The sequence below is a fragment of the Microvirga puerhi genome (genome assembly GCF_020089865.1).
Taxonomy (GTDB): domain Bacteria; phylum Pseudomonadota; class Alphaproteobacteria; order Rhizobiales; family Beijerinckiaceae; genus Microvirga; species Microvirga puerhi.
Genome location: NZ_JAIRBM010000015.1, coordinates 57,048 through 111,687, shown reverse-complemented (window position 1 = coordinate 111,687; position 54,640 = coordinate 57,048). Strand labels below are relative to the sequence as shown.

Annotated in this window: 60 protein-coding genes (2 of these 60 only partly in view); 31 read left to right on the top strand and 29 right to left on the bottom strand. The window is 62.1% G+C overall.

Going from position 1 to position 54,640, the window contains the following annotated elements; translation table 11 throughout:
• The 3 genes in view from pgeF to lgt are tightly spaced (at most 5 nt apart) and all read right to left on the bottom strand, a layout consistent with a single transcriptional unit that may run on beyond the window.
• Positions 1–203 carry the start of a peptidoglycan editing factor PgeF gene (gene pgeF / locus K9B37_RS18150; RefSeq protein ID WP_224314941.1) on the bottom strand. Its footprint begins 574 nt before the window's first position, so the window shows 203 of its 777 coding nt (coding positions 1–203); it begins with the start codon at positions 201–203; its stop codon lies off the left edge, out of view.
• Positions 204–208: 5 nt separating this feature from the next.
• Positions 209–1,294: a class I SAM-dependent methyltransferase gene (locus tag K9B37_RS18145; RefSeq protein WP_439651752.1), complete on the bottom strand. Its 1,086-nt coding sequence runs from the start codon at positions 1,292–1,294 to the stop codon at positions 209–211.
• Positions 1,291–2,157 (bottom strand): prolipoprotein diacylglyceryl transferase, encoded by an 867-nt coding sequence (lgt, locus tag K9B37_RS18140; protein ID WP_224314940.1) that lies wholly within the window; start codon positions 2,155–2,157, stop codon positions 1,291–1,293. The genes K9B37_RS18145 and lgt overlap by 4 nt, the downstream gene beginning before the upstream one ends.
• A 136-nt stretch (positions 2,158–2,293) precedes the next feature.
• Between lgt and K9B37_RS18135 the strand changes: the two genes are divergently transcribed.
• The 6 genes from K9B37_RS18135 (at position 2,294) to K9B37_RS18110 (ending at position 5,784) form a co-directional block, all read left to right on the top strand.
• On the top strand, positions 2,294–2,569 hold the full coding sequence (locus K9B37_RS18135; RefSeq protein WP_224314939.1) for an accessory factor UbiK family protein: 276 nt from the start codon (positions 2,294–2,296) through the stop codon (positions 2,567–2,569).
• Between the two features lie 241 nt (positions 2,570–2,810).
• Positions 2,811–3,311: a type III secretion system chaperone family protein gene (locus K9B37_RS18130; protein ID WP_224314938.1), complete on the top strand. Its 501-nt coding sequence runs from the start codon at positions 2,811–2,813 to the stop codon at positions 3,309–3,311.
• A gap of 69 nt (positions 3,312–3,380) precedes the next feature.
• Complete coding sequence (proC, locus tag K9B37_RS18125) at positions 3,381–4,208, top strand: pyrroline-5-carboxylate reductase (RefSeq protein WP_224314937.1); 828 nt, start codon at positions 3,381–3,383, stop codon at positions 4,206–4,208.
• A gap of 63 nt (positions 4,209–4,271) precedes the next feature.
• Entirely contained in the window at positions 4,272–4,970 is a 699-nt protein-coding gene (locus K9B37_RS18120; RefSeq protein WP_224314936.1) for a TetR/AcrR family transcriptional regulator, read from the top strand.
• 20 nt (positions 4,971–4,990) lie between these two features.
• Positions 4,991–5,350, top strand: coding sequence for a tRNA-binding protein (locus K9B37_RS18115; protein WP_224314935.1), 360 nt, complete (start codon positions 4,991–4,993; stop codon positions 5,348–5,350).
• Positions 5,350–5,784, top strand: a complete 435-nt coding sequence (locus K9B37_RS18110; RefSeq protein WP_224314934.1) for an NUDIX hydrolase — start codon at positions 5,350–5,352, stop codon at positions 5,782–5,784. The genes K9B37_RS18115 and K9B37_RS18110 overlap by 1 nt, the downstream gene beginning before the upstream one ends.
• Here the strand turns inward: K9B37_RS18110 and K9B37_RS18105 are convergent.
• Genes K9B37_RS18105 through K9B37_RS18095 form a run of 3 tightly spaced genes read right to left on the bottom strand, consistent with a single transcriptional unit; the run spans position 5,755 to position 8,360 of the window.
• Complete coding sequence (locus K9B37_RS18105) at positions 5,755–7,113, bottom strand: ATP-binding protein (protein ID WP_439651751.1); 1,359 nt, start codon at positions 7,111–7,113, stop codon at positions 5,755–5,757. The two genes, K9B37_RS18110 and K9B37_RS18105, sit on opposite strands and share 30 nt — an antisense overlap.
• A complete protein-coding gene (locus K9B37_RS18100) occupies positions 7,110–7,829 on the bottom strand; it encodes a response regulator (protein WP_224314933.1) in 720 nt (239 codons plus the stop codon). The genes K9B37_RS18105 and K9B37_RS18100 overlap by 4 nt, the downstream gene beginning before the upstream one ends.
• Before the next feature lie 12 nt (positions 7,830–7,841).
• On the bottom strand, positions 7,842–8,360 hold the full coding sequence (locus tag K9B37_RS18095; RefSeq protein WP_439651750.1) for a MarR family winged helix-turn-helix transcriptional regulator: 519 nt from the start codon (positions 8,358–8,360) through the stop codon (positions 7,842–7,844).
• Positions 8,361–8,522: 162 nt separating this feature from the next.
• Between K9B37_RS18095 and K9B37_RS18090 the strand changes: the two genes are divergently transcribed.
• A complete protein-coding gene (locus K9B37_RS18090; RefSeq protein ID WP_224314932.1) occupies positions 8,523–9,410 on the top strand; it encodes a branched-chain amino acid aminotransferase in 888 nt (295 codons plus the stop codon).
• A 75-nt stretch (positions 9,411–9,485) separates the two neighbouring features.
• On the opposite strand, the gene K9B37_RS18085 is transcribed toward K9B37_RS18090, so the two are convergent.
• The gene (locus tag K9B37_RS18085; RefSeq protein ID WP_224314931.1) at positions 9,486–10,736 is read right to left on the bottom strand and encodes a Y-family DNA polymerase; all 1,251 of its coding nucleotides are present in this window, start codon (positions 10,734–10,736) and stop codon (positions 9,486–9,488) included.
• A gap of 528 nt (positions 10,737–11,264) precedes the next feature.
• Between K9B37_RS18085 and K9B37_RS18080 the strand changes: the two genes are divergently transcribed.
• The gene (locus K9B37_RS18080) at positions 11,265–11,843 is read left to right on the top strand and encodes a hypothetical protein (protein ID WP_224314930.1); all 579 of its coding nucleotides are present in this window, start codon (positions 11,265–11,267) and stop codon (positions 11,841–11,843) included.
• A 79-nt stretch (positions 11,844–11,922) separates the two neighbouring features.
• Entirely contained in the window at positions 11,923–12,939 is a 1,017-nt protein-coding gene (locus K9B37_RS18075) for a Tim44 domain-containing protein (protein WP_224314929.1), read from the top strand.
• 78 nt (positions 12,940–13,017) lie between these two features.
• Here K9B37_RS18075 and K9B37_RS18070 read toward each other — a convergent pair whose 3' ends face one another.
• Positions 13,018–13,599 carry a type 1 glutamine amidotransferase domain-containing protein gene (locus K9B37_RS18070; RefSeq protein ID WP_224314928.1) on the bottom strand — a complete coding sequence of 194 codons (582 nt, stop codon included), beginning with the start codon at positions 13,597–13,599 and terminating at the stop codon, positions 13,018–13,020.
• A 124-nt stretch (positions 13,600–13,723) separates the two neighbouring features.
• Between K9B37_RS18070 and K9B37_RS18065 the strand changes: the two genes are divergently transcribed.
• Entirely contained in the window at positions 13,724–13,942 is a 219-nt protein-coding gene (locus K9B37_RS18065; RefSeq protein WP_224314927.1) for a hypothetical protein, read from the top strand.
• 13 nt (positions 13,943–13,955) lie between these two features.
• Entirely contained in the window at positions 13,956–14,117 is a 162-nt protein-coding gene (locus tag K9B37_RS18060) for a hypothetical protein (RefSeq protein ID WP_224314926.1), read from the top strand.
• Between the two features lie 20 nt (positions 14,118–14,137).
• Here K9B37_RS18060 and K9B37_RS18055 read toward each other — a convergent pair whose 3' ends face one another.
• The 5 genes from K9B37_RS18055 to K9B37_RS18035 all read right to left on the bottom strand — a co-directional run bounded on the left by K9B37_RS18055 (position 14,138) and on the right by K9B37_RS18035 (position 18,858).
• The gene (locus K9B37_RS18055; RefSeq protein ID WP_224314925.1) at positions 14,138–14,860 is read right to left on the bottom strand and encodes a metallophosphoesterase family protein; all 723 of its coding nucleotides are present in this window, start codon (positions 14,858–14,860) and stop codon (positions 14,138–14,140) included.
• Positions 14,853–15,668 carry a nucleotidyltransferase family protein gene (locus K9B37_RS18050; protein ID WP_224314924.1) on the bottom strand — a complete coding sequence of 272 codons (816 nt, stop codon included), beginning with the start codon at positions 15,666–15,668 and terminating at the stop codon, positions 14,853–14,855. Before K9B37_RS18050 ends, K9B37_RS18055 begins: the two co-directional genes overlap by 8 nt.
• Positions 15,669–15,764: 96 nt before the next feature.
• A complete protein-coding gene (locus K9B37_RS18045; RefSeq protein WP_224314923.1) occupies positions 15,765–17,345 on the bottom strand; it encodes a class I SAM-dependent methyltransferase in 1,581 nt (526 codons plus the stop codon).
• A gap of 91 nt (positions 17,346–17,436) precedes the next feature.
• Positions 17,437–17,811, bottom strand: coding sequence for a hypothetical protein (locus K9B37_RS18040; protein ID WP_224314922.1), 375 nt, complete (start codon positions 17,809–17,811; stop codon positions 17,437–17,439).
• 153 nt (positions 17,812–17,964) lie between these two features.
• Positions 17,965–18,858, bottom strand: a complete 894-nt coding sequence (locus tag K9B37_RS18035; RefSeq protein WP_224314921.1) for a BON domain-containing protein — start codon at positions 18,856–18,858, stop codon at positions 17,965–17,967.
• A 358-nt stretch (positions 18,859–19,216) separates the two neighbouring features.
• On the opposite strand from K9B37_RS18035, the gene K9B37_RS18030 reads away from it, so the two are divergent.
• Together K9B37_RS18030 and infA are read left to right on the top strand one after the other, a co-directional pair.
• Positions 19,217–19,426, top strand: a complete 210-nt coding sequence (locus K9B37_RS18030) for a cold-shock protein (protein ID WP_224314920.1) — start codon at positions 19,217–19,219, stop codon at positions 19,424–19,426.
• 96 nt (positions 19,427–19,522) lie between these two features.
• Complete coding sequence (gene infA / locus K9B37_RS18025) at positions 19,523–19,804, top strand: translation initiation factor IF-1 (RefSeq protein ID WP_224314919.1); 282 nt, start codon at positions 19,523–19,525, stop codon at positions 19,802–19,804.
• 16 nt (positions 19,805–19,820) lie between these two features.
• Here the strand turns inward: infA and K9B37_RS18020 are convergent, their stop codons facing one another.
• Positions 19,821–20,369 (bottom strand): sigma-70 family RNA polymerase sigma factor, encoded by a 549-nt coding sequence (locus tag K9B37_RS18020; RefSeq protein WP_224314918.1) that lies wholly within the window; start codon positions 20,367–20,369, stop codon positions 19,821–19,823.
• Complete coding sequence (locus K9B37_RS18015; RefSeq protein ID WP_224314917.1) at positions 20,366–20,608, bottom strand: NepR family anti-sigma factor; 243 nt, start codon at positions 20,606–20,608, stop codon at positions 20,366–20,368. Before K9B37_RS18015 ends, K9B37_RS18020 begins: the two co-directional genes overlap by 4 nt.
• Before the next feature lie 276 nt (positions 20,609–20,884).
• On the opposite strand from K9B37_RS18015, the gene K9B37_RS18010 reads away from it, so the two are divergent.
• The 3 genes from K9B37_RS18010 to K9B37_RS18000 all read left to right on the top strand — a co-directional run bounded on the left by K9B37_RS18010 (position 20,885) and on the right by K9B37_RS18000 (position 23,024).
• Positions 20,885–21,043 (top strand): DUF3309 family protein, encoded by a 159-nt coding sequence (locus K9B37_RS18010; RefSeq protein WP_224314916.1) that lies wholly within the window; start codon positions 20,885–20,887, stop codon positions 21,041–21,043.
• A gap of 280 nt (positions 21,044–21,323) precedes the next feature.
• Entirely contained in the window at positions 21,324–22,682 is a 1,359-nt protein-coding gene (locus tag K9B37_RS18005; RefSeq protein WP_224314915.1) for a sensor histidine kinase, read from the top strand.
• Positions 22,683–22,736: 54 nt separating this feature from the next.
• A complete protein-coding gene (locus K9B37_RS18000; RefSeq protein WP_224314914.1) occupies positions 22,737–23,024 on the top strand; it encodes a hypothetical protein in 288 nt (95 codons plus the stop codon).
• A gap of 256 nt (positions 23,025–23,280) precedes the next feature.
• Here K9B37_RS18000 and K9B37_RS17995 read toward each other — a convergent pair whose 3' ends face one another.
• A complete protein-coding gene (locus K9B37_RS17995; RefSeq protein WP_224314913.1) occupies positions 23,281–23,520 on the bottom strand; it encodes a hypothetical protein in 240 nt (79 codons plus the stop codon).
• Between the two features lie 94 nt (positions 23,521–23,614).
• Here K9B37_RS17995 and K9B37_RS17990 point away from each other — a divergent pair, with 94 nt between their 5' ends.
• The 4 genes from K9B37_RS17990 (at position 23,615) to cml (ending at position 28,020) form a co-directional block, all read left to right on the top strand.
• Entirely contained in the window at positions 23,615–23,863 is a 249-nt protein-coding gene (locus tag K9B37_RS17990; RefSeq protein WP_224314912.1) for a helix-turn-helix domain-containing protein, read from the top strand.
• Positions 23,864–23,894: 31 nt separating this feature from the next.
• Positions 23,895–25,172: a helix-turn-helix domain-containing protein gene (locus K9B37_RS17985; protein ID WP_224314911.1), complete on the top strand. Its 1,278-nt coding sequence runs from the start codon at positions 23,895–23,897 to the stop codon at positions 25,170–25,172.
• Positions 25,173–26,333 (top strand): beta family protein, encoded by a 1,161-nt coding sequence (locus K9B37_RS17980; protein WP_224314910.1) that lies wholly within the window; start codon positions 25,173–25,175, stop codon positions 26,331–26,333.
• A gap of 487 nt (positions 26,334–26,820) precedes the next feature.
• Positions 26,821–28,020, top strand: a complete 1,200-nt coding sequence (gene cml, locus K9B37_RS17975) for a CmlA/FloR family chloramphenicol efflux MFS transporter (RefSeq protein ID WP_224314909.1) — start codon at positions 26,821–26,823, stop codon at positions 28,018–28,020.
• A gap of 19 nt (positions 28,021–28,039) precedes the next feature.
• Here the strand turns inward: cml and uvrB are convergent, their stop codons facing one another.
• Positions 28,040–30,748: an excinuclease ABC subunit UvrB gene (gene uvrB, locus K9B37_RS17970; RefSeq protein ID WP_224314947.1), complete on the bottom strand. Its 2,709-nt coding sequence runs from the start codon at positions 30,746–30,748 to the stop codon at positions 28,040–28,042.
• Positions 30,749–30,970: 222 nt separating this feature from the next.
• Between uvrB and K9B37_RS17965 the strand changes: the two genes are divergently transcribed.
• On the top strand, positions 30,971–31,777 hold the full coding sequence (locus K9B37_RS17965; RefSeq protein ID WP_255616655.1) for a restriction endonuclease: 807 nt from the start codon (positions 30,971–30,973) through the stop codon (positions 31,775–31,777).
• A gap of 57 nt (positions 31,778–31,834) precedes the next feature.
• Here the strand turns inward: K9B37_RS17965 and K9B37_RS17960 are convergent, their stop codons facing one another.
• The gene (locus K9B37_RS17960) at positions 31,835–35,392 is read right to left on the bottom strand and encodes a class I SAM-dependent DNA methyltransferase (protein ID WP_224314907.1); all 3,558 of its coding nucleotides are present in this window, start codon (positions 35,390–35,392) and stop codon (positions 31,835–31,837) included.
• Between the two features lie 125 nt (positions 35,393–35,517).
• Here K9B37_RS17960 and K9B37_RS17955 point away from each other — a divergent pair, with 125 nt between their 5' ends.
• Positions 35,518–37,701 (top strand): esterase-like activity of phytase family protein, encoded by a 2,184-nt coding sequence (locus tag K9B37_RS17955; RefSeq protein ID WP_224314906.1) that lies wholly within the window; start codon positions 35,518–35,520, stop codon positions 37,699–37,701.
• Between the two features lie 130 nt (positions 37,702–37,831).
• On the opposite strand, the gene K9B37_RS17950 is transcribed toward K9B37_RS17955, so the two are convergent.
• Both K9B37_RS17950 and K9B37_RS17945 read right to left on the bottom strand, forming a co-directional pair.
• Positions 37,832–38,029 (bottom strand): hypothetical protein, encoded by a 198-nt coding sequence (locus tag K9B37_RS17950; RefSeq protein WP_224314905.1) that lies wholly within the window; start codon positions 38,027–38,029, stop codon positions 37,832–37,834.
• A 181-nt stretch (positions 38,030–38,210) separates the two neighbouring features.
• Positions 38,211–38,606, bottom strand: a complete 396-nt coding sequence (locus K9B37_RS17945) for a DUF3775 domain-containing protein (RefSeq protein WP_224314946.1) — start codon at positions 38,604–38,606, stop codon at positions 38,211–38,213.
• Between the two features lie 229 nt (positions 38,607–38,835).
• On the opposite strand from K9B37_RS17945, the gene K9B37_RS17940 reads away from it, so the two are divergent.
• The 3 genes from K9B37_RS17940 (at position 38,836) to K9B37_RS17930 (ending at position 40,384) form a co-directional block, all read left to right on the top strand.
• Positions 38,836–39,090 (top strand): SemiSWEET transporter, encoded by a 255-nt coding sequence (locus tag K9B37_RS17940; protein WP_224314904.1) that lies wholly within the window; start codon positions 38,836–38,838, stop codon positions 39,088–39,090.
• A gap of 21 nt (positions 39,091–39,111) precedes the next feature.
• The gene (locus tag K9B37_RS17935; RefSeq protein ID WP_224314903.1) at positions 39,112–39,909 is read left to right on the top strand and encodes a C13 family peptidase; all 798 of its coding nucleotides are present in this window, start codon (positions 39,112–39,114) and stop codon (positions 39,907–39,909) included.
• Between the two features lie 133 nt (positions 39,910–40,042).
• Positions 40,043–40,384 carry a DMT family protein gene (locus K9B37_RS17930; protein ID WP_224314902.1) on the top strand — a complete coding sequence of 114 codons (342 nt, stop codon included), beginning with the start codon at positions 40,043–40,045 and terminating at the stop codon, positions 40,382–40,384.
• 12 nt (positions 40,385–40,396) lie between these two features.
• Here K9B37_RS17930 and K9B37_RS17925 read toward each other — a convergent pair whose 3' ends face one another.
• The 4 genes from K9B37_RS17925 to K9B37_RS17910 all read right to left on the bottom strand — a co-directional run bounded on the left by K9B37_RS17925 (position 40,397) and on the right by K9B37_RS17910 (position 43,472).
• A complete protein-coding gene (locus tag K9B37_RS17925) occupies positions 40,397–41,536 on the bottom strand; it encodes a PQQ-dependent sugar dehydrogenase (RefSeq protein ID WP_224314901.1) in 1,140 nt (379 codons plus the stop codon).
• Between the two features lie 80 nt (positions 41,537–41,616).
• Positions 41,617–41,808, bottom strand: a complete 192-nt coding sequence (locus tag K9B37_RS17920) for a hypothetical protein (RefSeq protein ID WP_224314900.1) — start codon at positions 41,806–41,808, stop codon at positions 41,617–41,619.
• Between the two features lie 131 nt (positions 41,809–41,939).
• Positions 41,940–42,353, bottom strand: coding sequence for a VOC family protein (locus tag K9B37_RS17915; RefSeq protein WP_224314899.1), 414 nt, complete (start codon positions 42,351–42,353; stop codon positions 41,940–41,942).
• Positions 42,354–42,482: 129 nt separating this feature from the next.
• Positions 42,483–43,472, bottom strand: coding sequence for a Bug family tripartite tricarboxylate transporter substrate binding protein (locus K9B37_RS17910; protein ID WP_224314898.1), 990 nt, complete (start codon positions 43,470–43,472; stop codon positions 42,483–42,485).
• A gap of 123 nt (positions 43,473–43,595) precedes the next feature.
• Here K9B37_RS17910 and K9B37_RS17905 point away from each other — a divergent pair, with 123 nt between their 5' ends.
• The 5 genes from K9B37_RS17905 to K9B37_RS17885 all read left to right on the top strand — a co-directional run bounded on the left by K9B37_RS17905 (position 43,596) and on the right by K9B37_RS17885 (position 49,811).
• A complete protein-coding gene (locus tag K9B37_RS17905) occupies positions 43,596–44,798 on the top strand; it encodes a pyridoxal phosphate-dependent aminotransferase (protein ID WP_224314897.1) in 1,203 nt (400 codons plus the stop codon).
• Positions 44,795–45,100: a hypothetical protein gene (locus K9B37_RS17900; protein WP_224314896.1), complete on the top strand. Its 306-nt coding sequence runs from the start codon at positions 44,795–44,797 to the stop codon at positions 45,098–45,100. Before K9B37_RS17905 ends, K9B37_RS17900 begins: the two co-directional genes overlap by 4 nt.
• Before the next feature lie 90 nt (positions 45,101–45,190).
• Positions 45,191–45,664, top strand: coding sequence for a DUF992 domain-containing protein (locus K9B37_RS17895; protein ID WP_224314895.1), 474 nt, complete (start codon positions 45,191–45,193; stop codon positions 45,662–45,664).
• Positions 45,665–45,843: 179 nt separating this feature from the next.
• The gene (locus K9B37_RS17890; RefSeq protein ID WP_224314894.1) at positions 45,844–47,883 is read left to right on the top strand and encodes an elongation factor G; all 2,040 of its coding nucleotides are present in this window, start codon (positions 45,844–45,846) and stop codon (positions 47,881–47,883) included.
• 203 nt (positions 47,884–48,086) lie between these two features.
• A complete protein-coding gene (locus K9B37_RS17885) occupies positions 48,087–49,811 on the top strand; it encodes an AMP-binding protein (protein WP_224314893.1) in 1,725 nt (574 codons plus the stop codon).
• A 405-nt stretch (positions 49,812–50,216) separates the two neighbouring features.
• On the opposite strand, the gene K9B37_RS17880 is transcribed toward K9B37_RS17885, so the two are convergent.
• The 3 genes from K9B37_RS17880 to K9B37_RS17870 form a co-directional block, all read right to left on the bottom strand.
• Positions 50,217–51,107, bottom strand: a complete 891-nt coding sequence (locus K9B37_RS17880; RefSeq protein ID WP_224314892.1) for a LysR family transcriptional regulator — start codon at positions 51,105–51,107, stop codon at positions 50,217–50,219.
• A 109-nt stretch (positions 51,108–51,216) separates the two neighbouring features.
• Positions 51,217–52,179: a thioredoxin-disulfide reductase gene (gene trxB / locus K9B37_RS17875; RefSeq protein WP_224314891.1), complete on the bottom strand. Its 963-nt coding sequence runs from the start codon at positions 52,177–52,179 to the stop codon at positions 51,217–51,219.
• On the bottom strand, positions 52,179–53,189 hold the full coding sequence (locus K9B37_RS17870) for a mitochondrial fission ELM1 family protein (protein WP_224314890.1): 1,011 nt from the start codon (positions 53,187–53,189) through the stop codon (positions 52,179–52,181). The genes trxB and K9B37_RS17870 overlap by 1 nt, the downstream gene beginning before the upstream one ends.
• Positions 53,190–53,304: 115 nt before the next feature.
• On the opposite strand from K9B37_RS17870, the gene K9B37_RS17865 reads away from it, so the two are divergent.
• A complete protein-coding gene (locus K9B37_RS17865) occupies positions 53,305–53,790 on the top strand; it encodes an Lrp/AsnC family transcriptional regulator (RefSeq protein WP_224314889.1) in 486 nt (161 codons plus the stop codon).
• A 3-nt stretch (positions 53,791–53,793) separates the two neighbouring features.
• Here K9B37_RS17865 and K9B37_RS17860 read toward each other — a convergent pair whose 3' ends face one another.
• Positions 53,794–54,336 (bottom strand): hypothetical protein, encoded by a 543-nt coding sequence (locus K9B37_RS17860; protein WP_224314888.1) that lies wholly within the window; start codon positions 54,334–54,336, stop codon positions 53,794–53,796.
• 25 nt (positions 54,337–54,361) lie between these two features.
• Positions 54,362–54,640, bottom strand: partial view of a transcription elongation factor GreA gene (gene greA, locus K9B37_RS17855; protein ID WP_224314945.1) — the 3' portion only. It continues 195 nt past the right edge of the window; only the last 279 of its 474 coding nucleotides appear in the window; the start codon falls outside the window, past its right edge; its stop codon occupies positions 54,362–54,364.

Sequence of the window (54,640 nt, the reverse complement as noted above, 5' to 3'; positions counted from 1 at the left end):
TGCACGCTCACCAGGGCCCCAGGTGCCACTTCGAGCTCCGTCGCCATACGGCGGCGGTTCTCGCGCACCTTCTCGGGATCATCCGATGATCCGAGGCCGCCGTTCAGGGACGCATAGAGCCCCTCGGAGACGCCGCCCTCGCGCGTGAAGAAGGCATGCCGCAGATTCGGATAGGAGGCGAGTTCTGGCGCTTCGACGAACATGAGCTTCAGGTCCTTGCCGAGGAGAGGGGATGGATGGCCAGGCCGGGGACGGCCGGAAGGTCCGGATGGGTTAACGCCAAAACCTTAAAGAGCTCCCCCATGCCCTTCGGCCCGCGCTCCGTGAGGCGTGCGAGGGCTCGGTCGATGGCATCTGCCTGATCAGGTGTCGCTCGCTGCTTGAGCGCCGTGGCCCGTGCGGCAATCCCCAGCGCTTCCAGGAAATCCCCTTGCGTCGTCATCCCATGCACGCGGATCTGCTCGCCCGCGGCGATCTCGGCCAACCGATGAAAATCCACATGCGTGGTCAGGTCTGCCTCACCGGCTTCGGCAAGAGGATCGACAGAGGCATGGCCTTTCAGAGCCTGCAGGGTATCCCCAAAGGCCGGACCCCAATAACCGTAATCGATGATCAGGGCGGTACCACCTCTCTGTGCGAGGCGTCGGGTCAGGTGCTGTATTAGAGAGATTGTAGCCGAGGGCCATTCGAGGACATCGCCTCGCCGTATGGGCGCGCCGAGAGAGGTCTCGGGTTCCGGGTTCAGGCCGAACGTCAGAGCCTCACCGTCGAGGCCGACGAAGCGCTCGCACCAGCCGCGCTCCGTCGCCAGGAACTGCCGAACCGGTAGGGCATCGAAGAATTCGTTGGCCACGAGCAGTATGGGCCCGTCCGGTACGTCCTCGAGCCGATCGTGCCAGGTGACGGGGACGGCAGTCTTCGAGAGCGTTACCTGCTGGCGCTCCCTAAGCACCGGACTCGTTTCGACGAGGTGGACCGACGCGTTGGCGAGAAAGTCCGGCAGAAGCCGCGCGGCGCGCAGGAGATCCGCCATCAGCGTGCCGCGGCCCGGGCCCAGCTCGACGAGGCGCAGGCCGGACGGACGGCCCATTCCATTCCAGATATCGAGCATCCACAGGCCGATCAGCTCTCCGAACATCTGGCTGATTTCCGGCGCGGTCGTGAAGTCGCCCGCCTGCCCGAGAGGGTCACGGGTCGCGTAATAATGGGTCAGACACAGGCCCATATAGCGCTCGACGGTGATCGGCCCCTCAAGGGCGATCAGGTCGCGCAGCGTGTCGGCGAAGGCCGTCACGCGGCTTCAGTAGCTGCGGAGGGGCGTGTCCGTCCGCGTGCGGCCAGAGCGATTGCGAGGATCCCGGCGATCGCCATCGGAACGGACAGGAGCATGCCCATGGTTATGCCGCCGGCCAGGAATGACATCGATCCACCGAACAGGAAGCCGAGTTGCTCGTCAGGCTCACGGAAGAACTCGCAGGCGATACGAGCCATCGCATAGCCGAGGAGGAAGATGCCTCCCACGAGGCCGGGCTTCCGGAAGCCGAAGCGGCGGACGGCGATGGCCATGACGATGAACAAGATGAGTCCCTCGGCAAAGGCCTCGTAGAGCTGGCTCGGATGCCGCGGGATGGGTCCACCGTGGGGAAACACGATTGCGTAGGGAAAATCGGGAGCAGGCCGGCCCCAGAGCTCGCCATTGATGAAGTTGGCGATCCGCCCGAAGAAGAGGCCGATCGGCGCCACCGTCGACGCGAGGTCGAGAATGGTCAGGGCGTTGAGACCTCGCGACCGGGCGAAGAGGATGATGGCGAGCGCCGCGCCAAGGAAACCGCCGTGGAACGACATGCCGCCGCGCCAGACCGCGAAGATCTCCAAAGGATGGGCCAGATAGGCGCTGAGATTGTAGAAGAGCACGTATCCGGTCCTGCCGCCGAGGACGACACCGAGCGCGACCCAGACGATGAGATCGTCGATATCCGTCGGTTTCGGCTGCGGCGAGGGCGTCCAAAGCGCCGTTCGGGCCGCCAGGCGCTTGGCATAGAACCAGCCGCCCATCAGGCCAACCACGTAGGCCAGGGCATACCAGCGGACCGCAAAGGGGCCGATCGAGAAGGCGATCGGATCGATGATGGGAAAGGCGAGGCCGGAGAGAGGCATTCAGGAAGCCTTGATCATGTTTCCTGCCATTGGACCGCTGGAGCCTTCATCGTCAACCCTGTTGCGGCGGTCGGTAAAAATGCCCATGTGTGAGTTCATGCGGCATTCGCGCCGCCCCATGATCACGGACAGACCCATGACCCAGAGCTCGAACCGGCTTTTCGATGAACTCGCCCGCCTCGCGACGGACGCTGCCGGGGCCGCGCAGGGCGTCCGCCGGGAAATGGAGGCCGTGGTCAAAGGCCAGATCGAGCGCTTCATCCAGGATATGGACGTCGCGACCCGGGAAGAGGTCGAGGTTCTCCGCGAGATGGTGGTCGCAATCCGGGCGGAAAACGAAAAGCTTGCGGTCCGCGTCGCAACGCTCGAGGCCAAATTGGGCGAAGAGACTCCTACCACCCCATCGGCCTAACTCCGTCCACAGCCTTGTCGGTGACCAAAGGCCACCTTTTGTGGACAAGGTCAGACCGACGCATTGTGACGCGAGTCAAAATCTAAGACTGTCATTCCACGAGTTGATTCGCGGTGATTTGGGAATAGCTTCCGATTACGAAGGTATTCAGAAGTGAGTAATCCCAAATTGCCAGAGTTTACGTTACGACATTGCTTGGATGTGCTTTGCATTGTTCAAGCAAGAGATTTCATGGAACGATATGTCTCAGCTTCACATCGAAATTGATCGCTTGGAGCACCCGCTGGATGTCGTCGAGCGGCTTGCGTCTCTGCGGGACTGGATCTTCGATCGGGCCGAAGCTGACGAAATGTCGGTCTCGGTTTCCGGGAAATGGGCGGACTATCACATCTCCTTCACCTGGATCGAGGATGTCGAGGCGCTCCATGTCGCCTGCGCCTTCGACCTGAAGGTGCCGGACCGACGACGCCAGGACGTTCTCCAGCTGATTTCGCGGATCAACGAGCAGCTCTGGGTCGGCCATTTCGATCTCTGGAGCGGAGAGAACGTGGTGATGTTCCGCCACGCGCTTCTGCTGGCGGGCGGAGCCGATCCGACGCAGGGCCAATGCGAGACCATGCTGCGCGTTGCAGTAGAAGCCTGCGAACGCTATTTCCAGTCCTTCCAGTTCGTCATGTGGGCCGGGAAGTCCGCGAAGGATGCTCTCGACGCAGTTCTGTTCGAAACCGAAGGCGAAGCCTGATCCGACCCTCGACAGGGCCTTGAGGAGGTGGATAGATTGCGCGCCCGCAATCTGCCTCAAGGTTTGTTCATGTCCGCGCCAGCCCATCATCTGCCCTCGTCCTTGATTCTGATCGGTGCCGGCAAGATGGGCGGAGCGATGCTCGAAGGCTGGCTGGCTGAAGGTATGCCGCCGAAGGGCGTTGCCATCATCGATCCTCGTCCCTCGGAGGAGATGATCCGTCTCTGTGCCGATCGTGGCATCGCACTCAATCCGCAGCGCCCGGAGAAACCCGAGGTCCTCGTGCTCGCCGTCAAGCCGCAGATGCTGGATGAGGCGGCGAAGGAACTGGATGCGCTGGTCGGGCCGCAGACCCTCATCGTGTCGATCCTCGCCGGCAAGACCATCGGCGATCTCCGCAAGCGCCTGCCCGCTTCCCGCGCCGTCGTGCGCGCGATGCCCAATCTGCCCGCGAGCATCGGCCGTGGCGCAACGGGCGCCGCTGCAAGCGAAGGAGTTTCCGAGCCCCAGCGCCTGGTCGCGGATTCGCTGCTGAAGAGCGTCGGAATCGTCGAGTGGCTGCCGTCCGAAGATCTGATCGACGCTGTGACAGCCGTTTCGGGTTCGGGCCCGGCTTATGTCTTCCACCTTGTGGAATGCCTCGCGGAGGCGGGCATCGCCGCCGGCCTTCCGGAGGATCTCGCGCAACGGTTGGCCCGCGCGACGGTCACCGGGGCAGGGGAGCTGCTGTTCCAGAGCGATCTGTCGCCAGAGACCCTGCGTCAGAACGTAACGTCGCCGGGCGGCACGACGGCTGCAGGCTTGCAGGTGCTCATGGCCAATCCAGGTGGCCTGAAAGCCTTGATGCGGGAAACCGTGGCTGCGGCAAAGAAGCGTGCCGAGGAGCTGGCGGGCTGACGGGCCGCCTGTACGGCCTACATATGCCTAGAAGGCATAGATTCACAGGCAGGAGGTTGTGAGATGGCGGCGGACGTAGCATCCAAGCGCAAGGCGGTTGTGGACGCTCTGATGGATCTCGCATCGCAGCGGCGTTGGGACGAGATCGAGGTCGGCGACGTCGCCAAGGCCGCCAACCTGTCCCTCGCGGAATTCCGTGAGCTCTTCCCGTCGAAAGGTGCCGTCCTTGGCGCTCTGTCGCGGCAGATTGACAAGCAGGTGCTGGAAGGGACCACTGAGGACCTTGCGCAGGAACCCGCGCGCGAGCGCATCTTCGACGTGATCATGCGCCGCTTCGATGCGCTGACCCCTTACAAGGGGGCGCTGCGCAACATCTTCCGGGATCTTCAGTTCGATCCGCTGGCGCTGGCGGCGTTGAATCGCGAGGCCCTGAATTCGCAGCGCTTCATGCTGGCCGCAGCGGGGATTCCGACCGAGGGGCCGCTGGGAACGCTGAAGATTCAGGGAGCGGCGCTCGTCTATGCCAACACGCTGCGCACCTGGCTCGATGACGATGATCCTGCGATGGCCAAGACCATGGCGCGGCTTGATCGCGAGTTGCGACGCGGTGAACGGGTGATGGAGCGCGCGGAGGATGTCCGCCGCCTGACGGCGCCTCTGCGCGCGGTCGGTCGCGCGCTTATGGAGAACCGCAGGTCGTCGCGGAGCTACACGAAACGCAAGGACAACGGCGAGACCAGCAATCCGGCCGCCGCCATCTGAACGCACGATCAGGGGGAGATATGGACCAAGTCGCTTCGGGGCTTACGCCGATCACATTCGATGATTTTCTGAAGGTCGACATCCGGGTCGGCCGGATCGTCGCGGCGGAGCCTTTTCCGGAGGCCCGCAAGCCGGCGTTCAAGCTGACGATTGATTTCGGACCGGAGATCGGCACCAAGCGTTCTTCGGCGCAGATCACCGTTAATCACTCCCTGGACGAACTTGTCGGCAGCCAGGTCCTCGCGGTGGTAAATTTCCCACCGCGCCAGATCGGCCCGTTCATGTCCGAAGTCCTGACCCTGGGCGTGCCGGATGCCAACGGCGACGTGATGCTGATCCGGCCGGACCGGGACGTTCCGATCGGCGGGCGGCTTTACTGATGGATGAGGTGGTGCAGGGCCTGCTCATCGTTGGAGAACGACGGGTCCTGCTCGGCTTCAGGGCCAGCCACAAGCGAACCTATCCTCATTTCTGGGACTTGTTCGGTGGGCATGTGGAGCCTGGCGAAGGCTTGGAAGAGGCGCTTGTTCGCGAGCTCCGCGAGGAGCTCGATATTGCCGTGACACGCTTTCGCCCCGCAGCGCCGGCGATGGTAGACCCCAATCCTGCGGCAAACGGACAAAAGACATATCACTCTTATCTGATCGAGGCGTGGACAGGGCATGTGACGAATGCCAGCGACGAACACACCAAGATCGCGTGGTTCCCGGTCGAAGAGGCTCTCGCGCTGGAGGCGTTGACCGATCCTGCACGGCATGCCCTCGAAGCATGGTGCGTAGATGCATCAGGCCGGCAGACGCACCGTGGCGCGTAGGCCCCCGAGAGGACTGTCTCCGAGCGTGATGTCTCCACCGTGAGAGCGGGCAATATCGCGGGCGATCGCAAGACCGAGGCCTGAGCCTCCTTCGTCCTGGTTGCGCGCCTCGTCCAGACGCACGAAGGGCTTGAACACCTCCTCGCGCAGATCCGCCGGAATGCCGGGGCCGTCGTCATCCACGTGCAGCACCAGCCAGCGGGTCTCGTGATTGGCGTTGATCTGGATCGTGTCGCTGTGGCGCGCCGCATTGGCGACGAGGTTGAAGAGCAGGCGTCGGAAGGCATCGGGTCGCACGGTGATGATGGGATCGCCCACCATGTCGAGGCTGGTGGTGTGCCCCTGCCTTTCGGCATCCGACTGAAGATCCTGGAGCAGGGGCCGCAGGTCCGTCTCGATGGCCTGCTCGCCAGTATCGCCGCGCGCGAACGCAAGATAGCCCTCGAGCATGCGGCTCATCTCGTCGACGTCGCGCTTCAGGTCTTCGACCTCGGGCGTCTGCTTCAGGAGGACGAGGGACAGCTTGAAGCGCGTGAGGATGGTGCGCAGGTCGTGGCTGACCCCGTTCAGCATGGTTGTGCGCTGTTCCATGTTGCGCTCGATGCGTCGCTTCATTTCGAGGAACGAGTGGCCAGCTTGCCGGACCTCGCGGGCGCCGCGTGGGCGGAACTCGATCTCACGCCCCTTGCCGAGAGCTTCCGCCGCTTCGGCAAGGCGCAGGATGGGACGGATCTGATTGCGTAGGAACAGGATGGCGATGCCCATCAGGACAAGGGAGGAGCCGCCCATCCAGACTAGGAAGATGTGTGAGTTCGAAGCATAGGCTTGGCTGCGCCGCGTCAGCACGCGCATCACCGTCGTGGGGTCGAGCTTGACGCGGATCTCGACGAAGTTCGACCGTCCCACGGTGTCCATCCAGTAGGGCCTGTCGATCTGCCGGCGCAGCTCATCCGACAGGGTCTCGTCCAGGATCGAGAAGAACGGCTTGGGGCCCGGAGGCGGCAGGTCCGTGTCGTGGAGGATGTCCACGTCGAGCTGCAGCCGCTCGGAGGCGATGCGGGCGAGCGTTGTCGCGTCGCGATCCTGCGGATAGCTCTCGTAGATGTCGATCAGCGCTGCGATGTCGGACGTGACGGCGGAGGACAGGCGGCGCGTCACCAACTGCCAGTGCCGCTCCATGAAGACGTAGGCCACGACCGATTGCAGTAGCACGATGGGCGCGATGATGATGATCAGGGAACGCGCATAAAGCCCCTTCGGCAGAATCCGCCCGAGCCACCGCATGGCGATGTCGAAGGGGGAAAGCTTCAGGGCCGTGCTCAGCTTCATCGGTCTATCACGAGGCGGTAGCCGATTCCGCGCACGGTCTGCAGCAGGATTGGATTAGCCGGATCGATCTCGATCTTGCGGCGCAGCCGATTGATCTGCACATCGACCGTGCGCTCGTTGGCGGCAAGGCCGTTGCCGGCGAGCTCCTCGCGCGGGACATTGTCGCCGGCCCGGGAGCCCAGGATCGTCAGGATTTCCCGCTCGCGTTCGGTGATGCGGACGATCTCATCGCCCTTTCGCAGCTCGCCACGGTCAAAGCGGTAGGTGAACGGTCCGAAGCGGACGATGTCGGGAATGTCCGACGCGTTCGGCAGCTCCGTGGGAGCGATCCGCTTGAGGATGTTGCCGAGCCGCAGCAGGAGCTCGCGAGGCTCGAAGGGCTTGGGCAGATAGTCGTCCGCGCCGATCTCCAGCCCCGTAACGCGGTCCCCGGCCTCTGCCCGGGCGGTCAGCATCAGAATGGGGATCTGCGAGGTCTGGCGCAGGCTGCGGGCATAGTCGAACCCAGATTCTCCCGGCATCATGACGTCGAGCACGAGAGCGTCGAAGACGAAATTCTCGGCCTTCGCCCTGGCATCGCTGGCGCTTTCGGCGGTGGTGATGCGATAACCGTTCTCGGTCAGAAAGCGCGCAAGGAGATCGCGCAGCCGCCGGTCGTCGTCGACCACGAGGATGTGGGGGGCATGGTCGGGGATATCGATGCGTGTAACTTCCATCGTCCGGCTTTATCAGACTTCCTGCTTCCCGAATACGAGGCGCTCCACATGCTCCCGATCATCGGGGTCGATGAGACGCACGAGGTAGCGGGTCACCAGCTCCTTGGCGTCCGGCTCCAGATCCGAAAGCGCCCGTGCAATGCGCTTGGTCTGCAACTTGGCGAGCTTCAAGGCCAAATCGTGGCCTTGCGGCGTCACGTGCAGGAGGCGTTGCCGCCGGTCCGACGTGCCCATGCGGCTCTCGATGAAGCGCTTCTCGATCAATTCCTTGAGAACCCGGTTCAGGCTCTGCTTGGTGATCCGCAGGATATCAAGGAGCTCCGCTATGGTCAGGCCCGGCTGCCGGTCGACGAAATGGAGAACCCGGTGATGCGCGCGCCCGAAGCCGTATTCGTCCAGGATCCTGTCCGGATCGCTGACGAAATCCCGATAAGCGAAGAACAGCAACTCGATGAGATCATAGGCGGGATGGTCGGCCCGAATATCGGCGCCGAGCCTGGGGGAACGTAGAACCGGGATTGCGTCGGGCACCGTCTCTGTCCATTATTTACGTCAGCGTTGTTGACATATCTCAAGACGATTGTTACTCGTCAAGGCGCTTCCGCGAAATGAATGAAATCGAAACCGCGCGGAACGGCATCGGAAATTTCGCGACCCCGATGAGCCATATGGTCGCCCTTCAGGAGAAGACTCATGTCCGGTACCCCCTTCGATCAACGTGATGGATGGATTTGGTATGACGGGCAGCTGGTACCGTGGAAGGACGCCAAAGTGCATGTCCTGACCCATGCCCTGCACTATGCATCCAGCGTTTTCGAAGGCGAGCGCGCCTATGGCGGCACCATCTTCAAGTCGATCGAGCATGCCGAGCGCCTCAAGAAATCGGCCCAGATCCTCGATTTTGAGATCCCCTACAGCGTCGCCGAGATCGACGCGGCGAAACGCCTGGTTCTCGAAAAGAACGGCCAGCGGGACGCTTATCTGCGCCCGGTTGCATGGCGCGGATCGGAAATGATGGGCGTGTCCGCTCAGCACAACAAGATTCACCTCGCCATCGCCAGCTGGGAATGGCCGAGCTATTTCGACCCGGCCCAGAAGATGAAGGGGATCCGCATCGACATGGCCGAGTACCGCCGTCCCGATCCGGCGACGGCGCCTTCCACGGCCAAGGCTGCCGGCCTCTACATGATCTGCACGATCTCCAAGCATCGGGCGGAACGGCGAGGCTATGCGGATGCGCTCATGCTCGACTGGCAAGGGCGTGTTGCGGAATGCACGGGAGCGAACGTGTTCTTCGTCAAGGACGGTGTTCTGCACACGCCGATCGCGGACTGCTTCCTTGACGGCATCACCCGCAGGACGGTGATCGATCTCGCCAAGCGGCGGGGCATCGAGGTGGCCGAGCGCCGCATCATGCCCGAGGAGATGGCCGGATTCAGCGAGTGCTTCATCACCGGAAGCGCCGCCGAGGTGACGCCAGTCGCCGAGGTCGGCTCCTATACCTTCAAGCCGGGGGCTCTCACCAAGACCCTGATGGAGGATTACGAGGCCGAGGTTCAGCCCAAGGCCAAGGCGGCCTAAGGCTTACAGTAGATCCGTTGTTTTCGAGGGCGGCTGCGCAACGGCTGCCCTTTTTGCTGTCCGGAGCCGGGTGGATCAGAAGTCTTCCGTATCGGGAATTCGATTGAAGGCGATTTTTGCACCTGCATAGCCTCCGGGAATGTCGGCCCAGGGCCCCCAATGCAGCAGAGGGCCCCGGTGATGGGCATTCAGCCGGTCCGCGAGGAGGGAAAGGTGTTCCTGCCGCCGCTTGATCCTGGCTTCGGTCGTGTAGCCGAAGAGATCCGCTTCCCGTTCTGTGGCGCTCACGAGGTCATTCAAGGTGACGTGGACACTCCGCAGACGTTCACCGGCGGGCCGCTCTCGGGCGGCATGGCGGAACAGGCGCGCAAGGCTCGCAAGGAGCGAGGGGTCGTCCGCGGTGGGCTGGAACCGTTCCTCTCCATACCAGTCGGCGCTGTGGCGGTCCGTGAGCCATAAGTCCAGCGTCTTGGCTGAGAAACCGCCGCGGCGCATCCGGCTCGCGGCCTTGGCCAGGAGCACGCGGGCGCAGTCATAGGCACCTTCGAGATGCCGCCAGTCCGCTGGGAGCACCCGTCCATGGCCGAACATGCGCCTTTGGGTCTCTGGCCGCTCGACGGCGTAGCCGTGCAGCCCCATCCACAGGCGCTCGCCCTCGACGCTGCCCCAGAGACGGCGCAATTCCTTCGGCTGCACGCGCCATAAGGCGGCCATATCGCTGATTCCGGCCCGGGCGAGGCGGGCCGCGTTGCCGCGAGCGATGCCGGGAATGTCGGTGAGAGGCAGAGACAGAAGCCGCCCCGGCAGGTCCTCAGGATGGAGGATGACGAGCCCGTTCGGCTTTTCCATCTCGGCTGCAATCTTCGCCAGCAGCTCGTTTGGTCCCAGGCCGATGGAACAGGTGAGGGTCGCGCCGACATCTCGGGCGATCGCGGCTTTGACGCTTCGGCCGAGAGCGAGCGCATCCGTCTGTTCAGACGGCGTGAGGACACAGACCATCTCATCGATCGAGCACACGGCCTTGACCGGCAGGACCGTCTCGATGGCGCGAATAATCTCCCGATGCAGATCCACATACCGCTCGTGCCGCGCTGTCACCAGGACGATCCCAGGGCACAGGCGGCGGGCATCACGGACGAAGGTGCCACGCTTGACCCCGAGGGCCTTCGCCTCGCGGCTGACGGCAATGAGACCCGTATGTTCTGAGGCGATTGGGATGACGCCGACAGGCCTGCCGCGCAGGTCCGGTCGGAGATGCTGTTCAGCGCTGGCGAAGAATGAATCGAAATCCACGTAGAGCCGTTCGACTCCTGCCGGTCTGCGCATCGGACGCCCACCTCTAGAAATTGTCTGAACAAATCAGGAACACAGGCGTTTTCGCGAGTCGAGTCAGAAACCTGTGGATAACGGGGACGGTTTTACCTTGCGAAGACTGATCTTTCTTTGCGTTACAGGGGAATACGAAATCTTGTTCTCTCTTCGAACGTAATGCGAACAAAAAGAGTTTCCGCCCCGCCGTCTTGAACTCTCGCCGGATGCGGCAAGAAGGATACCCGGCTCAAAAAAAGAACACTAAGTAATTGAGCCGCGCGAATTGCGAAATTTCGGTGCCTCGATTTGAGAGCTCTGTCTTCTCGCGCAAGCTTGGAAAGATAGCCAGCTGTCGCGCGTGGCGAGGGTGAATATGACGCGTCGAAGCGTGTGATCCGGGCCTTTAGGACAGAAAGGAGGGATCCGGCGCCTTGCCGAAGCGGAGTTTCGGCAGAATGGCCGCAGGGCCTCCACATTGAAGGTGCAGGTATTTAGCTTTCCGGCATTAGGTCTTTTCTCGGTATGCAGTTCTTGTCCAGATCCTTGTCCCAAGCGTTTCGCAGGGTCGCCAATACCCTTCTCCTCGCCATCGCGGTCTGCGTGGTGGTTGTGGATGATATCTTCCGCGCTTTTGTCATTCCCGCCGTACAGGCGCTGGCCCGCTTGCCGGTCATGCGATGGCTCGAGGCCTTGATTTCGCGGCTTCCCCCTTATGGCATCCTGACCCTGTTTCTCGTGCCTCTCGCGATCATCGAGCCCCTCAAGGTCTATGCCCTCTATCTTTTCAGCCTTGGGCATTTCGCGTCCGGATTGCTGATCTTCTTCATCGCGAAGGTGGTCGGGCTCGGATTGGCGGAGCGTCTGTTCGCCATCGGGCGGGACAAGCTCCTGACCATCGGTTGGTTTGCCTGGTGTTTTGCCAAGACCGTGGCCATTCGGGACCGCGTCCATGCTTGGCTCGCCGGAACCTGGGCATGGCAGCAAGCGCTCCGGTTCGTCAAAGCAGCCCGACAGGCCGCCACCAAGGTAGCCAGCGGCCTGTCGGGCTTCCTGAAAGGCGACGGTCGGCGTGGCTGGCTCGCGGCGGCCCGCCGTCGCCTACGTCAGCGGCCGATCCTTTAGAGCCCCCCTTTCGCTGCCGCCGAAGTGCTCCCATATGGACGGCATGGAGCATCTCGCTCCGAAGGGATGACAGACGACGATGATGAAGATCGCCTCTCGCCGCAGCCGCATAATGCTAGTGCTCGCGGCGGCTCTTGTTTTCGCTGGCAGCGCGGCGGAGGCTCGCGTCGGCGGGGGACGGGGCAGCTTCGGCTCGCGCGGTGCCCGCACTTGGAGCGCACCCCCGAGCACTAACACGGCACCGGGCGGAGCTGCGCCGATGCAGCGGTCGCAGATCCCGAACCAGGGGCCGACATTCAACAATCCCGGCATGCCCAATCCATCGGCCGCGCAGCCGCGCCGGTTCGGCTTCGGCACAGGCTTGATGGCAGGCCTCTTCGGCGCCGGCCTCTTCGGCATGCTGATGGGACACGGATTCCTCGGCGGACTCTCGGGCCTCGGTTCGTTCCTGGGCCTCCTGCTTCAGATCGGCCTTGTCGTGTTCCTCGTGTCTCTCGCCATGAAGTGGTTCCGGCGTCGACAGGAACCGGCCTATGCCGGTCCGCAGGGCTATGGCCGGACCGTTTCCGGTGGTCCCTCGGTACCGCCGTCGCGGCCGAGCGGGCTTAGCGGGCTGGGTGGTCTGGGCGCTGGACTCGGCGGTCTTGGCGGTTCGGCAGGGCCGTCTCAGGCACGGCCGGGCGTTCGTGACGAGGTCGGTATCGGCGAGCAGGATTATGGAGCGTTCGAGCGCTCCCTGAGCGACGTGCAGGATGCCTATTCGCGCAATGACGTGGCAAAGCTCTGGTCGCTGGCGACGCCGGAAATGGCCGGCTACATGCAGGAGGAGCTGAACGACAATGCCGCGCGCGGTGTCGTGAACACCGTGTCCGGGGTTCGTCTTCTCCAGGGCGATCTTTCCGAAGCCTGGCGAGAGGGCGGTACGGACTACGCGACGGTCGCCATGCGATACTCCCTCATCGATGTGACGACCGACAAGGCCACCGGCCGCATGGTGGAGGGCGACGCCACCCGTCCGGTCGAGGCGACCGAGATCTGGACCTTCCGCCGCGATCAGGGTGGTCCTTGGAAGCTTTCGGCGATCCAGCAGGCTTAAGGACAGCGCTTCTTCCCGCAAAATCGAGGGCGGCCGATCATGGATCGGCCGCCCTTTTTCATGCGCGGAAGATAGAGCCTATTCGGCGGCCTGTCGGCGGCCCGAATGTTTGCCCTCCTGAACTTCCTCGATGATCTTGGCGCTGAAAGCATCAAGGTCCCCGGGGTTGCGGCTGGTGATCAGGCCTCGGTCCGTCACGACCTTCTCGTCACGCCACTTGCCTCCGGCATTGATCACATCCGTCTTGATGGAGTGGTAGGATGTGCAGTTGAGATCCTTGATCAGGCCCGCCTCGATGAGGAGCCATGGCGCATGGCAGATTGCCGCGACGGTTTTGCCGCTGTTGTAGAAGGCATGGATGATTTCGATGGCTTTTGGCTCGACACGCAGTTTGTCCGGATTGATCTGACCGCCCGGGAGCACGAGTGCGTCGAACTGAGACGGATCGATGTCTTCGAGATTTTTGTCGACCTTGACGCTTTCGCCCCAATCCTTCTCGTTCCAGCCGCGAATGCTGTCCTGCTTCATCCGGGACGTCGGCGACGCCACAACGACCGTCGCGCCGGCTTCCGACAATTTCTTCTTCGGTACCATGAGCTCCGATTGCTCGAAGCCGTCGGTCGCCATGATAAGGATCTTTGCCTGTTTGATATCGGGCATGGCGTTCTCCTTGTTTTTGGGATGGGCGGGGAACGGGCGAGGAGACTGAGAGTTCCGATGCCTGTCGGAACCCCTCCAGAGCCGGTCGGTTGACCCTTTGAGCGAAACGCACAAAGGAACCGATATGGCCAATCCAGGTATTCCCGATCGGGAGCCGATTCCGGGCGGCAATATTCCGAGTACGGTCCCGCCTGCGCCGCCGGATGAGCAGCCCGACACTGGCCCGACCGGGCCACGTACACCTTATCCGGTCAACGATCCTGGCATCACGGACCCTAGGGGGCCTGGGTCGGAGCCCGATTATCTACCAGGCAACCCGACGGATCCGGGTACGCGCTATTGAGGGGAGAATGGCCATGGATGATGTTTCGATGAAGCGGGAAGTGGTCGCAGGGCAGCCCACCATGGCGATCTATGTCTCAGGCCGGCTCTTCAGGTCCGGCCTGAGCGAACAGGAGGCGACATCGTTGATGGCGGAGCTCCTCAACCGCCAATACACGGAGGCCAAGACACCTTAGGTCGACGATAAGTGCCGAACTTAGATTTCCAGGATCGCGTAGGGTTTTCCGTTCGGCTTTTCGATATGCTTGGCGACGTTGTAGACGCGCTGGCCGCCAGGCGTGCGGCCTTCAAACCGTCCACGATGCGCGTGACCGTGCACGATGGCCGACACCTTGAATCGGTCGATGGTCTCCGCCAGTCGCGAGGAGCCGAGGAACGGATAAATTTCCAGCGGCTCGCTTTCGATCGTATCGGTGATTGGCGCATAGTGAAGAATGACCACGGAACGCTTGGCGCGGACTTGGCGCATGGCGTTTTCGAGCCGGAGCGTCTCGTTCATGGCCTCTCCGACGAATTGTTTGATCGCCGGTTCGCCGAACGAACCGAGCATGCGTCGACCGAACCCACCGGCAAAGCCTTTGACGCCCACGAAGCCGACGCCGTCGATCTCGCAGGACTGCCCGTCGAGCACACGCATGCCGGCGTCGCGAAGGATGTGCGAAACCTCTTCCGGTGCGCCGCATTCATAATCGTGATTGCCCAGGACGCCGACGACGGGGATCGAGCAGGCTTTGATGTCCTGGGCCAGCAGCTCGGCCTCGCGCGGTTTGCCGAGATCCGTCAGGTCACCAGCAAGCACGAGGACATCGGCTTCCTTGGAGATTTCCCCGAACAGTTCTCGATAGGAGGCTGCATTGTCTTCGCGAACATGAAGGTCGCCCATTGCCGCGACCTTCAAAGGTGTTTGTGCGTCAGTCATTCCGCCATTCGCCTTCGCCGCCCACATCGGCGAAGCCCCATTCCTTCACGTCGATTTCATAGTCGATCCGCGAGAACATGCGCCCGCGGCACACCTTCATCTGCGGCGGAGGAAGATCGAGCTGTTTGGATAACCGATCGAGCAATTCGTCCATGACCCATCGCGGAACGTTGTCGCGCTCGGTCGGATAAATCCAGCGGAAGTTCAGGAGGTGCATGAGCAGCACTTCCCAATGCACTTCCATGTATCCGAGCAGGCGATGCCAATCGATGAGGTCGTGAGCCTTCAGAATGGTGTGAGCGACGTCGGCGCCGTCATAGCGGTGACGCAACTGAATGAAGCACTTGGACCAGACGAGTTCCGTTGGTCCGACGATGCGCACAGGAGAGCCGAAAACTTCGATCTGCCGGGCATTCTCGAACCATTGATCGCCGATCGGCATGGTGCCGTTCGAGGAGGCGAAGATCACGTCGAAGAAATAACGGCCCTTGAAGACCTTGCCGAGCCAGCGGTCGTCCTCGATCTCCACGGCGTAGCCCAGGCCCTTGAAGTGGGACAGAACCCGCGTGTAGTCGCCCGCCTTGCAGAAGATATCGAGATCCTTCGTCGGGCGCGTGATGCCCGTATAGGCCGACAGGGCGTAGGTCCCGGCAAGGAGGAATGGCAGGCCGAGCTGGTTCAGCTCCCGCAGCGCCTCGGCATAGAACGCTTCGGCCTCGGGATATTGCAATGTCGGCTCAGCCTTCGCGTCGAGAATCGGCACGCCGGGGTGAGCGATTGGGGTGAAGTCCGGGTTGTGAACCGTCATCAGCCTCATCCGAAAGGGCAGATTTCGCCCGCGTTCGACAACCGGATGGCGGTAATGAAGTTCCGTCGCTCGGCGAGAAAGCTTGTCCGGAAGGGCTTATGCTTGCAGGCGCAGATCCCGGACGGTCCCCTGCCCGGAAGCGTGGATCGCAATGCCGAGAGACTGGAGCATCGGGCCGATCGCTTTCTCGAACAAGGCGACATGCTTCCCGATTTCAGCCATGTGCTCTTCCTGCGTCAACGTCTTGCCGTCCTTGGCCAGTCGATGACCGGTTTCCGTCATGGTTTTCCAGATAAAAGCGGCGATGTCGCTTTCGCGTCGCTGATGGGCAAGCCAGATCATCTGGTCGATCTGTTCGACCCGGATGCCGTTGCCGGTGATCGGCGACGCGAAGCTGGAATAGGTGTATTCGTGCATCGTGTTCGTCGCAACGGCCAGATTGAAGGCCTCGGTCCGGCGACGGCGCTCCGCGAGGCCTTGCTCCGTCAGCGACGGGTAACACAGGCCTTGGCCGACAAGACTAACCAGAGCTTGCTTGATCTTGTCGATGCCGTGCTTTGCCAAACCGGGCATGGCGACGATCTCACGCAACGACCGGGGATGATAATGCAGAGCCGTAGTCAGAGCTTCGCGGAATTCCTCCTGTAGCTTGAGACTATAGCCTCGGCCCTTCACCTCCGAGGGAATATCCGAGCCTGCACGCGACAGCGCGAACCGCGTATCGAGCCAGCGCTCGCGGGTCGCGAGTCTGCTGAGCCTGACCGGACCCTTGATGAAGATATCTTTCCGGAAGTTTTGGTTGACGATGTGGTCACGTACCGTTTCCCGGAGCGCGATGTCGTCGATCTCCGACAGGATCTTCCGCTGATCTTCGGACAGGTTCAGTTCATCGATTGTTTCTATGGGCGAAGCCGATCCCACCCATTGCAACTTCGCCTCCGCGAAGTCTCGGGCTACATCAATGAAGTAGAATGGGTGAAGGTCCGCATTGAAATATTCGTGGGCGATGTAGTTGAGATCCTTCGTTCCGATCTGAGCAAGCCGTTCCGCCAGCTGCGGCTGGCTTGCGAAGTAGCGCGTTCCGAGCTTGCTAAGACGCTCGGCAAAGTCGAGCGATGTGCGGATTCGGGAGATTTTCGAGCCTGCTCCTTGCGTGGCAGCATGTTCGATCAACAGGCGCCGGAGCGGCATTACCGAAGCCCACCCAGGCATCGTGTTGTAAGAGGCGTAGAGTATGCCGCCTGGCTTGAGCCGCCGTCTGGCGAATTCGACGATCGCCCGACGGTTCTCGGCCGAGATCCAGCTATAGATCCCGTGGAGCGCCACGAAATCGAAGGGCGGAAGGTCGTTCCGTTCCAGGAATTCGGCAAAGCTGTCGTCGAAGAACTGGACGTTGTCCAGTCCACCAGCCTCGGCGAGCGCTCGCGCACGGACCACGTGGGTCGGATTGAAGTCGGTTGCGTAGAACTGAACATGCGGGTTAGCGGCAGCGAGGACGTTCGTCGACAGGCCCTGGCCGCATCCCAGCTCGCAATAGGCCAGTGGCTCTTCGCGGAGGCCGGGTGCATCGATCCCCTGCATCAGGGCCGTGAAGCTCAGGAAGCTTGGGGCAAGTTCCCGATAGAAGCCGTGCGTATATTCGACGTCGACAACGTATCCCGAAGTCCAATCTGCCACTGTTCCAGGCTCCCGGATCCTGCTTGGATAATATGCTATATCATAGCAAATTGCCGTTAGGCGAGATCCTTCTTGGGCTTATGCTGAAAACTCAGTGGCCGCCGAGAGAGAGGCGGGCGTCGCGCGGGCTGTTGAGGATCTCTAGCAGGCTGTTGGCAATATGGCGGGCCTCGTTGTCCTTCAGACGAAGCATGAAGGGCGCAAGAGTGCCGGCTTGCAGGGCGACCACGGCCTGGCCATTCTCGTCCATGCCAATGTCGATGGTCGGGGATGTCACGTCGAGCATCTCCTCCATTCCGTCCTCATCCGTTTCCGGGCCTTCCCCGATTGCGCTGAGCAATTGGCTCAGAGCCTTGACCAGGGAACGGGCTGCGTGCGGATCCATGACGACAGCCGTCGATTGCTCGCCCTTCTGGAAGGCGAGTTGAATGTTGGTGCCATCGAGTGTGACGGAAATTCCTGCCATGAAGTCTGAGCCTCCCCGCCAGATATGGGGTCGCAGGCCGCGAAGCGAAAGACAAGGGGGGACGACGGGCCAAATGGCCGTCGTCCCGAAGAAAGATCCCACGGCCGGGGAGGGCCGCGGGACATGAAACGGCTGCTTTGCGCCAGGAGGGGCCTACATGGATCCGGATCCCGTAGAACTCGTGGTGCGCCGACGATCCGGAGTCTGGCCAAGTCCTGAGGTAGCATTCTTCGTGTCGGGACTCGTCCATGTGCTGCCGGTCATGCCGGCATCGGCGCCCAGCTGGACGCGCAGATTGTTCTGGACATGGGTCACGCCGGAAACGGAATCGGCGATGTCCTCCGCATGGCGCTTCTCGAAGCGGCTCTGGACGGTTCCGTTGAGAGTCACCTCGCGGCCAGCGACCGTCACCTCGATTTCAGAGGCATCGACGTGGGAATCGTCGGTAAGGCGATCGTTGACGTCCTCACGGATGCGCTCGTCCGAACGCTGGTAGCCTTTCGGGCCGCGGCCGCGGTTCTCGGCGCGGCGCATGTCCATTTCGCGCCGCCGATCGGCATCCTCATCTCCAAACCAGGAGCGGATCTCGTCGCCGGCGCGCTCGAGGAAGCTGCGGTCTTCGCCGTAATCGCGGGAGCCGCGGCCGAAGGCGCCGGTCCCCCAACGGTTGCGATCTTCGTCGAAGGACGAGCCGTAGCCGTAATAATCCCGGTCGCGGCCGTAATCGACGCCGTAGGCGGAGAACCCGCGTTCGCGATCCTCGCCGACCACGTCGCGCCAATCGCGGTCGGAGCCGCCGCTGCCGTACCCGGCAGCATCGCCGAGGTCGCGCTCTCGGGCAGATTCATATCGATAGTCGCCATAGTCGCGGTTATAACCGGATGAGCGATTGCCGAAGCCGCGACGGGCGATGTAACCGTCTTCGTCTCGGTCGCGGCCATATCCATAGTCGGGCCGGCGGGTGCCGTAAGCCTCGTCCCTGCCGCGCCAACCCCACGAGCGGTCACGGTACCGGTCGGGGTCGTAGCGATAACGGTCGTTGGCCATGGGAGCGTTCCTCGTTGTTTGAAAAGGCGAGCCGCCGCGGCGGCAGCCCTGCACGCCAACGGCAGGGCCGAATGAGGGTTCCTCGCCAGGGGCGATTTGCAGCGCCTTGAAACTGAAGAGATGAGGTTTCCCGCCAAGGGGTGCTTTGGAGAGCGCGAACTTGGGCAAAAGGGGAGGATGTCTTGCATTTACCCCATCATTCCCCTAGTTATTTTTCCATCGACATTTGGCCGGACGACTGGGCTACACCGCTTTGGCACTGCCGGGCGCACGTTCCTTCTCTCTACCAATATCGACTAGCGGGCGGTTCTGTTTCGGCATTCCGCCTACGTGCAAACGACAGTGAAAGGGAATTCCCATGGAAACGGGAACCGTGAAGTGGTATAATGAAACCAAGGGTTATGGTTTCATTCAGCCCGACAACGGCGGCAAGGACGTGTTCGTTCATGCGACGGCGCTTGAGCGCGCTGGCATGCGGGGTCTTCGCGAAGGCCAGAAGATCACGTATGAGCTTCAGACCGACCAGCGGACCGGCCGTACGTCTGCAGTGAATCTGCAGAACTCGTAAGGTTTCGATGTCGGAGGGCGTGCCTGCCGCGTCCTCCTGCATTTCAGCCGTTCCGGCAAGGGGCGGCTTTTTGTTTTTCGCCACGAAAGGCTTTGCATGGCAAAGGAAGAACTAATCACGTTCGAAGGTCTAGTGACCGAAATTCTGCCGGATGCGCGTTATCGCGTGCAGCTCGACAACGGACATGAAGTGATTGCCTACACCGCCGGCAAGATGAAGAAGAACCGCATCAAGACCCTCGCAGGTGACCGCGTCACGGTCGAGATGTCGCCTTACGATCTCGAGAAGGGCCGTCTCATCTTCCGCCATAAGGACTCGGGCTCGTCCTCCGGTCCCCGGCCGCCGCAGCGAGGCGGTCAGCAGTTCCGCCGCCGCTAAAGACGGCCGCCTGATATCAGGCGACCGCTGCCATGACCGAGAGGGTCACGCGGTCGGGACCAATGTCCTCATCCATATCGGTGAAGTGCATCAGCTCCGCGAGGCGGTTGCGCGCGCGGTTCACGCGGCTCTTGATCGTGCCGACGGCGCAGCCGCAGATCTCGGCCGCCTGTTCGTAGGAAAAGCCCGAGGCGCCGACGAGCAACAGAGCTTCACGCTGATCGTGCGGCAGGCGCGCGAGCGCTTTCTGCAGATCCTCGAAATCGAGATGGGGAAGCTGGTCCGGCTGGACCGATAGAGTCGAGGCGTATTTGCCGTCCGCATCTTCCACCTCGCGGCGACGTTTGCGGTATTCCGAATGGAAAAGATTGCGCAGGATGGTGAAGAGCCAGGCCTGCATGTTCGTGCCCGGCTGGAAACGGTCGATGTTCGCGATGGCGCGCATCAGGGTTTCCTGCACCAGGTCGTCGGCGCGGTCCACGTTGTTCGTCAGCGAAATTGCGAAGGCGCGCAGGTTTGGGGTCGCCTTGAGCATGGAATCGCGAAGCGTGACGTCGATGCTCATGATTGCTGCTTCTCCGGCACCCCTTGATCGAGGCGGTTGATGATTTCAATGAAGCGATCTGGAACGGGTGTCTCACCGAGCGCCAGACTCTCGTAGAACTGCCGCAGCCGCATGCCCAGTTGGGCCTGGACGGAGCGTGTCAGCGCAGGCGAGGCGTGCTTCATGCCTGGAACGGGCTCCAGTTCATCATAAGGTAAATCCTTGCGGTTCTTTGCTTTCATTGGGCCATCCTGATCCATGCGACTCCGTGAACTCCAAGACGGGTCGCACTCATGGCGGCACCCAATCGCCGGAGGTTCAACGCCGAGGTTCCACGGATCGTTCCCATGCGAAACGGCAATTCCCACCGTCCCCGGAAAGCGTTTCGGAACTTAATCCTTACCGTCAAGTTTCCTTCATCGATGCCTCTCGTGAACCCAAAGCGTGCTGTGGGTTGCAAGGGGCGCAAGGCAGTAACGGTCGCGCCGGCCTTGGTGGAAACGGTGCGGCTCAAAACGGGTCAAGGACATATCAAAATGGCATTAAGCACCATTCTCCTCATCATCGTCATCCTGCTCCTCCTCGGCGCCGTGCCGGCATGGCCCTACAGCCGCGGCTGGGGCTACGGCCCGAGCGGCATTCTCGGCGTCATCCTGGTGATCTTCATCATCCTGCTGTTGATGGGCCGAATCTGACGAAAAGCTGCGCGAAGAAACGTGCGACCGGTCCGCCGGTCGCACATCTCGGAAGGAGAGCTGAACCTGGACCGACCGGCGGCGTTCTTCTTAGTCCCGGAATTCGGTCCATGCCCGTCTCTCGCCTTTTCGCCCTCCGTGGGCTGCCGCGTGGGTCGGCACCCATCGCACTCCGGTCTCCGCCGCGGCCCATCGCATGGACTCGCGGCCGAGGCATCCTCGCGGCGAGGACACCCCATCCCGTTGTGAACACGGCTTCTCCGCGCCGGAAAGGTCGAGCGTGCTGAGCCGCTTCACAGAGCTTCACCGAACCTCGCGACCTAAGGCCGTGGTCATGGCCGTCGCGGCGGTCGCGCTGGCCATCATCGCCCGCTATGCCCTCGATCCTGTGCTGGGTGACAGGGTTCCATACATCACCCTCTATCCCGCCGTGCTCATCACCGCCGTCTTCGGCGGCGGCGTTGCCGGGACGTTGACACTCCTGTTCGGAGCCGTTGCGGCGGCGGCATTTCCGGTCTTCTTTCACGGCGCTCTGCCAGGGGCACCGGCCGCCGCTGTGGCGTTCGGGATCTATCTCCTCTGCGGCGGGATCGCAGTGGGCGCTGCATCCTCCTTGCGGGCCACCATCGGTCGCCTGCAGCTGGCTCAGGAGAAGCTTCTCGCCTCCCTCGACGCATCCGGGGCCGGCACCTGGCGCTGGGACGTCCGCACCGACACGTTGGAATGGGACCCGGCCCTGGTGCGTCTCTTCGGCCTCGACCCTGACGAGGCGCCACGGACGCAGGCCGATTTCAGCCAGCTCGTCCATGAGGACGACCGGGCGACGATCGACAAGGTCATCGCCGAGGCGCTCGCCACCGGACGGCCGACCGAATTCGAATTCCGCTTCCTCGGCCCGGACGGAAACCTCCGCTGGATGTATGTCCGCAGCCGGATGATCCGCGATCCCGGCGGCCAGCCCGACGCCATGGTCGGCGCCTGCCTGGAAGTCACGGACCGCAAGCGCGCCCAGCAGCGCCAGACCCTGCTGGTGCAGGAGCTGAACCACCGGGTGAAGAACACCCTCGCGGTGGTGCAATCGCTGGCGATGCATACGCGGCGCGGCAGCCGCACCCTCGACGAGTTTCAGGAGGCCTTCGAGGCGCGCCTCCTGGCCCTTTCGGCGACCCACAACATCCTGACCCGCGAATTGTGGGAAAGCGCCTCCCTGATCGAACTCATCGCCGCCGAGATGATGCCCTTCGGCGGTCTCGCAGGCGGGCGCGTCCACGCCTCCGGACCTCCGGTGCGGCTGAAGCCGCAGCAGGCATTAGGCTTCGGCCTCGCCCTGCACGAACTCGCCACCAACGCGGCGAAATACGGCGCGCTCTCCCGGCCGGAGGGCCGCCTCGTCATCGCCTGGCGGACCGTACGAAAGCCGGATGGCCAGACATGGCTCGCCCTCGACTGGGAGGAGCGAGGCGGGCCGCCGGTGACGCCGCCGAAGCGCCTCGGCTTCGGCTCGAAGCTCATGGAGCGCAGCATCCGCAGCGAGCTCGGCGGCGAACTCGATCGCAACTTCGACCCCGCGGGCCTCACCTGCACGATCCGCTTCCCCCTGGAGACAGGACCGGAAGAGGGCAGGGTGCTCCCGCCCTAAAACCGTCCCGGCCACTCGCCATCATGGTTGGCGCGAAACGAGCCGGAGCGTGGCATGATCGCAAGGCTGGGATTGCTGGGCCTTCTGCTGTTCGGAGCCGCCTCTGTGGCGTTCTACCGGGTCAACGACCGGATCGTCTGGGACATCTGCCGCCGCGAGAACCGGCCCTACCGGCAGGATTGGACGCTCTCCCTCTACTGGCAATGGCGCAACCTCGCAGGCTGGTACGCCGATGCCCGCCGCGCCGGGCTCTTCCTCGCGCGGGCGCTTGCCACCGCCGCGATCATCCTCACCTTCCTGGGCTCGGTGGTGGCCGGGATTCTGGCGACCCAGGCGGGGTGAGGCGCGCGAACACTCTGCCGGGCCCGTACCCTCCCCGGAACACCCTTTGTCACCACCCGTCATTCCGGGACGGCCCTATGGGCCGGGCCCGGAACCCATAGACACCGGCGTTGAAGGAGAGGGCACAATAGCAATCGCTGCTTTCTGTCCTGCATCGTCAGCGGTTATGGGTTTCCCCGCTTCGCGTGGCCCTTCGGGTCGGGCTCGCCTGCGGCGCCCCGGAATGACAGTGGAAGCGACTTTGTGCCGAGGTTGTTCAACCCAAAGGCAAGCCAACACTCCTGTCAGGAGTCGCCGTCTCCGTCAGCCTCGCGTGCACCGCGAGCCAGAACCGCACCGCCTCCCGCTCTCCGTCCCGCTCCGCGAGAAACGCCCGCAACAGCACCTCCGCCCCGGCTCCGTCGCCATAGGCCTGCCGCAACACCCGCGAGGCCTCGGCGGGCGCCAGACGCCGCCAGAGCGCGGCTTCGCGGGAGTGTTTCCAGGAGGGTGGCATGGGCTCTTGGTTGAAAGCGGCGGATACTCCAAAATATCCTAAAACGGGATAATTGCGAACAAAAAATAATCCGGCTGTCGGGGCAGGGCAGCCGATGCAAAAGACGATCTATACCCAGCAGCACCAGCGCTTGTGCGAATTGCTGATCGAAGCGCGGAAGAAGGCAGGTCTCACGCAAGTGGAGGTCGCTGAGCGTTTAGGAAAACCGCAGTCGTTCGTGGCAAAGTACGAGGGCGGCGAGCGGCGGTTAGATGTGATCGAATTCTTAGAGGTGGCTGAAGCGCTAAAGCTTGAGCCAAGCATCTTGATCAAGAGGCTGGTCGAGTCAAAGCCAATCAGTTGACACAACATTTTTGTTGTGTATATATGATCCTATGATCATCCTAAATGAACGAGATTATCGAAAAGCAAAATCCCGTCTTCTAAAGCTTCAGCAAACGCTTGATGCACCCACAATTTGGGATGCTGTAAGGGTTGGATTCTCGCCCGAAACTATTGATGCGCAACGCACTGGTATTGGTAAGGCAATCGAAGCTCTAGAAGCTGAAATCGCCAGCTATGAGCGGCTGAAAACTGATTCCTCGGCTAGGCCCTTTCTTGAGAAAAATGATGACTTGGGCCTCCTCCCGATCGTTGGGCGTATTTCTCGCGGCCTATCTCAGAAGCAGCTGGCAGAAAAACTTGGCCTGAAAGAACAGCAAATTCAAAGATATGAATCGGAACGCTATTCCTCTATAAAGCTTAGTAGCTATAAGCGTGTATTGGAGGTTTTGCGGGTTGATGTTTCTGCAAACATAGCGTCTCTGGACAGTGATGAGCGCGAGGAAATCCTCGTTAAACCATCTTCTGCGCTGATTAAAGCAATTCGTGAACGCGGTTGGCTTGAAATTGATAAAAGTCAGTCGCCAGCAAAGATTCTGCAGATATTTGATGAATTCGTAGCTCGAAATCTTGGAAAAACCGCCGGCCATGCTCTCTTTAGATCGACAATTTCTAAGAAAATAGACGAAAATAGTTTAAAGTTATGGAAGGCGAGAATTGTCGAACTTGCTAAGTCGCAACTTCGGATCAAAAAGGAATTTGATTTTATTGATGTGTCGTGGATACGCGACTTAGTTCGCCTAAGTTCGCGTGCAGATGGAGTAAAGCAAGCTATCAATTTAGTTCAACAGCGAGGAATCGCTATCGAGATTGAGCCTCAGCTCCCTGGTTTAAATATCGACGGCGCAGCGTTCTTAGTAGAGGATAAGCCAGTAATTGGTCTTACTCTCAGACATGATCGTGAGGATAATTTCTGGTTCACGCTACTTCATGAATTAGGACATATATTCCTTCATTATGGGCAAGGTTTGCAGGACGGCTTCTTCGATGATCTTGATGCTAATCGAGGAGGAAAATTAGAGGTTGAGGCAGATCAGTTCGCCGAGGATGCTTTAATACCTAAAGAACTATGGCGCACGTCACCTGCGCGCTTTTCAAAGACAATTGAACCTGTGCAGAAGTTCGCTGCTGGACTTAGCATAAATCCTGCCATTGTTGTTGGTAGGATAAGACGAGAGCGAGGATTCAACCTGTTCAGCAACTACACTGGACAGGGTGGAGTAAGGAAATGGCTGCTTGGTAACCGCGTTATGGAAGAAAGGCCAGACTAAATGCTTCCTATCGAGACCACACATTATACCCCCGTGCTGCGCCTCAAGAAGGGCGAGTATACAGGCCTTGAATCATTGGCCAATGAAGTTAAGGACTTTGTGTTGCCATATCTGGTCTTACCTCCACCAGATGATCCTGACCCAGAATTGCGCCGTCATTTAAAAAAGGAAGAACTAATCAATGAGCACGGTGCGCGTATAGGGAAGCACTGGAGGCTTAGGCCATGCATTGTTGATCACCGCTTTCTTAGGGATACATTGGGAGGCGAGGCTGCAGGAGTCTGGTTACCTGAGTTATATGACGTGATTGCTCGCGCTCACGGCATGGCAATGCCATGTCTTGGGTTGAATGCACATTCCGAAGAGTGTCGTGGTGTCGGTATTGTTCTGCGGAAGTATAATACCGGTATGTGTTTGCGCCTTGCTCTTGCTGATTTGGCAGATGCTGCTGTTGCTACACGCAGCCAAAGATTGCTTTTGAGCCTCGGCGTCAAGCCGAGTGAGACGGTTTTAATCCTGGATTTGTCCGATCTATCTTTGGACAGTCCGGAAATGGTTTCTGACACAGTTTTGGAGTTGGTTCATAATGCTCAAAATATAGGGACTTGGCGCCGAATAATATTTACAGGAACTCATTATCCTGAGGCTAACCCTGCGCCAAAGAATGGTGCAGTTCGGCACCCGCGGAATGAATGGATCTGTTGGCTTAATTTGATGTCTAAGGACCCCGAACTTGTAGGACAAGTATATTACGGGGACTTCTCAGCAGATTCTGCTAAATTTTCCTTTGGTGGAAAGGGTAGAGCGGCTATTCCTCATCTCAGATATACGTTAAAGGACGAGTGGCTTATTGTCCGTGGCGGACCTGCGCAGCTTGATAGTGAGGGTGCTGTCATTTGTGACGGAACTATAAGATCTGTTGCGCGTGGAATTGTATCATCTGGTGATTTCTACGGGGCAGAGTTTTCAGACGCTGATGATTTTATTTACAACTGTAGTCGAGGAGAAGGGGGCCCTGGGAACTCTACAACTTGGCGAAAAGTGAATACAACGCATCACATAACCATGGTGGTGGCTGAACTAGCGGAGCGTGCCGGAACAAAGCTTCCTCGCCGCGTCAGTCAACCTAGATACGAGCAACTCACATTTGATGAGTTGTAGGTCTAGAAGCTAATAACTTGAAGCTGCTGAGGGCAAAAATATTGCAATTCCTCTCTTAGGGTTATCCCCGATATCTTCTTAGGTACTGGGTTTGCGCTCAAAGCAAGGAGCTTAGGTATTCATCGCCCCCGCCCTTCAGCTTCCGCCCACCATGCCCTTGCGTCGAGCGGAGAGGGCATCTGCGGGGGGGCAAAGGCACATCGCGGTCTGCGCCGTAGCCTTATAACAACCAGCGAGCCGGTAGCCTTCGGACGACCGTCATGCGGATATCGCCCCAGATTTGTCCGATCCGCCGCGGCGTGATACCCACCAAGCCCTCTTCACCTTCGCATCAACCCGGAGCCGTGGCATGGGAGCCGAGCCGTCGTCGGACAAGTAAGCCGCAACAACCCTTTTCGTGTTGTTGCGGCGTCTGTCGAACCGATCCCAGCTCCAGCTGACAGGCAGATCGCCGCCAAATGTTTCTCATTTGAGCGGATGCCTCATCATGTCTTCCAAGACCCCCGCGTGGGCCACTTCCCTGCCGACGGCGCTCCTGCTGATGGCGCCTTTCGATCTTCTCGCCTCGCTGGCGATGGATATCTATTTGCCCGTCGTCCCGGCCATGCCGGGCATTCTCGGCACCAGCCCGGCCGTCGTGCAGCTGACGTTGAGCCTCTACATGGTCATGCTCGGCCTCGGCCAGATGATCTTTGGGCCGATCTCCGACCGCATCGGGCGGCGGCCCGTCCTGATCGGCGGCGCGCTGCTGTTCGCGTCGGCCTCGTTCTGTCTCGCCCTGTCGGCGACGGCGATCCCGTTCGTCATCCTGCGGTTTCTGCAAGCCATCGGAGCATCGGCCGCTCTGGTGGCGACCTTCGCGACCGTGCGCGACGTCTATGCCGAGCGGCCGGAAAGCGTCGTCATCTACAGCCTGTTCAGCGCCATGCTGGCCTTCGTGCCGGCCCTCGGGCCCATCGCGGGGGCGCTCCTCGCGGACAGGTTCGGATGGCGCGCGATCTTCGTCACGCTGGGCGTTCTGACGGTTCCGGCACTCCTGCACGCCGTGGTCCGATGGCATGAAACCCGGCCCGCTGCGGCCGTCCCGACACGAGGCTCGTTCCTGCCGCTTCTCCGCAGCCTTCCGTTCTGGACATACACGCTCGGGTTCAGCGCCGCCATGGGGACATTCTTCGTGTTCTTCTCGACGGCGCCGCGCGTGCTCATCGACAGGGCGGGATATTCGGAGCTGGAATTCAGCCTCGCCTTTGCGACCGCAGCTTTCGCGATGATTGTAACGACGCGCTTCGCCAAGCATTTCGTCGCCCGGTGGGGCCATTCCGGCACTCTCGTGCGCGGCATGGCGATGCTTCTCATCGGGGCTGCGCTCCTGGGCATCGGTCAGGTCCTCGGCCGCCCGTCCTTCTGGAGCTTCGTCGCGCCTATGTGGGTGATGGCGGTCGGGATCGTCTTCACGGGCTCGGTGGCGGCCAATGGCGCCCTCGCAGATTTCGGTGATCGGGCAGGTTCTGCGGTGGCTTTGTATTTCTGCATCCAGAGCCTGATCGTCAGCATCGGCGGAACGTTGGCGGTGATCGGGCTGCGCGGCGATACCGCCTGGCCGCTTGCAGTCTATGCTTCGGCCATGGCGGTGATCGTCCAGATTGCTCTCGGATGTCTGCGGCATCGCGACCGTCCGCAGGCGTGAACGAACAGGCGAGGGCGGCTTACCGCCCTCGTCTTCCCTTGTATTTCGGCTTCTGCCCACCGTGGCCTTGCGTCGAGCGGGGGAGGGGGCGCTCCTTGAAGTTCAGGGGCACTTCACGGTCCGTGCCGGGGCCCATTTCGTCGAGGCCGGGCTTGCGGATGCGGGTGCCCTCGTCCGAGCGGCCCTTGCCGGTCGGGCCGTAGGCATCGGCGTCCTCGTCGCCGGCGCTCGCACCCTCGGGGGAGGGCGGCAGGCCCTTCGGCGGCAGGTTGGCGCTCTGGCCGTATTTGCGTGAGCCGGAATAGCGGCCGGCCTCGCGCTCCACCTGTCCCTGGCGGGCCAGCGGATCGTCGCTGATGGCGAGCTCGGTGGCCTGCAGGCGCTTGAGCTCGTCGCGCAGGCGCGCCGCCTCCTCGAATTCCAGGTTCGCAGCGGCTTCGCGCATGCGCTTTTCCATGTCGGCGATGACGGCCTTGAGGTTGTGGCCCACGGTCTTCTCGGCGAGACCGGTATCGACCGACACGTGGTCGCGCTCGTAGACGCTCTCCAGGATGTCCGCGATGTTGCGCTTCACGCTCTGCGGCGTGATGCCGTGTTCCGCGTTGTAGGCGAGCTGCTTCTCGCGGCGGCGGTTGGTCTCCGCGATGGCGCGTTCCATGGAGCCGGTCATCTGATCGGCATAGAGAACCGCCTTGCCTTCCACGTTGCGTGCGGCGCGGCCGATGGTCTGGACCAGCGAGGTCTCGGAGCGCAGGAAGCCTTCCTTATCCGCATCGAGAATGGCGACAAGCGCGCATTCCGGAATGTCGAGGCCCTCGCGCAAAAGGTTGATGCCGATGAGCACGTCGAAGGCCCCGAGGCGCAGGTCGCGGATGATCTCGATGCGCTCCAGCGTGTCGATGTCCGAGTGCATGTAGCGCACGCGCACGCCGTTCTCGTGCAGGTATTCGGTGAGGTCTTCCGCCATGCGCTTGGTCAGCGTCGTGACGAGCGCGCGAAAACCCTTCGCGGCGAGTTCCTTCACCTCGTGCAGCAGGTCGTCCACCTGGCTGCGCGCGGGGCGGATCTCCACCACCGGGTCGACGAGGCCGGTAGGGCGGATGACCTGCTCGACGAAGACGCCGCCGGTCTGCTCCATCTCCCATTTCTGCGGCGTTGCCGACACATGGATCGACAGCGGCCGCATGGCGTCCCATTCCTCGAAGCGAAGCGGGCGGTTGTCCATGCAGGAGGGCAGACGGAAGCCGTATTCGGCGAGCGTCGCCTTGCGGCGGAAGTCGCCGCGATACATGCCGCCGATCTGTGGCACGGTGACGTGGCTCTCATCGGTGAAGACGAGGGCGTTGTCGGGCAGATATTCGAACAGCGTCGGCGGCGGCTCGCCGGGCTTGCGGCCGGTGAGATAACGCGAATAGTTCTCGATGCCGTTGCATACGCCCGTCGCCTCGATCATTTCGAGATCGAACTGGGTGCGCTGTTCCAGGCGCTGCGCTTCGAGCAGGCGGCCCATGCGGGCGAGTTCCTGGAGGCGCTGCTGCAGCTCGTCCTGGATGCCCTTTACCGCCTGCTGCAGGGTCGGACGCGGCGTCACGTAGTGCGAGTTGGCGTAGACCTTCACGAAGGAGAGATCGTTGGTCTTCTTGCCCGTGAGCGGATCGAACTCGACGATCGACTCGATCTCGTCGCCGAAGAGGCCGATGCGCCAGGCGCGGTCCTCCAAGTGGGCGGGAAAGAGTTCGATGACGTCGCCGCGCACGCGAAAGGTGCCGCGGGCGAAATCGTTCTGGATGCGCTTGTATTGCAGGGCCACGAGATCGGCGATGAGCTGGCGCTGTTCGATGCGCTCGCCCACCTTCACCGAGAAGGTCATGGCCGTATAGGTCTCGACCGAGCCGATACCGTAGATGCACGACACGGAGGCGACGATGATCACGTCGTCCCGTTCGATCAGCGCGCGCGTCGCCGAATGGCGCATGCGGTCGATCTGCTCGTTGATGGAGGATTCCTTCTCGATAAAGGTGTCCGAACGCGGCACATAGGCCTCGGGCTGGTAGTAGTCGTAATACGAGACGAAGTATTCCACCGCGTTGTCGGGGAAGAACGACTTGAACTCGCCGTAGAGCTGCGCGGCGAGGGTCTTGTTCGGCGCGAGGATGAGCGCGGGGCGCTGCGTCTCCTCGATCACCTTCGCCATGGTGAAGGTCTTGCCCGAGCCCGTGACGCCGAGCAGCACCTGGTCGCGCTCGTTCCGGCGCACGCCGTCCACCAGCTCCGCGATGGCGGTCGGCTGATCGCCCGCAGGCTTGAATTCCGAGACGAGCTTGAAGGGAATGCCGCCTTCCGACTTCTCCGGTCGCGGAGGGCGGTGGGGCACCCAGGGAACGCCGTTCTTGAAGCGCGGATCGCCCTCGGTGAGGAGCTTGGTCAGCGCGTTCACGGTGGCCGAGACGCCGTTCACGTCCGGGGCCGTATCACCCAGATCGGCCGCCACGTCCGGCCCGTCATCGGGACCTTTCAGGCCGAGCTTCTTGGCAAGGGCCGGGTCCACGTCCTCCACGTCGCCGTGAATGAAGGTTTCCTGCGCGCGCTCGGCAAAGCCCTCCGCCGCCTCCCGCTCCCGGTTGACGGCGGGATTGAGGAGATCGGCCAGATAGGAATCTAGCGGCTTGAGCTCAGGTTTGGACGCCTTCCCGGTGGAAAGCTTGGGCTTCTTGGGTGCTTTGGCCATAGAACGAATATGGTACGAAATCCCCGGCTTGGGAAGGGTGGGGAGGCGCCGTGCTGTCATTCCGACCCTCGTCCTGTCATTTCGAGGCGAGCGCCGCGAACATGTGGAAAATACGGCCCCTTGATCTTCACGGACAGGGTGGACAACCCTAAGGTGCGGCCTTGCGTGGAATGGTCGCTACCAATGAATCCGTCTGAAAGTCTTCCGAAGTTTGATGCTCTCATGATGCCGACCATAGAGGCGCTCAAGACTTTGGGCGGATCCGCGTCCAACGAGGAACTGGCCGATGCCATCGCTGAGAAACTTGGTCTGACGGACGCGCAGCGGGCCGTTCTGTCAAAGAACAAGAGTACGCCCGAATTCGAGTATCGTCTGGCGTGGGCACGCACTTACCTCAAGCATTATGGCGCCGTCAGGAATTCGCAGAGAGGCGTGTGGAGCCTCACGGAAACTGGCGAGCGTCTCAGCGAGGCTGATGTCGAGGAAATCAAGAGGAACGCTCGGGCCAACATCAATTCCCGGCACGGCCGCGATGGAGCATCCCGGTCGGAGCGCGACGCCGATCCTGAAGCAGATGTCAGAGGTCGTCTGCTCGACGTTCTGAAAACTTTGAAACCTCACGAATTCGAGAAGCTGTGCCAGCAGCTGCTACGCGAGTCCGGCTTTATCAATGTCAGGGTTACGGGACGCAGCAATGATGGCGGAATTGATGGCGAGGGTGTCTATCGCGTCAATCTGCTCTCGTTTCGCGTGCTTTTCCAATGTAAGCGCTGGAAGGGATCAGTCGGACCGAACGTCGTGCGAGACTTCCGAGGCGCCATGTCGGGCCGAGTCGACAAGGGGCTCATCATCACCACCGGGACCTTTACTGCGGAAGCACGACGGGAGGCGTCACGTGACGGCCCGCAAACCATTGAGCTCATCAATGGTGACGACTTGTGCCGATTGCTCATCGAGAACAATCTTGGCGTCGTCGTCAAGCAGGTCAAAGTCATCGAGATCGATGACGCGTTCTTCCGTTCTATCTAAGGCCGTGTATCGACACAAGACCCCCTCTGTCTGAGCTCGTTCCAGCTGGGGTCCGCATTACGCTGCGCGGCGTGCCGCGTAGCGGCCGTCGTCGAGGGGCGTGATGCGTCCGTAAAGGGCGAGGCCGGACAGGCACTGCGTGATGCGCTGTTCGATGCGCTTGCCGCCGCGCTTGAAGGCGCGAGCGAGCTCTGCAGCATCCATGGGCCGGTTCGCCGCCAGAAGCAGGGATTCGACGGCGAGCGGCTGCTCGTAGGGGTCCTTCGGGAAATCGGGCAACGCCCTGTCGATGGCAACCACGTTCTCGCCGAGATTGAGCTCGCCGCTCTTCGCCGTCGCGCCCTTGGCGAAGCGCGGGATCTGGTAATCCGGCCGCAGCCAGCGCACATGGCCCGCCGCTTCCTCCTTCGCCCGCTCGGCATTGAGGGCCACGAGCCGTTCGAGAATCTCCTCGTCGGAAAGACCGGCAGGCCAGCCATAGGCCTCGAAGACGAGCGCATCGAGTCGCTCGTGCAGCTCCTTCAGGATGAGGATCAGTCCCTCCTCCTTGATGCGTTCCTCCTCGGGCGTGAGCATCACCTTTCCGCCATCATCCCCGGCCTTGTGCCGGAGATCCACGTCTTTGCTCCGGCGCGGTTCCGAAGACGTGGATGGCCGGGACGAGCCCGGCCATGACGCGGCGCGCGAGGCCGCCTCCACCGCCTTCAGCTTCTCCAGCACGTTGTACATCTGCGTTAGCGTGAGCCTGGGATGCTCTGCCTGTCGCGTTTTGCGGAACGCATCGAGCTCCTCCGCGACGGCGCGGATTTTTTCTTTCAGCGCTTCCGGCGGATCGGGGAAGGGGAAGGGGTCGAAGACCTTGGATTTGACGTAGACAGAGTCATTGCCAATGCCGAGCCATCCTCCTGCACGCAGAGACCAGGCAACGTGCAACCGTGAGCTTAGAACTCCGAGGATGAAAGCGTCTTTAATTGCAATTGCGATAAGCTTGTTGTCTGGAAGAATTATAGCATCCAGGAATTGAAACGCTCGGTGTTTTGCTGTCTCTACCGTTGCTACGTAGCAGTTTAGCCCCGTTAGCGCTGGCCGCAATTCACGTCGCGGTTCGCCAAAGATCCACCAGTTCAGCCGATAGCTGTCCCGATTGTTCGTATCTCTTTCTGGTTTTACAGATCCTAGGACGTGCTGATACACTTCAGGATAAAGTTGGCGGATTTCGTCTGTTTCCAACCCGAACAGATCGATCACCATAACGCCTCTTGGCGCTGCCGTAAGGTCACGGCCATTCCGGTAAGGGCGGATGTGGTGTTCGAGCCCCGGTCGCCGCCCCAGTCCAAGATGCTGTGCTTCCTCTGGCGTCACGATGAAGCCGGCGCCGTGGAGTGAAACTCCACGAGAGCATAGGCCTTCGTTAGCAAGCAAGGACACGACGGAGGCAACATCGACACCCACGGTCAAATCCGCATTCACGCGCCCCTCGCGCGCGATCAGCTCCACCACCGGCTCGTCCGTATCCAGTCCGCTCTCACGCACGACCTCGTGCAGCACGCCATCGCATTCACCCTTCACCGCCACCGTCATGGCTATGCGCACCGCCGCGGCATCCGCAGCGGCCTTCGTCCAGGGGTGATCTGGGATTGCCATGAGGAGCGAGACCGGCGGCTTGCCGTCCATCCGCTTCTTGATCACGCGGCGGGAGAATTCTTGCGTGATCGAGTTGGTGGTCACAAAGCCGAAGCGGCGTAGCGGCGTCTTCTTGGCGACCAGAAACTCTGCCGCACGGTCCCACCAGTACATGACGAAATCGGCGCTGTCGTTCATGTGCTTGTGGACGGCCCATAGCGTCGCCGTATAGGCATCGCCCAGGCGTGCGCGCAGGTCCTTGCCGCCGATGAACGGCGGGTTGCCCACGATGAACTCCGCCTCCGGCCACACGGGCCGCCGCGCGTTCGGATAGGTCGCCATGGGCCTGCCGTCCTTCTCCACCACTTTCGGCACGGGATAGCCGTCCCAGGTCAGCACCGCATCATAGCCTTCGCGTTTGCCGAAGTTGATGTTCTCGAAAGCGCGCAGGATCGGCTCGGAGGGGTGGCCGGTGCGCGTGCGGTAATGCTGCTGGAGATAGCCGATCCATACCACCAGCTCGGCGATGGCGGCGGCGCGGGGATTGAGTTCGAGGCCGAGGAACTGGTGCGGGTCCACCGTCTCGCGGTCGAGGCCCATGCTTTCCGGCTCGCCGAGCTTGGCGAGGGTTTCCAGCACCTCGCCCTCCAGCTTCTTCATCAGCTCCAGCGACACGTAGAGGAAGTTGCCGGTGCCACAGGCCGGATCGAGCACGCGGGTGCCGCAGAGCTGGTGATGAAAGGCGCGGACGAGGGCGACGGCCTTCTTTTCTTCGCCGTCGAGCTGCGCACGCTCCGCCTTGGTCAGGGCGGCCTCCCAGTCCGCGCGCAACGGCTCCATGACGGTCGCTTCGACGAGGCGCTGCACATAGGCGCGCGGCGTGTAATGGGCGCCGAGCTTCTTTCGCTCGGTCTTGTCGAGTGCCTGCTCCAGCAGGGTGCCGAAGATCGCGGGATCGACCTCGGTCCAGGAATGGCTGGCGGCTGCGAGCAATTCGCCGATTTCCTCGCGGCCGAGCGGGAACACGGTGGTATCCCGGAACAGGCCGCCGTTGAAGTGGCGCACCCGCGCCTCGATGACGTGGCTGAACTCTTCGCCCTTCTCCATCTGCTGCCACAGGGCCTTCAGGCGATGAGGGAAGTGGGAGGCGTCCTTGACGCTCTTTTCCAAAAGCCCCTTGAAGCTTTCGCGCGGGAGAAGCTCCACGTCCTCGGCGAACATGGTGAAGAGGCAGCGCATGAGGAAATGGGCTACATCCTCCGGATTGCACCCGCGCTCCTCCAGCGCTTTGCTGACCTGCGCCAGTCTTTTCGCGATGTCGCGGGTGACGCGGGCGGATTTCTTCGACGGATCGAGGCTGTGCGGATCGGTCCAGATCGTCGCGAGCCGCGTCCGGATCGCCTCGTCGCGCAAATCCTCCAGATAGATGCGGAAACCATTGCGATCTGGAAACTGGTTGTAGGCCCGGCCCGTGCCTGTGAAGTCCGCGTAGATCTCGAAGCAATGGCCCACGTCGCAGACGATGATGAAGGGCGGCGCGGGGTGGTTCGCATCGAGGAGGAAGACGTAGTTCTCCGCCTGCTTGCGGGCGTTCTGCATCATCACGTCCCAGCCGCGGGCGATACTCCGCTTGCCGAGCTGCTCGGGCTCCTGGCCGAGAAGGCTCAGCTGGCCGGCGATCGCATTCTTCTTACCGGGTAGGCGCGACTGCTTCGCCTCCAGGATGAAGGCGCCTTTCTTGTAGAGGTCAATCCGCTTGGGCGCGCTCGTCCCTTCCGTCCCGCGCGGGCGTACCGCGCGCTCGAAAACATAGTCGTTATGGTCGCGTTCGTTCCCGGAAGGTTCAGGGCGGGCGACGCCGAGAATGTCGCAGAGTTCCGACAGGAACATCTGGTAATTGGCTCGCTCGGCTCCACCCTCGCGGGTCGTCCAGCGTTTGATGAAGGTTTCGATGGCGTCCGGGCTTGCGGAAGGGAGCGAGGGCATGGTCATGCCGCGACATTATTCCAAGGCCCCAAGGTTTGGGAAGGGTGCGCCCCCGTTGTCTCACCGTCATCCGCCCGTCATGGGGCAGCGTCATGACGGCTGGGTCACCATTTTCTCAGCGGGGCTCAACCATGCATCGTCGTATCGCGCAAGGCGCGCTTGCCGTCACACTCCTGTCCGGCACTGCCCTCAAGGCCTCGGCGGCGGAGTATTTCGACCGCATCGCCAGCTTCCCGATCACCGCCAATCTCCCGAAGGACGCGGATCCGAAGAAAGGCACGGTCGCGGAGATCATTTCGGCGAGCGAGGATGGCAAGCTTCTCGTCTATACGGACAGCCCCGGCGAGGCGATCGCCTTCATCGACATTGCGGACCCGGCGAAACCGCAAGCGGGCGGCCAGCTGAAGGTCGGTGGCGAGCCTACCTCCGTGACGGTGGTGGGTGGTCAGGCGCTTGTCGCGGTCAACACTTCGGTGAGCTTCACCAAGCCGAGCGGCAAGCTCGTAATCGTCGATCTCGCGAAGAAGTCCATCGCCGGTGAATGTGCGTTGCCGGGCCAACCGGACTCGGTCGCGGCGCGCGGCGGCGTACTTGCCATCGCCATCGAGAACGAGCGCGATGAGAAGGTGAACGACGGCGCCTTGCCGCAGATGCCGGCGGGCGCGCTGGTGGTCGGCGCGTTGAAGGATGGAGCACTTGACTGCGCGGCGCTGAAGACCGTCGCGATGACCGGTCTCGCCGCCGTCGCGGGCGAGGATCCGGAGCCGGAATATGTGGACATCAACAGTGCCGGCAAGATCGTTGTCACCCTGCAGGAAAACAACCACATCGTGGTGGTTGATGGCCACACCGGCCAGGTGGAGACGCATTTCTCCGCGGGCACCGTCGATCTGAAAAATATCGACACCAAGAAAGATGGAAAGATCACGCTGACGGGCAGCATGAATGCGGTGCCGCGCGAGCCGGACGGTGTGCACTGGATCGACGATAACCGCTTCGTGACGGCGAACGAAGGTGACTGGAAGGGCGGCAGCCGCGGCTTCACCATCTTCAACAAGGACGGTAGCGTCGCCTACGAGTCGGGACCGAGCTTGGAGCACGAGGTCGTCTCCCTCGGACATTATCCTGACAAGCGCGACAAGAAAGGCATCGAGATCGAAGGCGTCGAGGTCGGCCATTTCGGCAATGACACGCTGCTCTTCATCGGCTCCGAGCGCGCCTCCGTCGTCGGCGTCTATCGCGATACCGGTGCTGCACCGGAGCTCGTGCAGGTACTGCCCACCGGCGTCGGTCCCGAGGGCCTACTCGCGATCCCGTCGCGCAATCTGTTCGTGGCGACGAGCGAAACGGATCTGCGGGGCGAGGGCGGCGTTGGCCCGCATGTGATGATCTATGAGCGTAAGGAGCGCATGGCGCCTGCCTATCCGACAATCCGTTCAGTGAAGAACGCCGACGGTTTGCCGACCGCCTGGGGCGCCCTCTCGGGGCTCGCAGCCGACAAGAGCCAAGCCGGCAAGCTCTACGCGATCACGGACAGCTTCTACAGCGCTGCGCCGCGCATTCTCACCCTCGACGCGACGAAGAAACCGGCGATGATCACCGGCGACATTCTCGTCACGCGCAACGGCGCAGCCGCCGAGAAGCTCGACCTCGAAGGCATCGCGATCGCGAATGACGGCGGCTTCTGGCTTGCTTCCGAGGGCAATCTCGAAAAGGGCATCAAGAACCTGCTCCTCAAGGTCGATGCCAAGGGCGCCATTCAAGAGGAGATCACCCTGCCGTCGAGCCTCGAGGAAGGCGCGAAGAACTACGGCTATGAGGGCGTGACCGTCACCGGTTCGGGCGCGAACGAGATCGTGTGGCTCGCCGTGCAGCGTGAATGGGCCGATGACGGCAAGGGCTTCGTGAAGCTTCTTGCCTACATGCCCGCCACGAAGAGCTGGGGGGCGGTGCGCTATCCACTCGACAAGACGGAGAACGGCTGGATCGGCCTGTCGGAGATCACGGCTGTCGGTGATCGCATGATCATCATCGAGCGTGACAACCAGATCGCCGGTAAGGCGCAGGTGAAGAAGCTCTATGCTGTCTCGCTTGCCGAAATGAAGCCGGCTCCGCTCGGCGGCGAATTGCCGGTCGTGAAGAAGACGCTGGTCCGCGATCTTCTGCCCGATCTGAAGGGCGCTAACGGCTACGTGCTCGATAAGGTCGAAGGCTTCGCCGTCGACGCTGCTGGCGATGCCTATATCGTCACCGACAATGACGGCGTCGACAATTCGTCCGGCGAGACGCAATTCCTCAAGCTCGGAAAGCTCTGACGCAGGACGGGAAGGCGGCGGCCCGGCTTCAGGGCCGCTCGCTGGGCTTGCGAGAGAGAGGATGAACTTCGGGAGATGTCGCTCATCCGCATCCGCGACGCGGATGAGCTTTCACGTTCTTGTGAGATGATCAGGCGGAGAACGCGGTAGGGCCTTTCAGATAGCGCGCAGTACGCTCCAAGCGGGCGCGCTCCTGCTCGTCCAGATCGCGAGTCTCATCTGCACGTCGCTCCTCGACAGGAGGACGGGCATCGGCTGTTGCAGCAGCACCCTGCGCGGACGGTTTGGCACCGTCATCTGTCGAAGGCAGGGGCGGACGGGTAATCATGACACGCTCCATGAGTCGTGGTGCGGAGTGTCGGGGCAATCCGTGTCCCAATTGCGGCGGCGCAGCAATCAGAACGCGGTGGCAGCACGTTTCATCTCCTTCGGCTCGGCTGCCAGACCGCGGCAATCCTGTCGCCGCACGTGCGGGCAGGCGTGTCGTTCAGATTGAGCGCCAGGGATCGTCAGGCCTCGTCGCAACTTCTGCCAAGAAGATTGAGGCCCTCGTCCAGGAGGTCGCCCAGGTTCGGAATGCCGATGAGCCAATCCGCCGTCGAGAGGCTGCTGGAGGCCTCCCTTTCCCGCGCGAGGCGCACGGCGTCTGCCCATTCCCTCGGTTCCATGTCACCTCGACCGATATAGACGAGAGCGATCAGATCCGCGCGCTCGTCGTCGTTCAGTCCCGCGACGACCTCACGGATTTCCTCCTCGGTCAGGTCATCGGGATTGGTTGTCAGCATATCGATGTTGCCGTCATCCGTCGGATTGGAACCGGAATCCGGGTCCGTAATGCCTTCCTTAACGTCAACGGCACGCACGCGATCGATCAGGTCGCAGATCTTATCGATCCCGATGTCCAGAGAAACGGCTTGGGAAAAGTCTCTTTTCTTCGTCATGATAGAGAAACCCGGAAAGTGCCATTCGGTTCGGCTGGTGCATACGACTCAGCCCGTTGAAGCCGATCTAGGGCGAAAGCGGGCAGCGACATCGGCTTGAGCGATCCACCGGGCCGGTGTCGTTCAGAATTTCATCAATCCGTATGGAGGATCATGATAGAGCGGGCTCAATCCCACGTGATTCGCACTGCTCATGTCCGGCCTCGAAATTCTCGGCTTTGTCGCCGCCGTCCTGACCACCGTCTGCTGGCTGCCGCAGGCTTTCCGAACCATCCGAACCAAGGACACCAAGTCCCTGTCTCTGGTGACGCAGAGCGTTTTCACCTTCGGGGTGGCGCTGTGGCTGATCTACGGGATCTTGGCGGGCAATGCGCCGATCATTTTCGCGAACGGTGTCACGTTCATTCTCGTAGCGCTTATCCTCGCTATGAAGTTACGATACGGGTAGCGTGCTCTTCCGGAGACCATCATGCGCCGGTTCTTTGCCCTCGTTTTTCTTAGCGTAACGCTTTCGCTCGGCCTTTCCGGCTCGGCTTTCAGCCAACGGGCCCCTCGTGCAGAGGCCTTCAGGCTCGCCGCCCATCAGCCCGGCCGGACAGACGTCTATATCCTCTCCTTCGGCCTTTGGGGGCCACAGAGCGTGTTCGAGAGCGAAGCCAAGGGCGCGGCGCGTATCCTGGAGCAGCAGTTCGCATCCAAAGGCCGCACGATCGTCCTGTCCAATACCAAGCGGCGCTCCGATGCGACGCCGGCTGCCCTGGTCGCCGCGGCGCAGGCAGCCGGAAAGGCACTCGATCCGGACGAAGACGTCCTGGTGCTGGTTCTGACTTCCCACGGCGGGCCGGACGGGATTGGCCTGATTTCCCGCCGGGACGAAGGCGTGGTCACGCCGGATCATATCCGACGGCTCCTGGAGGAAACCAAGGCGCGCAACCGGGTGGTGATCGTCTCCGCCTGCTATTCGGGCATCTTCGCCAAGGAACTGGCCGACGCGCGCACCCTCGTCATCACCGCCGCCGCAGCCGATCGACCCTCCTTCGGCTGCCAGGACGGCGCAGCCTGGACCTATTTCGGAGACGCGTTCTTCAACAAGGCGCTGCGGAGCGAACCGCGCCTGAATGCCGCCTTCGAGCGCGCGCGGCAGCTCGTTACGACACGGGAGCGACGGGAGGGCTTCGACCCCTCCAATCCTCAGATGGCCGGTGGGTCGGAGGTGCTGGAACGCCTCCGGACCCGTTGCGTCAGCCTTCAGCAGCGTGCGTGTTGAGAAGAGACCGGGCGTGGCCCACGCAATCCTGCGACGCTGCGTCCCCCGAGGCTTCCCTTCGATCCGCTTCCCTTGACAGAGCCAGTCAGGCGAATAGGGCAGACTGCTCCATCACTTTCCCAAGCAAGATTTCATGAATCCCAAAGTCGCACCCATCGTGATGCTGTTCGCCTCGAACGTCTTCATGACCTTCGCCTGGTACGGGCATCTCAAGTACAAGGCCTCGGCCCTCTGGATGGCGGTGATCGCCAGCTGGGGTATCGCTTTCTTCGAGTATTGGTTGGCAGTTCCGGCGAACCGCATCGGTTCGGCCGTCTATTCGGCCGCAGAGCTGAAGACCATCCAAGAGGTGATTACCCTCATGGTCTTCGCGGGCTTCTCCGTTTTCTACCTGAAAGAGGCCTTAAGCTGGAATCATCTCATCGGTTTCGCGCTGATCGCGACCGGCGCCGCCTTCATCTTCCGGGGCGGCTAGGGGCCGAGAGGGTCAATCTGCCGGCCTGACCCGCAGGATGCGTCCGTTCGACGAATCCGTCAGAAGATACACGTAGCCGTCGGGACCCTGGCGGACGTCGCGGAAACGCTCGCCGATCTGCTGGAGCATACGTTCCTCGCCCGTGACCTTGTCGCCGTCGACATCCAGCCGCGAGACCAGCTTGCCGGCAAGCGCGCCGACCAGAACGCTGCCGCGCCAGGCCGGAAACTTGTCGCCGGTATAGAAGGCCATGCCGGAAGGGGCGATAGAAGGATCCCAGTAATAGATCGGCTGCTCCATGCCGGCCTTCTTCGTTCCCTCTCCGATCTTGGCTCCCGAATAGTCGACGCCGTAGGTGATCACGGGCCAGCCATAGTTCAGGCCCTTGCGGGGGATGTTGATCTCGTCGCCACCTCGCGCTCCATGCTCGGCGGTCCAGAGTTCGCCCGTCGTGGGATGAAGGGCCGCGCCCTGCACGTTGCGATGGCCGATGGACCAGATCTCCGGCTGCGTGCCCTCGCGGTTGAGGTAGGGGTTGTCCGGAGCGGGTCCGCCCTTCGGACGGATATGGATAACCTTGCCCAAGTGATTCGCAGGATTCTGGGCCTGATCCCGCAAGTCGAACCGATCGCCGACCGTCACGAAGAGATTGCCGTTGCGGTCGAAGACGAGTCGGGAGCCGAAATGGTTTCCACCCGTGTGGGACGGCTCCTGCCGAAAGATGACCTGCGTGTCCGTGAGCGTCGTGCCCGCCTCGTCGAGACGTCCGCGAAGCACGCTCGTTCCCGCTCGTCCGTCGCCCCGATCCTCCGCAAAGCTCAGGTAAACGAGGCGGTTCTGTTGGAAAGCTGGATCGAGGGCCACATCGAGGAGGCCGCCTTGGCCCTTCGTGGCGATGCGCGGCATACCTTTGATCGGCTCAGAAAGTTTGCCCTCTCCCGAGACGATCCGCAGGCGGCCGGGCCGCTCGGTCACGAGCATGCGGCCGTCCGAAAGAAACGTCAGGCCCCAGGGATGGTCAAGGTTCCGCGCGACCGTCTCGACGATCACTTCGACCTTATCGGTGCGAACGCGCTGCGTGTCCTGCGCGAGGGACGGAGAAGCATTGAGGAGGATCGCAAAAGCGAGGGCTGGAAGAAGGCGGGGGGACATGAGGCTCTCCGTCGTCCGAACAGGCCGGAGAGCTAGCCGTTTCTGACGCGCCGTCAACCAGCGTGGCCATCACGGCCGCGTTATTGTGGCTGTGTCGATGAGATGATCGGGCCGTGATCGGACAGGGCATTAGTTGTCGTCGCCATTACGGAAATCGTCGCGAGCCCCATCAGCATGACGAGCGCGAGCGAGAGACGGCTCTGCTGTCGTGCGTCGAGGCGCGGGGCGCGGGAGGCGACATGGTAGGTATGGGTCCGGCGGGTCGAGTGCATGACGGTTTCCCCATGTAATGAACAGTTGTTGCGGGGAAAAACATGTGTGAATCGAGAAAGTTCCGGCCGTTAACCAAAATGGTGCTTTCGGAATTCGAGATAAGTACTGGAATTAACTATTCGTTAACCTTTCAGGCCTCGCCAGTAGGTTCCACAAGCACGGAGTCGGCCGAGCGCTTGGCCGGTCCATGAAACACCGCCTCGATGTTGTTGCCGTCTGGATCAAACGCGAAAGCGGCGTAATAACCAGGATGGTAGGAGCGTTCGCCCGGCCCGCCATTTTCACGGCCGCCATGCGCCAGGGCTGCGGCATGGAAGGCCCGCACGGTGTCCAAGTCACGGGCCTGAAAGGCCAGATGAACGCGGGAGACAGGGCCATCGGCACGGTCTACCCAAAGCTCGTCGCAGGCGAAATGGCGTGGACTTTCGGAGGTGAAGCTCCGCCCCATCGCCTGAAGCACTGCGCGGTAAAACATCCGGCTGGCTTCGAGATCTGCGACGCGCAGATGGATGTGATCGATCAGTCGGCCCAGGTGATGATGCATGTCTCGTTTCCATCGTGACCGGAGCGGAACGTAGCGCAGCAAAGCTTGATCGGGAGGGCGGCTGCGCAAAGAAAATGGCCAGGACATGCCCGGCCATGAGAGTCGACGATGGGGTATGCGACCGAGCGATCAGTTTCCTTCGACCGTCTTGATGTTCGCCGCCTTGATCACGTCTGCCCAGGTCTGGATTTCCTTGGCGAGGTACGGCTTGAACGCTTCTGGATCGCGCACGTTCAGCGTGAAGCCGAGCTTGGTGATGCGCTCCTTCACGTCGGGCTTTTTGAGGATCGCGATGATGGTCTTCGACAGCTTGTCGAGAACGGGCTGCGGCGTCTTCACCGGAGCGAAGAAGGCGGCCCAGGATTCCGCGTCCGCATCGGTGATGCCCTGCTCGCGCAGCGTCGGCACGTCCGGTGCCTGCGGATTGCGCTGCGGGCTGGCAAGGCCGATGGCCCGCATCTGACCGGCCTGGAACTGGGCCAAAACGCTCGGCAGCGTTGAGTTCGACACGTCGATGCGCCCGGCCATCAGCTCGGTCACCAGGGGAGCCGCGCCGCGGAACGGCACGTGGGTCATCTTGATGCCGGTACGCGTCATGAAGAGCTCGGTCGCCAGGTGCGAGCCGGAGCCGACACCCGTGGATCCGTAATTCAGCTTGCCGGGATCCTTCTTGGCCAGAGCGATCAGCTCCGGGATCGTCTTCACCGGCAGGTCGTTGCTGACCACGAAGACGTGCTCGAAGGCGCCGGCGCCGGCGAGCGGGGCGAAATCCTTGATCGCGTCGTAGCCCGGCTCCTTCAGCAGGAACATGTTGTTCCCATGGGTCTGGTTGTTGCCGAATACGATGGTGTAGCCGTCGGGCTCGGCCTTGGCGACGGAACGGGTGCCGACCGCGCCGGAGGCGCCCGCCAGGTTCTCGACGATCACGTTCTGGCCGAGATCCTTGCCCATCTCCTCCGCCACGATGCGGGCGATCACGTCAGTCGGCCCGCCGGCCGGGTAGGGCACCACCATCTTGATGATGCGGGTCGGGAACTCTTGAGCCGTGGCCGACGTGGCAAGAAGCGCTGCGCCGGCAAAGAGGCCGAGCGCAAGGCGGCGGGTCAAGGACGTGGTCATCAGGGGGAAGTCTCCTCAAAAACCCAAGGCAGGCGGGCTGTTTTGCTTGATTGGGCGGCCCATGCGGACTAGGGTCCGCGGCCGTCAACGCTCCCCTTCTAACGTCCCGATTGGAGAATTCCCATGGGCTTTTTGTCTGACGCCCTTTCCCGCATCAAGCCGTCTGCGACGATCGTGATCACGCAGAAAGCGCGGGATCTCAAAGCCCAGGGCCGGGACGTGATCAGCCTGTCGGTGGGCGAGCCCGATTTCGACACGCCGGAGAATATCAAGGAAGCGGCCATTGCGGCGATTCGCCGGGGCGAGACCAAGTATCCGCCGGTCTCCGGCATCGTGCCTCTGCGCGAAGCCATTGCCCGCAAGTTCAAGCGCGAGAACGGCCTCGACTACAAGCCCTCGCAGACCATCGTGTCCACCGGCGGCAAGCAGGTGATCTACAACGCGCTTCTCGCGACCCTCAATCCCGGCGACGAGGTGATCATTCCGACCCCGTACTGGGTCTCCTATCCGGAGATGGTCGGCCTGTGCGGCGGCAAGCCTGTCTTCGTCGACACGACCATGGAGCACAGCTTCAAGCTCCAGCCGGGTCCCCTGGAGCGGGCGATCACGCCTCGGACCAAGTGGATCATCCTCAACTCGCCTTCGAACCCGACCGGCGCGGCCTATTCACGCGCCGAGATGAAGGCGATCACCGATGTCCTGATGCGCCATCCGCATGTCTGGGTCCTCACCGACGACATGTACGAGCACCTGACCTACGGCGACTTCGAATTCGTGACGCCGGCCCAGGTCGAGCCCAATCTCTACGATCGCACGCTGACCATGAACGGCGTGTCGAAGGCCTATGCCATGACCGGCTGGCGCATTGGCTACGCGGCCGGCCCTGAGCACCTCATCAAGGCCATGGACTTCGTCCAGGGCCAGCAGACCTCGGGTGCGGCCACGATTTCGCAGTGGGCGGCCGTCGAAGCGCTCGATGGTCCGCAGGATCACCTGCCGCGCTTCAAGAAGGCCTTCGAGGAGCGCCGCGATCTGGTGGTCTCCATGCTCAACCAGTCGAAGTACCTGAAGTGTCCGATGCCGGAAGGGGCTTTCTATGTCTATCCGTCCTGCGCCGAGGCCATCGGCAAGACCGCGCCCTCGGGCAAGGTGCTGAAGACGGACGAGGATTTCGTTTCCGAACTCCTCGATACGGAAGGCGTCGCGGCGGTCCACGGCTCGGCCTTCGGCCTCGGCCCGAACTTCCGCATCTCCTACGCCACGTCGAACGCGGCGCTGGAGGATGCCTGCAACCGCATCCAGCGGTTCTGCGGTTCGCTGCGGTGACCAGTCTGCCTCGGACGTTCCAACCGGATCCCGAGGCTCCTGCCTATCGCCTCGACCAAAACTCGCCATATCGGGTGAAGTCGGACTTTCGCGTCGACTTCACCAATGGCGGGCACATCGAGGCGAAGGACTTTCTCCTCGACATCGTGGGCGACACCGTCACGCCCGAGCGTCTGGCCGAGATGATCGTCTCGGCCCTGAATCTTCTGCGCGCGGGTCCGGTGACGATCTTCAGCATGCAGGTGGTGCGCCGGGGCGCGCATCAGGACGCGGCACCTGCAGCGCTGCCGCGCGGCGCTTGAGACTTCGCCAAGAATCTCTGCCGCTCTTGGAACTATGTTCCTCGTGAAGCCGTTGATCGCAGGCCAAAGCCAAGCTTCAAGGAGATCACGATGCTTCGCGCCGTCACAACCGTCGCAGCCATGGCGCTGCTCGCTTCGATCGGCACCACAGAGGCGCAGGCCCAGAACCGCGTTCGCGCCGGTGTCCTGACCTGCAGCGTCGCCGGCGGAATCGGCCTGATTGTCGGCTCGCAAAAAGCCACCGCATGCACCTTCCGGCCCCGTCGCGGAGCGCCGGAGCACTATGTGGGAGTCATACGCCGGTTCGGGCTCGACATCGGCGCGACCCAGCGCGGCGTCATCACATGGGCCGTCTTTTCCGCGGGACGTCCCGTTCGAGGATCACTCGCCGGCAACTATGTAGGGGCTACAGCGGAAGCAACCGTCGGCGCAGGCCTCGGCGCCAATGTCCTGGTCGGGGGATCGAACCAGAGCATCGCGCTCCAGCCCGTTTCCGTCAGTGGCCAGACAGGCCTGAATCTCGCCCTCGGCGTCGGTGAGCTGGAACTGCGTCCGTCGCGGTAGTTTCGAGCTGAAAGCACCCTTCCCGCGGCCGGGCTTAGCCCGGCCGTTTGCCGTTAGGTTTCCAGGTGACGCCGGCGAACACCGACAAAAGCCCTTGCCAAGGCCGACCGAGAGGCAGAGCATCGGACTCAACGCGGCCGGCAAGAGCGCGCTGATGGGGGGCAGGGAAGGAAACTGTCATGGCACCCAACGGCAGGGAAGCGAAGGGCCCGCGATGCATCGCCATCGTTGGCCCGTTCCAAAGCGGCAAGACCACTCTTCTCGAGGCGATCCTGGAGCGCACGGGCACGATCGGACGGTCGGGCCGTGTCACCAATGGAGACAGCGTCGGCGATGCGAGCCCGGAGGCGCGCGCGCATGCGATGAGCATCGAGCCCAACGTGGCGACGGTCTCCTTCCTCGGCGATACCATGACCTTCATAGACTGCCCCGGCTCCACCGAGTTCCTGCACGAGATGCGGAACGTGGCTCCGGTCTGCGACGCCGCAATCGTGGTCTGTGAGGCTGACGAGCGCAAGATTCCAGCGCTTCAAATCATTCTGCGCGAACTAGAGGAGGCGGATATTCCGCGCTTCCTGTTCATCAACAAGATCGATACGGCGAGCCGGCGAGTCCGTGAGACGTTGGCGCTGTTGCAGCGTGCCTCGCGCACGCCGCTCCTGCTGCGCCAAATCCCGATTTGGAAAGACGGGATCGCGGTCGGATTCATCGACCTCGCCCTTGAGCGGGCCTTCATTTATCGCGAGCATGCGCCGAGCGAGATCGTCGACATGCCGGACGGCGAGGCCCTGCGTGAGCGCGAGGCGCGCTTCGCCATGCTGGAGCGCTTGGCCGACTACGACGATGCGTTGATGGGAGATCTGATTTCCGAGATCGAGCCGCCGCGGGATCGCGTGTTCGACGACCTGGCGCGGGAACTGAAGGACCAGCATGTGGTTCCCGCCTTCATCGGCTCGGCTGATCGTGGGAATGGGGTCACGCGCCTCCTCAAGGCCCTGCGCCACGAGGCCCCAGGCCTTGAGGAAACCCGAGCCCGCCTCGGTGTCGCGGAGGAGGGCGCGCCTCTGGCCCAGATCATGAAGACCGTCCACCTCGGGCAGGGCGGCAAGATGTCCGTCTCCCGCGTGCTGCGCGGGGAGTTCCACGAGGGCGACACGGTGATCGGTTCCCGTGGCGGTGAGGCCCGGATCGGTTCGCTCCTATCCCTGGTCGGTACCACGATGACCCGCAAGGACGTGGCCGTGGCCGGCGAGGCCCTGGGCTTCGGACGGCTGGAGGATCTTGCGACGACCGATTGCTTCAGCACGGGCAAGACACGGCCCGAGGCGATCCTCTCCGTGGCGCCGCCGGAGCCCGTCTATGTCGTCGCGATCCGGGTAAAGGACCGCAAGGACGATGTCCGTCTCACGGGAGCGCTGGCAAAGATCGCCGAGGAGGATCCCTCCCTCGTCATCGATAACAGGCCGGAGATTGGCGAGATCAGGCTTCTCGGCCAGGGTGAGATGCACCTGCGCGTCGCGGTCGAGAAACTCGCCTCGCGCTTCCAGGTTGGCGTGGAGACGTCGAAGCCCCGCATCTCCTATTGCGAGACGATCCGCGCTCCCGCCTCGGCGCGTGGCCGCCACCGCAAGCAGACCGGTGGTCATGGCCAGTTCGGCGATGTGATGATCGAGATCCATCCGCTCCCGCGGGGGGAAGGCTTCGCGTTCCAGGACAAGATCACGGGCGGCGTAGTTCCGCGCCAGTATATCCCCTCGGTGGAGACCGGAGCGCGGGACGCGGTGCGCTGCGGCCCGCTCGGATTTCCGGTGGTCGACCTCGCGGTGACCTTGACCGACGGTTCCTATCATACCGTCGATTCCTCGGATGCGGCCTTCCAGGCCGCCGCCAAGCTCGCCCTCGCCGAGGCCCTGCCGAAGGCGAAACCGGTTCTCCTCGAACCGGTGCTGTCGGTCGAAGTCACGATTCCGACGGAAGCCCTGTCCAGGGCCACCGGCCTCGTTACCGCCCGCCGCGGTCAGATCCTTGGCTATGATGCCCGTCCTGGGTGGCCTGGATGGGACGTGATCAGCGCGACTATTCCGGAGGCCGAGGTCGGCGATCTCATCATCGAGCTGCGTTCTGCAACGTCCGGCGTCGGCACCTTCTCGACCCGCTTCGACCATATGGCGGAACTGAGCGGGCGCCCGGCCGAACTGGTCATGCAGAAGGCGCATTGATCCGGTCTGTCGTTAGCGCACAGGCTTTTCGGAGGCGACCGGTAACACCGGCCGCCTCTTTTTGTGCATCCCTTCGAGTCGTGGACGAGACGCTGCGGCAAGGCTGCTGCCCATCGACAAAACCTGGCGGTCACGCCAAGTTGGCTGGCAATGGGAACACCATCTCCCTAAAAACAACCGCATACGACGCGGAGGAAACAAGAATGAACGCCACGATACCGGCATCCGCCGTTGCGAGGACCGCCGACCCCGCAGCAGACAAGCCCTGGCTGAAGTTCTATCCGCCGAAAGTTCCGGCGACGATCGATGAGGCCAAGGTCGGGACGCTGGTCGATATGTTCCGGGAAGGGGTTACCCAGTACGGTCATCGGTATGCGGCTGACAGCTTCGGCAAGCGGATCACCTACGCGGAGCTGTCCCGTGCGGCGGAGGCCGTCGCGTCGTGGCTTCAAGGCCAGGGGCTGAAGAAGGGCGAGCGTGTCGCGATCATGCTGCCGAACGTCATGGCATATCCGGCGATCCTGTTCGGCATCCTCATGGCCGGCGGCACCGTGGTCAATGTCAATCCGCTCTATACCACCCGTGAATTCGCCCATCAGGCCAAGGATGCGGGTGCACGCTTCCTGTTCGTGCTCGAGAATTTCGGTGCGACTGTGCAGGAGGCCTTGCATGAGGTTCAGTTCGACCGTGTCGTGCTTGTGACGCCCGGCGATCTCCTTGGACTTAAAGGCATGATCGTCAATTTCGTGTCGCGCCATGTGAAGAAGGCGGTGAAGCCGTTTAATCTTCCGAAGGCGGTGACCTTCAAGTCCGTCCTGGCACAGGGCGCAGCGCGGCGGCCTGATCCGGTGGCAATCGCACCCGACGACGTCGCGTTCCTGCAATATACAGGCGGGACGACCGGTGTGGCGAAGGGCGCGGTTCTGCTTCACAGCAACGTCGCGGCAAACGTCCTGCAATGTGAAGCCTGGATGCGTCCGTTCTTCGGGGAACGCGAGGACCATGTGATGGTCGCCGCATTGCCGCTCTATCACATTTTCGGATTGACCGTCTGCGGCCTCCTGATGACGCGCATCGGCGGCTGTCAGCTACTCATCGCCAATCCGCGCGACATCGCGGGCTTCGTGAAGACGCTGAAGTCGCGGCGCATCACGCTCATGTCGGGGGTCAATACCCTCTACAACGCTCTCGCGCACGCGCCTGGGATCGAGCAGGTGGATTTCTCGCAACTCGTCTTCGCCGTGTCGGGCGGAATGGCGACACAGGCGGCGGTTGCCAAGAAGTGGAAGGAAGTGACGGGCCAGCCGATCGTCGAAGGCTACGGCCTGTCCGAGACCTCACCGGTCGTCTGCGCCAACAGGCTCGATATCGAGGAGTTCACCGGGACCATCGGCTATCCCATTCCTTCGACGCAGATCTCCATCCGCTCCAGCGACGGCACGGCCGTTCCCCTCGGCGAACGGGGCGAGTTGTGTGTCAAGGGTCCGCAAGTGATGGCCGGCTATTGGATGCGTCCCGACGAGACGGCCAAGGTCATGACCTCGGATGGCTTCTTCCGCACGGGCGATGTTGCGGTGCTGCAGACCGACGGTCAGATAAAGATCGTCGATCGCATGAAGGACATGATCCTGGTCTCGGGTTTCAACGTCTATCCGAACGAAGTTGAGGACGTTCTGACCCAGCATCCGGGAGTTCTAGAGGCCGCTGTCATCGGCCTGCCCGACGAGCATTCCGGCGAGGTCGTAGCGGCCTATGTGGTGCGCAAGGACCCATCCTTGACGGCTGAAGCGCTGCGCCATTTCGCGCGCGAGAATCTCACGGCCTATAAGGTGCCGAGAAAAATCGAGTTTCGCGAGACGCTGCCAAAGTCGAATGTCGGCAAGGTACTGCGCCGCCTCCTCAAGGATGACGTCGCGCAGCGGAGCTGAACTGCGACGAATATCTGCCTCAAGCAAAAAAAAGCCGGGCACGAAGCCCGGCTAAAGTGAGGTCCGACAAAAGTCAAAACCTTCCAGAGGGAACGGCCGACACGGCAGCGCTGGGAGGAAGAAAGCGATGCCGCGTTGAAATCAGCCACTGCTCATATCGGCTGCATTGCGCCCTTTTGCAATGCAGCATGCCTCATAAAAGGGCTGCACTATGCGCATGGCTTGTGTCGTTAAGCTGTCAAATTCGGCACGAGCTATTCAGCTTGGCTGGATATCCAGCTCGGATTCGGCAGTCTTATCAATGCTTAAAAGCAGATGGCGCAAGTACGTGCCCGCGTCTCATTTTCGACAATCCGATGAAACGGGAGCGGGAATGAGGGAATATTTCGAAGCAGGAAATGCGCTCTAGTACGTCCAGCGCTGGGCCTTGCTGATGAGAAAGTCCCGGAAGGCCTGCACACGCGCGACGGAGCGCATCTCTTCAGCGTAGACGAGATAGCTGTCGAGGGAAGGCATCTCCACATCGCGCAGGATCTGCGTCAGGTGCGGATTGCCGACGACCACGTAGTCAGGCAGCACGGCGATGCCGGCACCGGTCTCGACGGCGTAGCGGAGCGCTGTAATGTTGTTGACCACGTAGTGATACTGCCGCGGCTCCTTCCCCTCGCGACCGGCTGTCGAAAGCCAGTGCACCGACATGAGATAGGAGGGCTCCTGGCCGCCGAACGACACGATCCGGTGCTTGTCCAGATCCTCCAGGGTCTTCGGTTCCCCGAAGCGCTTGAGGTAATCGTTGGAGGCATAGACGTGGAAGTGAATCGTGAACAGGCGGCGCTGAATCAGATCGGGCTGGGCCGGCCGACGGAGACGAATGGCGACGTCCGCCTCGCGCATGGCCAGATCCAGCTCCTCGTTGTTGAGGATCAACTCGACCCGGACATCCGGATAGAGATCGAGGAATTCGGCGACCCGCTGGGCCAGCCAGATCGACCCGAGGCCGACGGTGGTGGTCACCTTGAGCACGCCCGAGGGCCGCTCGCTCGTCTCCACGAGGCGGGCCTTCGTGGTTTCCAGCCGCATGCGCATGTCACGGGCGGCCCGGAAGAGCAGATCGCCCTGCTCGGTCAGGATCAGGCCGCGAGCATGGCGGTGGAAGAGGGGGGCTTTCAGCTCCCGTTCCAGAGCACTGATCTGACGGCTGACTGCTGACTGGCTCAGACCCAGATCGTCACCGGCCCGCGTGAAGCTTCCCGCTTCTGCAACCGTATAAAAAATCCGGATCTTGTCCCAGTCCACAGCGTTCCCCTGGCACCCGGCTTACAATGCCGGGTTTCTTATCTCTTACCAGCTTCGGCGCGACGCAATAGGAATTCGGGCCGAAGACTCACCAAATCTTGTTATGAAATCATTCAGCAGCCTGCTGAGTCACCTCCAGGGCTGCGAGATAGCGCTCGGTTTCCAGGGCCGCCATGCAGCCCATTCCCGCGGCCGTGACCGCCTGGCGGAACACGTCATCGGTCACGTCGCCGGCCGCGAATACGCCTGGAATGTTGGTCGCCGTCGAGTCCGGCTTGGTCAGCAGGTATCCGCCCGGCTTCATATCGAGCTGGCCCGCGAAGAGCTCCGTCGACGGCTTGTGGCCGATGGCGATGAAGACGCCGTCCGTCCTGTGCTCCGTGACCTGGCCGGACACGAGGTTCTTGAGCTTCACATGCGTTACCGAGAGCGGCGCCTGCGTGCCGCAGATCTCCTCGACGGCGGAATTCCAGACGACTTCGATATTGGGGTGCTTGAACAGCCGGTCCTGAAGGATGCGCTCGGCACGGAAGGAATCCCTCCGGTGCACCACCGTCACCTTCTTGGCGAGATGCGCAAGGTAGAGTGCTTCCTCGACGGCCGTGTTGCCGCCGCCGACCACCACGACCTCCTTGCCACGGAAGAAGAAGCCGTCACAGGTGGCGCAGGCCGAAACGCCGAAGCCCTGGAACTGGGCCTCCGTCGGCAGGCCGAGCCATTTCGCCTGGGCACCCGTGGCGATGACCAGGGAGTCGCAGGTATAGACGTCGCCAGAATCGCCCTCGATCCGGAAGGGACGGGTGTTGAGATCGACCTTCACGATGTGGTCGGACACCATCTTCGTCCCCACATGCTCCGCCTGCAGGCGCATTTGCTCCATGAGCCAGGGACCCTGGATCACATCCGCGAAGCCGGGATAGTTTTCCACATCCGTGGTGATCATGAGCTGGCCGCCGGGCTGGAAGCCCGAAATCAGGACTGGCTCCAGGAGCGCGCGTGCCGCATAGATCGCCGCCGTATAGCCCGCCGGCCCGGAGCCGATGATGATGAGCTTGGCGTGGGATTGGGCCATCAGGAGTTCTCCAGTGCGAAGGCGGCGTCGGGCAGGCCGAGAGCGCGGCGGTGGCGGGCCAGGCCTTCGGCGATAGCCCGCGCGATCAAAGATGTTGAATCTAGCGGTTCGTAAGGCGTGCCTTCAAGGCGGCCTTCGAAGGCATGCACAATTCCCTTGGCCTTAAGCTGATCCAGGAACATACGCAACTTGGGATGCCCGCCGCTGGGCTCGAAGACCAGGATCGGCACCCCCGTGGCCGCCGCTTCTCCGACCATGTTGAAGGAATCGGCCGTGACGACCACGGCTTCGGACAGGGCAAGCAGTGCCACGAAAGGGTTTTCTCCGGTGCCGTCCCATAGGAAGGCGTTATGCCGGTCGGCGAGATCGGCCACGGCGTCGTGTAGGGCGGGAGGCGTTCGCCGCGACGCGGAGATCATCAATCCCGCGCCGCTGGCGGCCAAGCGCTCCAGGTGCGCCGTGAAGGCAGTGATATCCTCAGGTCCGAAGCGATGATGGCGGCTGTTGCCACCGACCAGGACGCCTACCCGGGGGTGGGGCAGGGTGATCAGGCGCGCGTCGGGGTGGGCTCGGGCCGATGCGAGGCGCGCCGCCGATACGCGATGCGGCGGCGTCAGCGTATTGAGCACATTCGGCCCCCGAATCCGGTCGTAGGATGGGGCCCAGATGAAATCGGCGGCTTTCGGGCCGGTCCGGGGATCCTTCAGGAACACCGTATAGGTCCGCCCGCCGGAAGCATGTTTCACGAACCGCAGATAGGGAACGGCGCGGCGGCCGGAGCCGATCAGCAGGTCCGGAAAGGGCGGCAGGAGAGGGCTGTTATGGGCAGCTGGGCGCTCCCGCGGGTCAATCGGCCCCCAGGGCATGAGCCAGCTGAAGGGCGCTTGCGGCCGGATGCGGCGAATCTCCGGCATGAGGCCGAGGGCCTCCGCCACGCTCAGGGCCTGTAGTTCATCGCCGGCCTTGCCGTCGGTCAGAACCCAGGAGATGAGGCCGGCATCACGCAACATTCGATCACTGTGCCTGTGGAGTTCATGAAGTTCGTTGCGACTTAATCGCCTGCCCTTCTTGTGCAGACCCTCTACAACGTCTACTCAGCCGAGACGAGCCTTTCCCGGAGGTAATGTGCGCGGACGCCTCGATTCCATAGACTGGGCCATCCTGAAGGAACTGCAAGCTGACGGCAGCATCACGAACGTGGAGCTGGCGCGGCGTGTCGGCCTGTCGGCTCCCCCATGCCTGCGCCGCGTGCGTGCGCTGGAAGCGGCTGGGATCATCAAGGCCTATCGGGCGATGCTCGATCCGAAGGCGCTCGGCTTCGAGATCGTTTGCTTCGCCATGGTTCAGCTCGACGTTCAGGGCAAGAAGGAACTCCAGGAGTTCGAACAGCGGATCAAGGACTGGACCATGGTCCGGGAGTGCTGGACGCTGTCCGGGGACATCGATTTCATTATGAAGTGCGTGGCGCCCAATCTCGCCGCCTTCCAGGGCCTCGTCTCGGAGCTCACCGGCCTCACGAATGTCCGAAACGTGCGTACGGCGCTCACTCTCGATCTGATCAAGGACGAGCCGCTGGTGCCGATCGAGGACGAAGTCGAGGCGAACGGCTGACACTTAAACGATGAGTTGACGCCGCAGCCACAGGACATAGTGGCTGGCGATCGCGACGGCGCGGCCGGGCTCATCCGGGTCCGTCGGGCCTCTGTCGACGTCGAGCACCGCCATCTGCGGATGGCGGGCCAGGATTTCGCCCCGCGGCCCGACAGCAAGAGCCTCACCTTCGAGAGAGTCACTTCCGCCGTCGCTGCCGCCACCACCGCCGCGATGCCGATTGCCGCCACCGTTGGTGAAGGGGCTCTGGTACAGGGACGTCAGTCGCACGACCAGTCGGGGGCCGCGAGGGTCGATCCGGTCGCCGAAGGACACGCGCAGCTGGCTGAGCGCCGAGGCTGCCAGGAGATCCGCGAAGGGGCCGAGGCCCTTTGCTTTCAGGACGCTCACATCGACTGCAAAGGACGAGAAATACTGCGGAAAGGGCTGAGCGGGGGCGAAGAGCTGCGCACGCGCGGCTCCCGGGATCGCGCCGCATAGGAGCGCGATCGTCAGGCTCTTCAGAAGGGATCGGCGGCAAAGGGGGAGCATGGCAATGTCATCCACTTCATGCCCCTCCCAGAGATATAGATCAGCCGAAGCGGACGCCCACGACCTCGTAGGACTTACCACCGCCAGGGGTCGTCACCTCGACCGTATCACCGACCGTCTTGCCCATCAGGGCGCGCGCAATGGGAGAGGAGACCGAGACCCGGCCCGAGCGCACGTCGGCCTCAGGGTCGCCGACGATCTGGTAGGTCTTTTCCTCTTCGGTGTCCTCGTCGAACAGCTTCACCGTCGCGCCGAACTTGATCCGATCGCCGGAGAGCTTGGCAATATCGATCACTTCCGCACGGGAAATCAGGCTCTC

Bases quoted from the DNA above. Each gene is read 5' to 3' on its own strand.
- lgt (WP_224314940.1), bottom strand. From the start codon at position 2,157: ATGCCTCTCTCCGGCCTCGCCTTTCCCATCATCGATCCGATCGCCTTC.
- K9B37_RS17920 (WP_224314900.1), bottom strand. From the start codon at position 41,808: ATGCACTCGACCCGCCGGACCCATACCTACCATGTCGCCTCCCGCGCC.
- K9B37_RS17910 (WP_224314898.1), bottom strand. From the start codon at position 43,472: ATGACCACGTCCTTGACCCGCCGCCTTGCGCTCGGCCTCTTTGCCGGC.
- K9B37_RS18100 (WP_224314933.1), bottom strand. From the start codon at position 7,829: ATGGAAGTTACACGCATCGATATCCCCGACCATGCCCCCCACATCCTC.
- K9B37_RS18035 (WP_224314921.1), bottom strand. From the start codon at position 18,858: ATGGCCAACGACCGTTATCGCTACGACCCCGACCGGTACCGTGACCGC.
- K9B37_RS18105 (WP_439651751.1), bottom strand. From the start codon at position 7,113: ATGAAGCTGAGCACGGCCCTGAAGCTTTCCCCCTTCGACATCGCCATG.
- K9B37_RS18020 (WP_224314918.1), bottom strand. From the start codon at position 20,369: ATGAGCATCGACGTCACGCTTCGCGATTCCATGCTCAAGGCGACCCCA.
- K9B37_RS18065 (WP_224314927.1), top strand. From the start codon at position 13,724: ATGGCCAATCCAGGTATTCCCGATCGGGAGCCGATTCCGGGCGGCAAT.
- K9B37_RS18090 (WP_224314932.1), top strand. From the start codon at position 8,523: ATGTCCGGTACCCCCTTCGATCAACGTGATGGATGGATTTGGTATGAC.
- K9B37_RS18070 (WP_224314928.1), bottom strand. From the start codon at position 13,599: ATGCCCGATATCAAACAGGCAAAGATCCTTATCATGGCGACCGACGGC.
- K9B37_RS18030 (WP_224314920.1), top strand. From the start codon at position 19,217: ATGGAAACGGGAACCGTGAAGTGGTATAATGAAACCAAGGGTTATGGT.
- K9B37_RS18115 (WP_224314935.1), top strand. From the start codon at position 4,991: ATGGACCAAGTCGCTTCGGGGCTTACGCCGATCACATTCGATGATTTT.
- infA (WP_224314919.1), top strand. From the start codon at position 19,523: ATGGCAAAGGAAGAACTAATCACGTTCGAAGGTCTAGTGACCGAAATT.
- K9B37_RS18010 (WP_224314916.1), top strand. From the start codon at position 20,885: ATGGCATTAAGCACCATTCTCCTCATCATCGTCATCCTGCTCCTCCTC.
- K9B37_RS17940 (WP_224314904.1), top strand. From the start codon at position 38,836: ATGTCCGGCCTCGAAATTCTCGGCTTTGTCGCCGCCGTCCTGACCACC.
- K9B37_RS17985 (WP_224314911.1), top strand. From the start codon at position 23,895: ATGATCATCCTAAATGAACGAGATTATCGAAAAGCAAAATCCCGTCTT.
- K9B37_RS18130 (WP_224314938.1), top strand. From the start codon at position 2,811: ATGTCTCAGCTTCACATCGAAATTGATCGCTTGGAGCACCCGCTGGAT.
- K9B37_RS17960 (WP_224314907.1), bottom strand. From the start codon at position 35,392: ATGACCATGCCCTCGCTCCCTTCCGCAAGCCCGGACGCCATCGAAACC.
- K9B37_RS17990 (WP_224314912.1), top strand. From the start codon at position 23,615: ATGCAAAAGACGATCTATACCCAGCAGCACCAGCGCTTGTGCGAATTG.
- K9B37_RS17915 (WP_224314899.1), bottom strand. From the start codon at position 42,353: ATGCATCATCACCTGGGCCGACTGATCGATCACATCCATCTGCGCGTC.
- K9B37_RS17995 (WP_224314913.1), bottom strand. From the start codon at position 23,520: ATGCCACCCTCCTGGAAACACTCCCGCGAAGCCGCGCTCTGGCGGCGT.
- K9B37_RS18015 (WP_224314917.1), bottom strand. From the start codon at position 20,608: ATGGATCAGGATGGCCCAATGAAAGCAAAGAACCGCAAGGATTTACCT.
- K9B37_RS18000 (WP_224314914.1), top strand. From the start codon at position 22,737: ATGATCGCAAGGCTGGGATTGCTGGGCCTTCTGCTGTTCGGAGCCGCC.
- K9B37_RS17885 (WP_224314893.1), top strand. From the start codon at position 48,087: ATGAACGCCACGATACCGGCATCCGCCGTTGCGAGGACCGCCGACCCC.
- K9B37_RS17925 (WP_224314901.1), bottom strand. From the start codon at position 41,536: ATGTCCCCCCGCCTTCTTCCAGCCCTCGCTTTTGCGATCCTCCTCAAT.
- K9B37_RS18085 (WP_224314931.1), bottom strand. From the start codon at position 10,736: ATGCGCAGACCGGCAGGAGTCGAACGGCTCTACGTGGATTTCGATTCA.
- K9B37_RS17895 (WP_224314895.1), top strand. From the start codon at position 45,191: ATGCTTCGCGCCGTCACAACCGTCGCAGCCATGGCGCTGCTCGCTTCG.
- K9B37_RS18050 (WP_224314924.1), bottom strand. From the start codon at position 15,668: ATGACGGTTCACAACCCGGACTTCACCCCAATCGCTCACCCCGGCGTG.
- K9B37_RS18135 (WP_224314939.1), top strand. From the start codon at position 2,294: ATGACCCAGAGCTCGAACCGGCTTTTCGATGAACTCGCCCGCCTCGCG.
- K9B37_RS17930 (WP_224314902.1), top strand. From the start codon at position 40,043: ATGAATCCCAAAGTCGCACCCATCGTGATGCTGTTCGCCTCGAACGTC.
- K9B37_RS18040 (WP_224314922.1), bottom strand. From the start codon at position 17,811: ATGGCAGGAATTTCCGTCACACTCGATGGCACCAACATTCAACTCGCC.
- K9B37_RS18060 (WP_224314926.1), top strand. From the start codon at position 13,956: ATGGATGATGTTTCGATGAAGCGGGAAGTGGTCGCAGGGCAGCCCACC.
- K9B37_RS17950 (WP_224314905.1), bottom strand. From the start codon at position 38,029: ATGATTACCCGTCCGCCCCTGCCTTCGACAGATGACGGTGCCAAACCG.
- K9B37_RS17935 (WP_224314903.1), top strand. From the start codon at position 39,112: ATGCGCCGGTTCTTTGCCCTCGTTTTTCTTAGCGTAACGCTTTCGCTC.
- K9B37_RS18110 (WP_224314934.1), top strand. From the start codon at position 5,350: ATGGATGAGGTGGTGCAGGGCCTGCTCATCGTTGGAGAACGACGGGTC.
- K9B37_RS18055 (WP_224314925.1), bottom strand. From the start codon at position 14,860: ATGACTGACGCACAAACACCTTTGAAGGTCGCGGCAATGGGCGACCTT.
- K9B37_RS17890 (WP_224314894.1), top strand. From the start codon at position 45,844: ATGGCACCCAACGGCAGGGAAGCGAAGGGCCCGCGATGCATCGCCATC.
- K9B37_RS18120 (WP_224314936.1), top strand. From the start codon at position 4,272: ATGGCGGCGGACGTAGCATCCAAGCGCAAGGCGGTTGTGGACGCTCTG.
- trxB (WP_224314891.1), bottom strand. From the start codon at position 52,179: ATGGCCCAATCCCACGCCAAGCTCATCATCATCGGCTCCGGGCCGGCG.
- K9B37_RS17870 (WP_224314890.1), bottom strand. From the start codon at position 53,189: ATGTTGCGTGATGCCGGCCTCATCTCCTGGGTTCTGACCGACGGCAAG.
- K9B37_RS18075 (WP_224314929.1), top strand. From the start codon at position 11,923: ATGATGAAGATCGCCTCTCGCCGCAGCCGCATAATGCTAGTGCTCGCG.
- K9B37_RS17965 (WP_255616655.1), top strand. From the start codon at position 30,971: ATGATGCCGACCATAGAGGCGCTCAAGACTTTGGGCGGATCCGCGTCC.
- K9B37_RS17955 (WP_224314906.1), top strand. From the start codon at position 35,518: ATGCATCGTCGTATCGCGCAAGGCGCGCTTGCCGTCACACTCCTGTCC.
- K9B37_RS17905 (WP_224314897.1), top strand. From the start codon at position 43,596: ATGGGCTTTTTGTCTGACGCCCTTTCCCGCATCAAGCCGTCTGCGACG.
- K9B37_RS17980 (WP_224314910.1), top strand. From the start codon at position 25,173: ATGCTTCCTATCGAGACCACACATTATACCCCCGTGCTGCGCCTCAAG.
- uvrB (WP_224314947.1), bottom strand. From the start codon at position 30,748: ATGGCCAAAGCACCCAAGAAGCCCAAGCTTTCCACCGGGAAGGCGTCC.
- cml (WP_224314909.1), top strand. From the start codon at position 26,821: ATGTCTTCCAAGACCCCCGCGTGGGCCACTTCCCTGCCGACGGCGCTC.
- proC (WP_224314937.1), top strand. From the start codon at position 3,381: ATGTCCGCGCCAGCCCATCATCTGCCCTCGTCCTTGATTCTGATCGGT.